At 63.0% G+C, this 55,434-nt stretch carries 58 protein-coding genes (2 of these 58 only partly in view); 36 read left to right on the forward strand and 22 right to left on the reverse strand.

The genetic code is table 11. From position 1 onward, the window contains the following. The 3 genes in view from EJ076_RS06065 to EJ076_RS06075 are tightly spaced (at most 52 nt apart) and all read left to right on the forward strand, a layout consistent with a single transcriptional unit that may run on beyond the window. Nucleotides 1-123, forward strand: partial view of a fatty acid desaturase family protein gene (locus EJ076_RS06065; RefSeq protein WP_126067261.1) — the final stretch only. The gene continues 969 nt to the left of window position 1, outside the view; the window shows 123 of its 1,092 coding nt (coding positions 970-1,092); its start codon lies beyond the left edge, outside the window; the stop codon is at nt 121-123. 52 nt (nt 124-175) lie between these two features. Beyond that, a complete protein-coding gene (locus tag EJ076_RS06070) occupies nt 176-490 on the forward strand; it encodes a MocE family 2Fe-2S type ferredoxin (protein ID WP_126067262.1) in 315 nt (104 codons plus the stop codon). Then, the gene (locus EJ076_RS06075) at nt 487-1,725 is read left to right on the forward strand and encodes an FAD-dependent oxidoreductase (RefSeq protein ID WP_164548552.1); all 1,239 of its coding nucleotides are present in this window, start codon (nt 487-489) and stop codon (nt 1,723-1,725) included. The genes EJ076_RS06070 and EJ076_RS06075 overlap by 4 nt, the downstream gene beginning before the upstream one ends. Before the next feature lie 32 nt (nt 1,726-1,757). Here the strand turns inward: EJ076_RS06075 and EJ076_RS06080 are convergent, their stop codons facing one another. The 6 genes from EJ076_RS06080 to hslV form a co-directional block, all read right to left on the reverse strand. Further along, the gene (locus EJ076_RS06080; protein ID WP_109667715.1) at nt 1,758-2,717 is read right to left on the reverse strand and encodes a DUF1402 family protein; all 960 of its coding nucleotides are present in this window, start codon (nt 2,715-2,717) and stop codon (nt 1,758-1,760) included. Nucleotides 2,718-2,950: 233 nt separating this feature from the next. After that, the gene (hslU, locus tag EJ076_RS06085; RefSeq protein ID WP_126067264.1) at nt 2,951-4,264 is read right to left on the reverse strand and encodes an ATP-dependent protease ATPase subunit HslU; all 1,314 of its coding nucleotides are present in this window, start codon (nt 4,262-4,264) and stop codon (nt 2,951-2,953) included. A 4-nt stretch (nt 4,265-4,268) separates the two neighbouring features. After that, entirely contained in the window at nt 4,269-4,868 is a 600-nt protein-coding gene (locus tag EJ076_RS06090; protein WP_126067265.1) for a DUF2585 domain-containing protein, read from the reverse strand. Nucleotides 4,869-4,917: 49 nt separating this feature from the next. After that, nucleotides 4,918-6,078, reverse strand: a complete 1,161-nt coding sequence (locus EJ076_RS06095) for a hypothetical protein (RefSeq protein ID WP_109667002.1) — start codon at nt 6,076-6,078, stop codon at nt 4,918-4,920. Beyond that, nucleotides 6,075-6,590 carry a GNAT family N-acetyltransferase gene (locus EJ076_RS06100; RefSeq protein WP_126067266.1) on the reverse strand — a complete coding sequence of 172 codons (516 nt, stop codon included), beginning with the start codon at nt 6,588-6,590 and terminating at the stop codon, nt 6,075-6,077. Before EJ076_RS06100 ends, EJ076_RS06095 begins: the two co-directional genes overlap by 4 nt. Next, the gene (gene hslV / locus EJ076_RS06105) at nt 6,580-7,131 is read right to left on the reverse strand and encodes an ATP-dependent protease subunit HslV (RefSeq protein ID WP_126067267.1); all 552 of its coding nucleotides are present in this window, start codon (nt 7,129-7,131) and stop codon (nt 6,580-6,582) included. The genes EJ076_RS06100 and hslV overlap by 11 nt, the downstream gene beginning before the upstream one ends. A gap of 242 nt (nt 7,132-7,373) precedes the next feature. On the opposite strand from hslV, the gene hisB reads away from it, so the two are divergent. The 9 genes from hisB to coaA all read left to right on the forward strand — a co-directional run bounded on the left by hisB (nt 7,374) and on the right by coaA (nt 13,176). After that, nucleotides 7,374-7,973 (forward strand): imidazoleglycerol-phosphate dehydratase HisB, encoded by a 600-nt coding sequence (hisB, locus tag EJ076_RS06110; RefSeq protein ID WP_126067268.1) that lies wholly within the window; start codon nt 7,374-7,376, stop codon nt 7,971-7,973. Nucleotides 7,974-7,976: 3 nt separating this feature from the next. After that, entirely contained in the window at nt 7,977-8,453 is a 477-nt protein-coding gene (locus EJ076_RS06115) for a DUF2628 domain-containing protein (RefSeq protein WP_126067269.1), read from the forward strand. Nucleotide 8,454: 1 nt separating this feature from the next. Continuing rightward, nucleotides 8,455-9,105 carry an imidazole glycerol phosphate synthase subunit HisH gene (gene hisH, locus EJ076_RS06120; protein ID WP_126067270.1) on the forward strand — a complete coding sequence of 217 codons (651 nt, stop codon included), beginning with the start codon at nt 8,455-8,457 and terminating at the stop codon, nt 9,103-9,105. An 87-nt stretch (nt 9,106-9,192) separates the two neighbouring features. Next, the gene (locus EJ076_RS06125; RefSeq protein WP_126067271.1) at nt 9,193-9,483 is read left to right on the forward strand and encodes a DUF1330 domain-containing protein; all 291 of its coding nucleotides are present in this window, start codon (nt 9,193-9,195) and stop codon (nt 9,481-9,483) included. A 4-nt stretch (nt 9,484-9,487) separates the two neighbouring features. Further along, complete coding sequence (gene hisA, locus EJ076_RS06130; RefSeq protein WP_126067272.1) at nt 9,488-10,237, forward strand: 1-(5-phosphoribosyl)-5-[(5-phosphoribosylamino)methylideneamino]imidazole-4-carboxamide isomerase; 750 nt, start codon at nt 9,488-9,490, stop codon at nt 10,235-10,237. Further along, on the forward strand, nt 10,234-11,070 hold the full coding sequence (locus tag EJ076_RS06135) for an arginase family protein (RefSeq protein WP_126067273.1): 837 nt from the start codon (nt 10,234-10,236) through the stop codon (nt 11,068-11,070). Before hisA ends, EJ076_RS06135 begins: the two co-directional genes overlap by 4 nt. Further along, nucleotides 11,067-11,861 (forward strand): imidazole glycerol phosphate synthase subunit HisF, encoded by a 795-nt coding sequence (gene hisF, locus EJ076_RS06140; protein WP_164548823.1) that lies wholly within the window; start codon nt 11,067-11,069, stop codon nt 11,859-11,861. The genes EJ076_RS06135 and hisF overlap by 4 nt, the downstream gene beginning before the upstream one ends. A gap of 8 nt (nt 11,862-11,869) precedes the next feature. Next, complete coding sequence (locus EJ076_RS06145) at nt 11,870-12,193, forward strand: phosphoribosyl-ATP diphosphatase (RefSeq protein WP_126067275.1); 324 nt, start codon at nt 11,870-11,872, stop codon at nt 12,191-12,193. Nucleotides 12,194-12,216: 23 nt separating this feature from the next. Continuing rightward, nucleotides 12,217-13,176, forward strand: a complete 960-nt coding sequence (gene coaA, locus EJ076_RS06150; RefSeq protein WP_126067276.1) for a type I pantothenate kinase — start codon at nt 12,217-12,219, stop codon at nt 13,174-13,176. On the opposite strand, the gene EJ076_RS06155 is transcribed toward coaA, so the two are convergent. The 4 genes from EJ076_RS06155 to EJ076_RS06170 form a co-directional block, all read right to left on the reverse strand. Further along, nucleotides 13,163-13,792 carry an alpha-ketoglutarate-dependent dioxygenase AlkB gene (locus EJ076_RS06155; RefSeq protein WP_126067277.1) on the reverse strand — a complete coding sequence of 210 codons (630 nt, stop codon included), beginning with the start codon at nt 13,790-13,792 and terminating at the stop codon, nt 13,163-13,165. The two genes, coaA and EJ076_RS06155, sit on opposite strands and share 14 nt — an antisense overlap. A gap of 104 nt (nt 13,793-13,896) precedes the next feature. After that, on the reverse strand, nt 13,897-14,370 hold the full coding sequence (gene lysM / locus EJ076_RS06160; RefSeq protein WP_109666976.1) for a peptidoglycan-binding protein LysM: 474 nt from the start codon (nt 14,368-14,370) through the stop codon (nt 13,897-13,899). A gap of 89 nt (nt 14,371-14,459) precedes the next feature. Continuing rightward, nucleotides 14,460-14,897: an alternative ribosome rescue aminoacyl-tRNA hydrolase ArfB gene (arfB, locus tag EJ076_RS06165; RefSeq protein WP_109666974.1), complete on the reverse strand. Its 438-nt coding sequence runs from the start codon at nt 14,895-14,897 to the stop codon at nt 14,460-14,462. Between the two features lie 86 nt (nt 14,898-14,983). Next, entirely contained in the window at nt 14,984-16,594 is a 1,611-nt protein-coding gene (locus EJ076_RS06170; protein ID WP_126067278.1) for a phosphoenolpyruvate carboxykinase, read from the reverse strand. Between the two features lie 343 nt (nt 16,595-16,937). On the opposite strand from EJ076_RS06170, the gene EJ076_RS06175 reads away from it, so the two are divergent. The 13 genes from EJ076_RS06175 (at nt 16,938) to EJ076_RS06240 (ending at nt 35,117) form a co-directional block, all read left to right on the forward strand. After that, a complete protein-coding gene (locus EJ076_RS06175) occupies nt 16,938-17,639 on the forward strand; it encodes a response regulator transcription factor (RefSeq protein ID WP_013528337.1) in 702 nt (233 codons plus the stop codon). A 20-nt stretch (nt 17,640-17,659) separates the two neighbouring features. After that, nucleotides 17,660-19,444, forward strand: coding sequence for a sensor histidine kinase (locus EJ076_RS06180; RefSeq protein WP_109666969.1), 1,785 nt, complete (start codon nt 17,660-17,662; stop codon nt 19,442-19,444). A 201-nt stretch (nt 19,445-19,645) separates the two neighbouring features. Continuing rightward, the gene (locus EJ076_RS06185; RefSeq protein WP_126067279.1) at nt 19,646-20,107 is read left to right on the forward strand and encodes an HPr kinase/phosphorylase; all 462 of its coding nucleotides are present in this window, start codon (nt 19,646-19,648) and stop codon (nt 20,105-20,107) included. Nucleotides 20,108-20,271: 164 nt separating this feature from the next. Further along, nucleotides 20,272-20,673, forward strand: coding sequence for a PTS sugar transporter subunit IIA (locus EJ076_RS06195; RefSeq protein ID WP_056589309.1), 402 nt, complete (start codon nt 20,272-20,274; stop codon nt 20,671-20,673). Continuing rightward, nucleotides 20,670-20,981 (forward strand): HPr family phosphocarrier protein, encoded by a 312-nt coding sequence (locus EJ076_RS06200; RefSeq protein WP_126067281.1) that lies wholly within the window; start codon nt 20,670-20,672, stop codon nt 20,979-20,981. The genes EJ076_RS06195 and EJ076_RS06200 overlap by 4 nt, the downstream gene beginning before the upstream one ends. A gap of 180 nt (nt 20,982-21,161) precedes the next feature. Continuing rightward, nucleotides 21,162-22,562, forward strand: a complete 1,401-nt coding sequence (ahcY, locus tag EJ076_RS06205; protein WP_126067282.1) for an adenosylhomocysteinase — start codon at nt 21,162-21,164, stop codon at nt 22,560-22,562. A 198-nt stretch (nt 22,563-22,760) separates the two neighbouring features. Next, a complete protein-coding gene (locus EJ076_RS06210; RefSeq protein WP_126067283.1) occupies nt 22,761-25,316 on the forward strand; it encodes a PAS domain-containing sensor histidine kinase in 2,556 nt (851 codons plus the stop codon). Between the two features lie 8 nt (nt 25,317-25,324). Continuing rightward, a complete protein-coding gene (gene tsaE / locus EJ076_RS06215) occupies nt 25,325-26,836 on the forward strand; it encodes a tRNA (adenosine(37)-N6)-threonylcarbamoyltransferase complex ATPase subunit type 1 TsaE (protein WP_126067284.1) in 1,512 nt (503 codons plus the stop codon). After that, nucleotides 26,833-27,561, forward strand: a complete 729-nt coding sequence (locus EJ076_RS06220) for a nucleotidyltransferase family protein (protein ID WP_126067285.1) — start codon at nt 26,833-26,835, stop codon at nt 27,559-27,561. The genes tsaE and EJ076_RS06220 overlap by 4 nt, the downstream gene beginning before the upstream one ends. Further along, nucleotides 27,558-30,692 carry a double-strand break repair protein AddB gene (gene addB / locus EJ076_RS06225; protein WP_126067286.1) on the forward strand — a complete coding sequence of 1,045 codons (3,135 nt, stop codon included), beginning with the start codon at nt 27,558-27,560 and terminating at the stop codon, nt 30,690-30,692. Before EJ076_RS06220 ends, addB begins: the two co-directional genes overlap by 4 nt. Beyond that, a complete protein-coding gene (gene addA, locus EJ076_RS06230; RefSeq protein ID WP_126067287.1) occupies nt 30,689-34,207 on the forward strand; it encodes a double-strand break repair helicase AddA in 3,519 nt (1,172 codons plus the stop codon). Before addB ends, addA begins: the two co-directional genes overlap by 4 nt. Nucleotides 34,208-34,284: 77 nt before the next feature. Further along, nucleotides 34,285-34,608, forward strand: a complete 324-nt coding sequence (gene trxA / locus EJ076_RS06235) for a thioredoxin (RefSeq protein WP_126067288.1) — start codon at nt 34,285-34,287, stop codon at nt 34,606-34,608. Between the two features lie 227 nt (nt 34,609-34,835). Then, nucleotides 34,836-35,117 carry a cupin domain-containing protein gene (locus EJ076_RS06240; RefSeq protein ID WP_013528325.1) on the forward strand — a complete coding sequence of 94 codons (282 nt, stop codon included), beginning with the start codon at nt 34,836-34,838 and terminating at the stop codon, nt 35,115-35,117. A 23-nt stretch (nt 35,118-35,140) separates the two neighbouring features. Here the strand turns inward: EJ076_RS06240 and EJ076_RS06245 are convergent, their stop codons facing one another. From EJ076_RS06245 to EJ076_RS06270, 6 genes are all read right to left on the reverse strand, one after another. Beyond that, complete coding sequence (locus EJ076_RS06245) at nt 35,141-35,560, reverse strand: VOC family protein (RefSeq protein ID WP_126067289.1); 420 nt, start codon at nt 35,558-35,560, stop codon at nt 35,141-35,143. Between the two features lie 35 nt (nt 35,561-35,595). Beyond that, on the reverse strand, nt 35,596-36,921 hold the full coding sequence (locus tag EJ076_RS06250) for a folylpolyglutamate synthase/dihydrofolate synthase family protein (RefSeq protein WP_126067290.1): 1,326 nt from the start codon (nt 36,919-36,921) through the stop codon (nt 35,596-35,598). Between the two features lie 62 nt (nt 36,922-36,983). Continuing rightward, nucleotides 36,984-37,910 carry an acetyl-CoA carboxylase, carboxyltransferase subunit beta gene (gene accD, locus EJ076_RS06255; protein ID WP_126067291.1) on the reverse strand — a complete coding sequence of 309 codons (927 nt, stop codon included), beginning with the start codon at nt 37,908-37,910 and terminating at the stop codon, nt 36,984-36,986. A 48-nt stretch (nt 37,911-37,958) separates the two neighbouring features. Beyond that, entirely contained in the window at nt 37,959-38,798 is an 840-nt protein-coding gene (gene trpA, locus EJ076_RS06260; RefSeq protein ID WP_109666943.1) for a tryptophan synthase subunit alpha, read from the reverse strand. Between the two features lie 2 nt (nt 38,799-38,800). Beyond that, nucleotides 38,801-40,021, reverse strand: coding sequence for a tryptophan synthase subunit beta (gene trpB, locus EJ076_RS06265; RefSeq protein ID WP_109666941.1), 1,221 nt, complete (start codon nt 40,019-40,021; stop codon nt 38,801-38,803). Between the two features lie 32 nt (nt 40,022-40,053). Next, on the reverse strand, nt 40,054-40,713 hold the full coding sequence (locus EJ076_RS06270) for a phosphoribosylanthranilate isomerase (RefSeq protein ID WP_126067292.1): 660 nt from the start codon (nt 40,711-40,713) through the stop codon (nt 40,054-40,056). A gap of 113 nt (nt 40,714-40,826) precedes the next feature. Between EJ076_RS06270 and EJ076_RS06275 the strand changes: the two genes are divergently transcribed. Continuing rightward, nucleotides 40,827-41,045 (forward strand): hypothetical protein, encoded by a 219-nt coding sequence (locus tag EJ076_RS06275; protein WP_126067293.1) that lies wholly within the window; start codon nt 40,827-40,829, stop codon nt 41,043-41,045. 5 nt (nt 41,046-41,050) lie between these two features. Here the strand turns inward: EJ076_RS06275 and EJ076_RS06280 are convergent, their stop codons facing one another. The 4 genes from EJ076_RS06280 to EJ076_RS06295 all read right to left on the reverse strand — a co-directional run bounded on the left by EJ076_RS06280 (nt 41,051) and on the right by EJ076_RS06295 (nt 44,422). Beyond that, a complete protein-coding gene (locus EJ076_RS06280; RefSeq protein WP_109666937.1) occupies nt 41,051-41,809 on the reverse strand; it encodes a M48 family metallopeptidase in 759 nt (252 codons plus the stop codon). 100 nt (nt 41,810-41,909) lie between these two features. Further along, nucleotides 41,910-42,392 carry a DUF2852 domain-containing protein gene (locus EJ076_RS06285; RefSeq protein WP_063169787.1) on the reverse strand — a complete coding sequence of 161 codons (483 nt, stop codon included), beginning with the start codon at nt 42,390-42,392 and terminating at the stop codon, nt 41,910-41,912. A gap of 117 nt (nt 42,393-42,509) precedes the next feature. Beyond that, entirely contained in the window at nt 42,510-43,652 is a 1,143-nt protein-coding gene (locus EJ076_RS06290) for a benzoate/H(+) symporter BenE family transporter (protein WP_126067294.1), read from the reverse strand. Then, nucleotides 43,652-44,422 (reverse strand): alpha/beta hydrolase, encoded by a 771-nt coding sequence (locus EJ076_RS06295; protein ID WP_126067295.1) that lies wholly within the window; start codon nt 44,420-44,422, stop codon nt 43,652-43,654. Before EJ076_RS06295 ends, EJ076_RS06290 begins: the two co-directional genes overlap by 1 nt. 205 nt (nt 44,423-44,627) lie before the next feature. Between EJ076_RS06295 and infC the strand changes: the two genes are divergently transcribed. The 8 genes from infC to EJ076_RS06335 all read left to right on the forward strand — a co-directional run bounded on the left by infC (nt 44,628) and on the right by EJ076_RS06335 (nt 51,544). After that, the gene (gene infC / locus EJ076_RS06300) at nt 44,628-45,164 is read left to right on the forward strand and encodes a translation initiation factor IF-3 (protein WP_013528312.1); all 537 of its coding nucleotides are present in this window, start codon (nt 44,628-44,630) and stop codon (nt 45,162-45,164) included. A 166-nt stretch (nt 45,165-45,330) separates the two neighbouring features. Next, nucleotides 45,331-45,957 carry an isoprenylcysteine carboxylmethyltransferase family protein gene (locus EJ076_RS06305; protein ID WP_126067296.1) on the forward strand — a complete coding sequence of 209 codons (627 nt, stop codon included), beginning with the start codon at nt 45,331-45,333 and terminating at the stop codon, nt 45,955-45,957. Nucleotides 45,958-46,138: 181 nt separating this feature from the next. Continuing rightward, a complete protein-coding gene (rpmI, locus tag EJ076_RS06310; RefSeq protein ID WP_006201248.1) occupies nt 46,139-46,342 on the forward strand; it encodes a 50S ribosomal protein L35 in 204 nt (67 codons plus the stop codon). Nucleotides 46,343-46,379: 37 nt separating this feature from the next. After that, nucleotides 46,380-46,781, forward strand: coding sequence for a 50S ribosomal protein L20 (gene rplT / locus EJ076_RS06315; RefSeq protein WP_023672281.1), 402 nt, complete (start codon nt 46,380-46,382; stop codon nt 46,779-46,781). A gap of 195 nt (nt 46,782-46,976) precedes the next feature. Continuing rightward, on the forward strand, nt 46,977-48,044 hold the full coding sequence (pheS, locus tag EJ076_RS06320) for a phenylalanine--tRNA ligase subunit alpha (protein WP_126070971.1): 1,068 nt from the start codon (nt 46,977-46,979) through the stop codon (nt 48,042-48,044). Further along, nucleotides 48,041-48,463, forward strand: coding sequence for a GFA family protein (locus EJ076_RS06325; protein ID WP_109666927.1), 423 nt, complete (start codon nt 48,041-48,043; stop codon nt 48,461-48,463). Before pheS ends, EJ076_RS06325 begins: the two co-directional genes overlap by 4 nt. After that, nucleotides 48,460-50,868, forward strand: coding sequence for a phenylalanine--tRNA ligase subunit beta (pheT, locus tag EJ076_RS06330; RefSeq protein WP_126067297.1), 2,409 nt, complete (start codon nt 48,460-48,462; stop codon nt 50,866-50,868). Before EJ076_RS06325 ends, pheT begins: the two co-directional genes overlap by 4 nt. Nucleotides 50,869-50,941: 73 nt before the next feature. Beyond that, nucleotides 50,942-51,544, forward strand: coding sequence for a nucleotidyltransferase family protein (locus EJ076_RS06335; protein ID WP_126067298.1), 603 nt, complete (start codon nt 50,942-50,944; stop codon nt 51,542-51,544). 195 nt (nt 51,545-51,739) lie between these two features. On the opposite strand, the gene EJ076_RS06340 is transcribed toward EJ076_RS06335, so the two are convergent. Together EJ076_RS06340 and EJ076_RS06345 are read right to left on the reverse strand one after the other, a co-directional pair. Then, nucleotides 51,740-52,750: a hypothetical protein gene (locus tag EJ076_RS06340; RefSeq protein WP_126067299.1), complete on the reverse strand. Its 1,011-nt coding sequence runs from the start codon at nt 52,748-52,750 to the stop codon at nt 51,740-51,742. A gap of 189 nt (nt 52,751-52,939) precedes the next feature. Beyond that, entirely contained in the window at nt 52,940-53,935 is a 996-nt protein-coding gene (locus EJ076_RS06345) for an aldo/keto reductase (RefSeq protein WP_126067300.1), read from the reverse strand. A gap of 97 nt (nt 53,936-54,032) precedes the next feature. On the opposite strand from EJ076_RS06345, the gene EJ076_RS06350 reads away from it, so the two are divergent. Beyond that, the gene (locus tag EJ076_RS06350; RefSeq protein WP_126067301.1) at nt 54,033-54,923 is read left to right on the forward strand and encodes a LysR family transcriptional regulator; all 891 of its coding nucleotides are present in this window, start codon (nt 54,033-54,035) and stop codon (nt 54,921-54,923) included. A gap of 57 nt (nt 54,924-54,980) precedes the next feature. Next, nucleotides 54,981-55,434, forward strand: partial view of a cytochrome b gene (locus EJ076_RS06355; RefSeq protein ID WP_126067302.1) — the 5' portion only. The gene runs 119 nt beyond the window's last position; 454 of the gene's 573 nt are visible here — the first part of the coding sequence; it begins with the start codon at nt 54,981-54,983; its stop codon lies off the right edge, out of view.

Below are 55,434 nucleotides of genomic sequence, written 5' to 3' on the forward strand. Positions count from 1 at the left end.
ATCCCGGCCTTCCTGCGCCAGTTGCGCAACGAGGACTATTTCCTCAAGCGCGAGCTGCCGCCGACCGCCAGGCCTTATCGAGAGGAATTCCACGACAACGCCGTCGCCGCTGCGGCGGAATGATTGCTAGGTCGTCCGGATTTCCAGGGGAGGCCCGATTTTGAAGGAGAAATCAATGAGCGACTGGGTTGAGGCCTGTGCCACTGGCGACATCGACGAGGAGGACGTGATGCGCTTCGACCATGGCGGCCGCACCTTCGCCATCTATCGCAGCCCCGACGATGAGTTCTTCGTCACTGACGGCCTGTGCACGCACGAAAAGGTGCACCTGGCCGACGGGCTGGTGATGGATGACATCATCGAATGCCCCAAGCACAATGGCCGCTTCAACTACAAGACGGGTGACGCCCGCGGCGCGCCGGTCTGCGTCAACCTGAAGACCTATCCGGTCAAGGTCGACGCCGGCAAAGTCCTGATCCAGATCGGATGATTGATATGGCGCGGGGAATGGTCATCATCGGCGCCGGCGAATGCGGTGGGCGCGCAGCGCTGGGGCTGCGCGAGCTGGGCTATGATGGGCCGGTGACGCTGGTCGGCGACGAGCCGCATCTGCCCTACGAGCGCCCGCCGCTGTCCAAGGACGCGATGGTCAGCGAAGCGCCTGAAATCAAGGCGATCACCAGCGACGCAATTCTGGCTGAGAAGTCGATCCGGCATATCCATTCCGTTCAGGCCGTCGCGATCGACCGTGCGGCGCATGCGGTGCGCCTGTCGGACGGTTCGGCCCTGCCCTACGAAAAGCTCCTGCTGGCAACCGGTTCGACGCCGCGCAAGCTGCCGATGCCGGGGCTGGGTCCGCGCTGCGTCTATCTCAGAACCTTCACTGACGCGCTCGCCATTCGCGCGCATCTCAGCGCCGGCAAGCGTATCGCCGTCATCGGCGGCGGCTTCATCGGTCTCGAACTCGCCGCCGCGGCCCGCAAGCTCGGCGCCGCGGTCACCGTCATCGAGGCGCAGCCCCGCATCCTGATGCGCGGCGTGCCAGCCGAGATCGCCCAGATCATCCATGATGCGCACGTCGCCGAGGGCGTCGACATCCTGTGCGGCGACGGCATCGCGTCCATCGCCGACGATGGCAACGAGGTGCGGATCACACTTGTCGGCGGACAGGAGATATCAGCTGATCTGGCCGTCATCGGCATCGGCGCCGTGCCGGTGACCGGGCTTGCGGCCGAAGCCGGCCTGGCGATCGACAATGGCGTCGCTGTCGATGCCGAGCTGCGCAGCAGCGATCCCGACATCCTTGCCGCCGGCGATTGCTGTTCGTTTCCGCTCGCCGTCTATGGCGGCCGCCGCGTGCGGCTGGAAGCCTGGCGCAACGCCCAGGAACAGGGCGCGCTGGCAGCCAGGAATATGCTGGGCGCCGGCGAGGCGCATGCGGCGGTGCCGTGGTTCTGGTCGGATCAATACGGCCTGAGCCTGCAGATCGCCGGGCTGTCCGACGAAGGTCGCAGCACCGTGCGCCGCGATCTCGGCGATGGTGCCTTCATCTTGTTCCATCTGGCCGAAGACGGCAGGCTGGTGGCGGCCAGCGGCATCGGCCCCGGCAATGCGGTCGCCCGCGACATCAGGCTGGCCGAAATGCTGATCGGCAAGCGGGCCAAGCCGGCGCCGGAAGCGCTCGGTTCGCAGGCGGTCAAGCTGAGGTCGTTACTGGCGGCCTGAGCGGCGACAGCTAGGAATACAGGGCGAAGACCCTAGAACAGCGCCTTCAGCTCCGGCAGCTTGTCGTTGACCAGCCAGCCGTAGTAATTCTCCTCGGGCAGCTTTACCGGCTCGCCTGCGGCCCGGCGCCTGTCGTTCTCCGCCTTCAGGGCATAGGCGCGCTGCTCCGGATTGCCGACATTGTAGAGCGTGGCGGTCAGCCCCGGATTGCCCGAAATGTCGAAACCGGCAATGCTCTTGTAGGCGTCGATCGATTTCCTGATCGTCGCGGCGACGTAAGGCAGCGTCAGATCGGGATCCATGATGGTCTTGTAGACCGAGTTGGGATCGCCGACGTCGAGCTTCGGCAGGCCCGAAACCTTGTGCACCAGATCGCTCATCTGCAAGGCGGTCAAAGGATTGAGCTGGCCGAGGCCGAAGGTCTGCCCGGCATAATAGGGCTGGAAGAAGGTGGCGCCGAAACGATCGTCGGGAAAGCTGGTCCCGCCAACTGACTTGCCGCGAAACGAATGGTTCCACACCTGCTCACGGCATTCCCACAGATCGTAGCTGTCGGACATCCCGGCGCATTTCTTGAATTCGGGCCGCTGCACGAAATCGGTGATGTCCTCGCCGTCATAAGCGAAGGAGAGCTTGCTGGAGAGGTAGGAGATCGCCTTGACATAGTAGGTCTGCAGCCGGTCGTAGGCGTCGACATTGTAGGTATGCTCGCCGACGATGGCGCCGACAATATGCATCGAATCGATGCCGTAGGCGGAAGCGGCCTTCCTGATCTTGCCGCGCAATTCGGCGTCGTTCTGCAGCAGGGCGTAGACCTTGCGGTATTTCGCCTGGAAGGTGGTGTTGGTGGCCTGCGTGCGCCGGCTGGAGGCGCCGGGAATGTCAGGCTGCTCGGTGTTGCGGTTTCCCGGCGGCACCAATGTCGCCGCCTCGGTCGCGAACAGCGTCGCCGCCAGCGTCAAGCCGAGAATGATCAGGATCAGTTTTTTCATGCGCCGCCGCCCAAGCAATTCCAGGAAAAGTGTGAAACGGTTTCCGTCCGGAATTGCGTCAACCAAGAGATCGAGAATTGCCGCGCAAACTAGGTAAAGCTCTTGGTCGAGTCGAGAGCACCCCTTCACCCGGCACTACGAAAGGTGGCCAGATGGTACCATCTGGCCACACATGATTTTGCTTGCCGGAAAATGTTGCCTCGACCGGCGCCGGAACGTTCCGGCGCCGTCGTTTAAAGGATGAATCGCGACAAATCTGTGTTTCGCGACAGATCACCGACATGCTTTTCCACATAGGCGGCGTCGATGGTGACGCTGGTGCCGTTGCGGTCGGGCGCGTCGTAGGAGATTTCGTCCAGCACTCGCTCCATCACCGTCTGCAGCCGCCGGGCGCCGATGTTCTCGACGCTTGCGTTGAGGTCGACAGCGATGCCGGCCAGCGAATCGATGGCGTCGTCGGTGAAGGTCAGGTCGACGCCCTCGGTCTTCATCAGAGCGATATACTGCTTGATCAGGCTGGCCTCGGTCTCGGTCAGGATGCGGACGAAATCGTCCTTCTCCAGCGCCCGCAGCTCGACCCGGATCGGCAAGCGGCCCTGCAATTCCGGCAACAGGTCTGACGGCTTGGAAACGTGGAACGCACCCGAGGCGATGAACAGTATGTGGTCGGTCTTCAACGGCCCGTATTTGGTCGCCACCGTGGTGCCTTCGATCAGCGGCAGCAGGTCGCGCTGCACGCCTTCGCGGGAAACGCCGGCGCCCATGCCGCCTTCACGCGACGCGATCTTGTCGATCTCGTCGAGGAAGACGATGCCGTCATTTTCCGTCGCATCGAGGGCCCGGCGCACCACTTCGTCCTGGTCGAGCAGCTTGTCGGATTCGTCGTTGACCAGTAGCGCGTAGGACTCCTTCACCGTCGTCTTGCGCGTCTTGGTCTTCTTGCCGCCCATCGCCTTCGACAGCATGTCGTTGATGTTGAGTACGCCGATATTGGCGCCCGGCATGCCGGGTATCTCGAAGCCGGGCATGCCGCCATTGCCGGTGTCGGCGACCTCGACCTCGATCTCCTTGTCGTCGAGCTCGCCGTCGCGCAGCTTCTTGCGGAAGCTATCGCGGGTGGCCGGGCTCGCCGTCTTGCCGACCAGCGCTTCCAGCACGCGTTCCTCGGCGTTGACGTGGGCGCGTGCCTTGACGTCCTCGCGCATCTTCTCGCGCACCAGGCCGATGGCGATCTCGACCAGGTCGCGGATGATCTGCTCGACGTCACGGCCGACATAGCCGACTTCGGTGAACTTGGTCGCCTCGACCTTGACGAAAGGCGCACCGGCCAGACGCGCCAGGCGGCGCGAGATCTCGGTCTTGCCGACGCCCGTCGGCCCGATCATCAGGATGTTCTTCGGCATCACCTCTTCGCGCATCTGGCCTTCCAGCTGCTGGCGGCGCCAGCGGTTGCGCAAGGCGATCGCCACGGCGCGCTTGGCGTCCTTCTGGCCGATGATGAAGCGGTCGAGTTCCGAAACGATTTCGCGGGGAGAGAAGGTGCTCATATCACTAAATTCCACTTTGCCACTGCTTGATGGCCTCGAACGGATGCAGCAGCATGATCACGTTGAGTGTCAGATTGTCCCGGATGAGATAGCCGGTACCGAGTTCGAAGATGATAGCGAGGCTGACGATCACCCATATAGGTAGCCTTCGCGCCATCACAAATCCCAGCACCATGGCCAGTGTGTCGGACACCGAATTGATGATGCTGTCGCCGTAATAATCGAGCGAGATGGTGCCGGCGCGATAGCGGTCGATGATGAACGGGCTGTTCTCGAGCAGCTCCCAGCCGCCCTCGATGAGGACGGCGAAGGCCAGCCTCAAGCCGATCGGCGAGCGTGGGAACATGAATCGCGCCAGGGCATAGAACAGGAAGCCGTGGATGATGTGCGAGAACGTGTACCAGTCCGAAATGTGCTGGGAATTCTCCGAACTCTGCACGACGCCATGCCAGAGCTTGACGTAGCCGCAGGTGCAGATCGGTGTCCGGCCCATCAAATAGAGCGTGACGGCCTGGGCAATGATCAGCCCAAGCACGATCAGCAGCCCCATCCGCCAGCTGCTTTCGTAGGCCGAGAGGTCTTTGTCCTCGCCGGATGCGTTCATACCCTATTGCCTCTCTTCCGCGTCGCCGTCTCGACCATCACAAAGCCCGTCACGCCTTCAGCGGCGGTAGCCGGCGGATCACGGTCGCCGGCAAAGTGGGTTTGACGACAATCCGCCGGATACGCTGCCAGCCAGCCCCGAACAGAATAATCAGCGCGCCAACAACGACCAGGATCAAGGCAAAAGGCGGGATACCCGTCGAATCGGAGGCGGAATTCACCAGATAATAGATGCCCAGCGAGCCGAAGTAAGCCAATGTAGGAACCAGAAGCGAACGGCGGTCTATGGCAAGCGCGACATAGAGGAAGCCAAGGATCAGAATCGTCAGCATGATGGTTGCATTGGCATCCGGCGCGATATGTCCGAATACGACGTTCTGGCCGGTTGCCATGATAAAGAGTGGATGCACCAGCATGGGCGCCGAGACGACATGCAGCCAGAAAGCGCAATCGGACCAGATCTTGCGTCGATCCCTATCGTAAATGTCAAAAGCTACACCCGTTGCGAACACGATCAGGCCGCAGATCAGCGGCATGTAGAGTGCGGCGCGGAGCAATTCGGGCACATCCTCAAGGCGCGGCGGCGCAATCGCGCCCGTTGTCACACTGTCATACAGGATTATCGCCGTTTGCAGGAAGGCAAGCAGTGTGAAGGCAATGGCGATAGCCCCGGCAATGATCGGGACGCGAAAGCGCCAGAAATAGATCGCCGCCGCAATTATTCCTCCGCCCAGGAACAGATATCCGGCCCGGGATGCCGTCTGGCGCAACGCCAATAGCTGCCAGATAGTCTCCGGCTTGCGAATGCCGAAGCTGGCCTCCACTTGCAGCGCCAGAGCGACCAGAATGGCGGCCATGAAAATCAGGGCAAGCACGGACGACGATAATTTCATCCGGTGCTGACGTGTGACAATTTCGGCGAGCCCCCAGGTGAAAACCGCGAGGATGCCGGCGATCCAGAATGTCTGGCCTGGAAGCAAGGTGGTGAGGACAAAGAAGAAGCCGGCGCTGAGCAGAACGGTTCCCACAGTGACGAACAGATCGTTGCCGCCGCCGACCAGCCGCAGGTTTTCCTCGTCACCCTCGTCATCGGCGCGCCTGGCCTCGGGGGCGAGAGCGACCGCGCGTTCCATGACCTCCAGCTGATCCCGCGTGGTTTGCGAGATCAGACCTGCTGCAACTGCCTTATCGAGTGTTTCAGCGCTGATCAACTGGGCTCCTGCGGTGCTTCGCACGCCATCATCAGGGCTGGCCCGTATTCCGTTGTTCTGGTGTCAAAGGCAACAAAGCCGGCCTTTTCATAGGCGCGGATGGCCCTGATATTGGCGGGGTTGGGGTCGATGATGACGCGAGGCACGCCTTCCTCGAACAGCTGTTCGACGAACTGCCGCACGATCGCCGAGCCGTGGCCGAGCCCGATCAGCTCCGGCCGGCCGATCGACAGGTCGATGCCGAGCGTGCCGAACGGCTGGTCGGCATAGGGATGGTCGTCTTCCAGATGCGGATCGTAGCTTTGCAGATAGGCGATCGGCTTGCCGTCGAGCTCGACGATCAGCGGCTCGACGGAAATGCTATCGATGTGGTCGCGAATCCCGGCGATTTCCGTCTCGGGATCGTCCCACCACTCGGCAACATGCGGCTCGGCCAGCCAGCCGGCGATCATCGGCAGGTCTTTTTCCGTCACCGGCCGAAAATCATAGGTCACCACCTCTTCAGGCGGCATCGAGCGTTTCGATAACGAAATTGTTGTTGGTGTAGACGCAGATGTCGGACGCGATCTGCATCGCCTTGCGGGCGATCTCCTCGGCATCCTTGTCAGTGTCCATCAGCGCGCGCGCTGCCGCCAGCGCGTAATTGCCGCCCGAACCGATGGCCATGACGCCAAATTCGGGTTCGAGCACGTCGCCGGTGCCGGTCAGCGCCAGCGAGACCGACTTGTCGGCAACCAGCATCATCGCTTCCAGCCGGCGCAGATAGCGGTCGGTGCGCCAGTCCTTGGCGAGCTCGACACAGGCGCGCGTCAGCTGGTCGGGATATTGTTCGAGCTTGGCTTCGAGCCGCTCCAGAAGCGTGAAGGCGTCGGCGGTGGCGCCGGCGAAACCGGCAATCACATTGCCACCCTTGCCGATGCGGCGCACCTTTTTGGCGTTGCCCTTCATGATGGTCTGGCCAAGGCTGACCTGGCCGTCGCCGGCGATCACCACCTTGTTGCCCTTGCGCACCGTCACGATGGTCGTGGCGTGCATGGTCAGTTGATTGGACATTTCCTGGCTCCGAGCAGCGCTATCCCGAAAGGCGATTGGCGCGGTACGAGTAACTTTGATCGGCCATATGTATGCATGGGACCGATGATTGCAAATCGCCTCTCTGGCAAGGCCGATACCGCTGTCAGAGGCAACTGGCAATCGCCGGACCATGCTGCTAGAAGGCTTTCGTTTTCAAGCCTGCGAGCGCTTGAAGCCTCTGAGCCGGTCACGATGTGAACCTCTGGGACAAGGATAGAGTGATGCCGCCCCGTTCCGCCGAAGCAAGCCGCAAGACCAAGGAAACCGACATCTTCGTGTCGGTCCATGTCGACGGCTCCGGCAAGTCGGATATCGCCACCGGCGTCGGCTTCTTCGACCATATGCTGGACCAGCTGTCGCGCCACTCCCTGATCGACATGACGGTCAAGGCGAAGGGCGACCTGCATATCGACGACCACCACACCGTCGAGGACACCGGCATCGCGCTCGGCCAGGCATTGACCAAGGCGCTCGGCGAGCGGCGCGGCATCATGCGCTATGCCTCGATCGACCTTGCCATGGACGAGACGCTGACGCGTGCGGCGATCGACGTATCCGGCCGTCCGTTCCTGGTCTGGAATGTTTCCTTCTCGTCGCCGAAAATCGGCACGTTCGACACCGAACTGGTGCGCGAGTTCTTCCAGGCGCTGGCGCAGAATGCCGGCATCACGCTGCATGTCACCAACCACTATGGCGCCAACAACCACCACATCGCCGAGACCTGCTTCAAGGCGGTGGCGCGTGCGCTGCGCGCGGCTCTCGAACGCGATCCGCGCCAGCCGGACGCGGTTCCTTCCACCAAGGGATCGTTGAAGGGGTAGGCCATGGCCAGCTATGTCGTGATGGAACCGCCCGGCCGCAGCGAGAAGGTCGATGCGACGGCCTTTGTCCGCGATGGCTTCGCCTGGCTCGGTTTTCTGGTGCCGCCACTCTGGTTCGCCTGGCATCGGCTGTGGATCGAAGCAGCACTTGCCTTCGTCATCATGGGCCTGCTTTCTATGCTGGGCCAAAAGCTCGGCCTTGGACTAGCCGGCTCGCTGCTGTCGCTGCTGGTTTCGCTCTACGTCGGCCTGGAAGGCCAGGGGCTGCGCATCGCAGCACTTCGCCGGCGCGGCTGGCACGAATGGGGCGTGGTACAGGCCGGCAGGCTTGACGATGCCGATATTCGCTATGCGCTGGAGTCGGAAACGCTTGCCGATGAGGTCGCGCCGATGCCGCGCATGGTTCCCGATGCTGCCCTTGCGCGCCCTGCGCAGCCGGGCATGGCGCTGGGGCTGACCCACATCCCGGGAAGAAGCTGACATGCGGGTTGCGATCATCGACTACGGCTCGGGCAATCTGCGCTCGGCCACCAAGGCTTTCGAGCGTGCCGCGCGTGAAGCCGGCATATCGGCTGAGATCGACCTGACATCGGATGCCGAACGGGTCCGCACGGCTGACCGTATCGTTCTGCCCGGCGTCGGCGCCTATGCCGACTGCGCGGCCGGCTTGCATGCCGTCGATGGCATGTGGGAAGCGGTCGAAGAGGTGGCCATCTCCAAGGGCCGGCCCTTCCTCGGCATCTGCGTCGGCATGCAGCTGATGTCTGAGCGCGGCCTGGAAAAGACAATTACCAACGGCTTCGGCTGGATATCAGGCGACGTCAAGGAGATCACGCCGGCCGATCCGGCGCTAAAAATCCCGCAGATCGGCTGGAACACGATCGAACTCAAGCGCCAGCATCCGCTGTTTGCCGGCATTCCAACCGGGCCGGGCGGGCTGCACGCCTATTTCGTCCACTCCTACCATCTCGATGCGCGCAAGGCGGACGAAGTCCTGGCGGTCGCCGACTATGGCGGTCCGGTGACGGCGACCGTCGCCCGCGACAATCTCGTCGGCACGCAGTTTCATCCGGAAAAGAGCCAGGCGCTCGGCCTTGCCCTGATCACCAATTTCCTGCGCTGGAGGCCGTAGAGCATGATCCCGAAAAGTGGCCCCCGGTTTTCTCGGACAAACGGTTCCCGTTTGTCCCGAGATCATGCTCAAGCAAAGGGATAAACCATGAGCAAGAAGGGCTACTGGATGGCGATGGTCGATGTGACCGATCCCGAGGTTTACAAGCAGTACATCGAGGCGAATGCCGTCGCCTTTGCCAAATACGGTGCGAAATTCCCCGTGCGCGCCGGGCGCTATGAGAATCCCGAAGGACCAACCGGGAATCGTCATGTCCTGGTGGAGTTCGAATCCTACGACAAGGCGGTCGAATGCTATCATTCGCCGGAATATCAGCATGCCTCGAAATTCCGGCTTGCCGCCTCATCAGGCCATTTCGTCATCGTTGAAGGCGCCTGAACGGATGATCCTTTTCCCCGCCATCGACCTCAAGGACGGCCAATGCGTGCGCCTCAAGCACGGCGACATGGCCACCGCCACCATCTACAATGACGACCCGGCAGCCCAGGCCAAAGCCTTCGAGCAACAGGGCTTCGAATGGCTGCATGTCGTCGACCTCAACGGCGCCTTCCAGGGCCAGAGCGTCAACAGTGCAGCGGTCGGCGCCATCCTCAAGGCGACGAAGAACCCGGTGCAGCTCGGCGGCGGCATCCGCACGCTGGCGCAGATCGAGGACTGGCTCGATCGCGGGCTGGCCCGCGTCATCCTCGGCACGGTGGCGGTGCGCGATCCCGATCTGGTCAAGCAGGCCTGCAAGGCCTTCCCGGGCAAGGTGGCCGTCGGCATCGACGCCAAGGGCGGCAAGGTGGCCGTGGAGGGTTGGGCCGAGGCGTCGAGCCTCGGCGTCATCGAACTGGCGAAGAAATTCGAGGGCGCCGGCGTCACCGCCATCATCTACACCGACATCGACCGCGACGGCGTGCTAACCGGCATCAACTGGGACGCCACCATCGACCTTGCCGATGCCGTCTCGATCCCGGTCATCGCGTCCGGCGGCCTCGCCTCGATCGCCGACATCGTGCGTATGACCATGCCCGACGCGCAAAAGCTCGAAGGCGCGATTTCCGGCCGCGCGCTCTATGACGGCCGCATCGATCCGGCGGAGGCTCTGGCGATCCTGCAAGGCAGGCCAGCGGCGGAGACGCGACCGTGAAAATCTCCATCATCCTGGCCTCCTATGACAGCGGCCACTATCATGGCGGCATGGGCCAGGGTCCGGATGCGCTGATATCAGGCGGTCTCGTCGACGCCCTGACCATGGCCGGCCATGACGTTACGGTGGAAGACATCGGCAGGGTCGGAGACATCCAGGAGCGCGAGATCGCCACCGGCTTTGCCGTCTGCAACGCGGTTGCAGCCGAGGTTCGCCTTGCTCGTGACGCCGGCCGGTTTCCCATCGTCCTTGCCGGAAATTGCCTGACCAGTGCCGGTGCTGTCGCCGGCGAAGCCGCCGATGCGATCATCTGGGCCGACCAACATGGCGACCTCAACACGCCCGAGACATCCGTCTATGGCTTTCTCGATGGCATGGCGCTGGCGACTGTGCTCGGCCTGTGCTGGCGGCCGATGGCGGCGGCAATTCCCGGCTTCAAGCCGATCGATCCGTCGCGCTGTGTGCTCGTCAACGCGCGTGATCTCGATCCGGCGGAAAAACGGCTTCTCGAGACATTGCCGATCGTCCGGACGGAATGTCCCGGGGTAGCCCAGGCGACCGAAAGACTGAAGGTCGCCGGCGCCAAACGCGTGCACATGCATCTTGATCTCGACGTGCACGATCCCCGGGAATTGCAGGCCAACCGCTACGTCACATCAGGCGGGCCGAGCCCGCAACAGTTGCGCGACGCGGCTTGCGCTATCGCGCTTGCGGTGCCGGTCGTCGGCATCACCGTCTCCGCCTACGACCCGGCTTTCGACGGGCAGTCCGATGTTCCGCCGCTGGTCGGCCAGTTGCTGAACGATCTTATCGCCACGATAGAGGGCCGCTGATGCTCAAAGCCCGTGTCATCCCCTGCCTCGACGTCAAGAACGGCCGTGTCGTCAAGGGCGTCAATTTCGTCGATCTCATCGACGCCGGCGATCCGGTCGAGGCGGCCAAGGCCTATGACGCGGCCGGCGCCGATGAGCTCTGCTTCCTCGACATCACCGCTTCGTCCGACAATCGCGAGACTATCTTCGACGTCATCGCCCGCACCGCCGAACAATGCTTCATGCCGCTGACCGTCGGCGGCGGCGTGCGCCAGGTCGCCGACATCAGGAAGCTGCTGCTGGCCGGCGCCGACAAGGTGTCGATCAACACGGCGGCGGTGAAGAACCCGGATTTCGTCGCCGAGGCCGCCGACAAGTTCGGCAACCAGTGCATCGTCGTCGCCATCGACGCCAAGAAAGTGTCTGGGGCCAGCGAGGCGGATCGCTGGGAAATCTTCACCCATGGCGGGCGCGAGAAGACCGGCATCGATGCGGTCGAGTTTGCGCGCCAAATGGTCGATCGCGGCGCCGGCGAGATCCTGCTGACGTCGATGGACCGTGACGGCACCAAGGCCGGCTACGACATCGCGCTGACCCGCGCGATTGCCGATGCGGTGCGCGCGCCGGTGATCGCTTCCGGCGGTGTAGGCACGCTCGATCACATGGTCGAAGGCATTCGCGATGGTCACGCCGGCGCGGTGCTGGCGGCCTCCATCTTCCATTTCGGCACCTACACGATAGCGCAGGCCAAGGCGCATATGGCCGCCGCGGGGCTGCCGATGCGGCTGGACTCCACGAATAATCGGCTCTAAACGGCGCCATGACCGAGTTTTCGCTGTCAGATCTGGAAAAAATCGTCGGGGAACGCGCGCATTCCGGCGACCCGGATTCGTGGACGGCAAAACTGTTCGCGCGCGGCATCGACAAGGCGGCGCAGAAGCTTGGCGAAGAGGCGGTCGAGACCGTGATTGCCGCCGTCAAGGGGGACAAACCGGCCCTCGTTTCGGAAAGTGCCGATCTTATATATCATTGGCTTGTCGTTCTCGGCCTCTCCGGGGTTCCGCTGAGCGACGTGCTTAGGGAACTCGAAGGCCGCACCGGGCGTTCGGGCATCGCCGAGAAGGCGTCACGGCCCAAGGGCTGACCGCGAGGAGGGCAGGTATCTCGATGGATCAGCTCGCGCCAACCGAGAAATATTCCCCCTTTCGTTTCTTCTCCGCCGATCAATGGTCGCAATTCCGTGCCGACACGCCGCTGACGCTGAGCGCGGATGAATTCCGCCGTCTGCGCTCGCTCAACGACCCTGTCGACCTCGAAGAGGTCACGCGCATCTATCTGTCGCTGTCGCGGCTTTTGTCCGCGCATGTCGAAGCGAGCCAGCTGCTGTTTCGGCAACGCCAGGCGTTCTTCAACGCGGTGGACATCGTCAAGACGCCTTTCATCATCGGCATTGCTGGTTCCGTCGCGGTCGGCAAATCGACCACGGCGCGCGTGTTGAAGGAGCTGTTGGCGCGCTGGCCGTCGAGCCCCAAGGTCGATCTCATCACCACCGACGGTTTCCTGCTGCCCAACGAGGTCCTGCGCCGCGAGAACCTGATGGAGCGCAAGGGTTTCCCAGACAGCTACGATGTCGGCGCGCTGCTGCGTTTCCTCTCGGGCATCAAGTCGGCGCTGCCCAATGTCCGCGCGCCGGTCTATTCGCATCTGACCTATGACGTCATTCCCGGCGAGTTCGTCACCATCGACCGGCCCGACATCCTGATCTTCGAAGGCATCAATGTCCTGCAACCCGGCAAGCTGCCGCAGGACGGCAAGATCGTGCCCTTCCTGTCGGACTTCTTCGACTTCGCCATCTATATCGATGCCGACGAGAAGCTGATCCACGAGTGGTATATTTCCCGCTTCATGCGGCTGCGCGAGACCGCCTTCCGCAATCCGGACTCCTTCTTTCACCGCTATTCGCAGCTCTCGGAGGATTCAGCCCGCGCCATCGCCGAAGGCCTGTGGACCAACATCAACCTGAAGAATCTGCGCGAGAACATCCTGCCGACGCGAGCCCGCGCTGACTTGATCCTGCGCAAGGGTGCCGATCACCTGATCGAGGAAGTTGCGCTCAGGAAGCTGTGACGGCCGGCTTCGTCACCCGTCGCAGCGTCAGATTGATCCGCCCGCCATTTTTCAACAGCGCCGAGGTCGAGGGGTAGATTCGATCGACGCCGTGAAAGCTCAGGCGGCCTTCGCCGCCGAGCACCACGATGTCGCCGCTTTGCAGCCTGAACGATTTCGTGGCGCCGTCACGCGTCGTCTGACCGACCCGGAACAGGCAATCGTCGCCCAGCGAGACGGAAACCACCGGCGCCGAAAAGTCGGCCTCGTCACGGTCCTGATGCAGGCCCATTTTTGCGTCCGGCGTATAGAAATTGATCAGGCACGCTTCTGGCGGATTGGGGTAGCCCGAGACCTGCCGCCACAGCTCGAGCAGCGCCTCCGGGATTGGCGGCCATCGCGCTCCGGTCATCGGGTGCGTCGGCTGGTAGCGGTAGCCCTGTTCCTTGTCGGTGACCCAGCCGAGCGGGCCGCAATTGGTCATGCGCACGCTCATCTCCTTGCCCGTGCGCGGCATGGCCGGCACGAACAGCGGCGCCTGCTGCACGATCCCTCTGACCTCTTCGACCAGCGCTTCCTGCACGCTGCGTGACAGGTAGGCCGGCATGTGGCGGACGCCTTTGGGCAGGACGAGCACGGGTTAGGTCACCTCCTGGATGGTTCGGAACCGTAAAATGTCACGATCAAAAGAAAACGGCGACCCGAAAGCCGCCGCTCATGCCTAATTGGCAATCGCCTTGATCAGGCGATATCTGGAATGCGCAGCACCTGGCCTGGATAGATCTTGTCGGGATGGGTCAGCATCGGCTTGTTGGCCTCGAAGATGATCGTGTTCTTCGCACCCTTGCCCTTGCCGTAGCTCTTCTCGGCGATCTTCCAGAGGTTGTCGCCCTTCTGGACGGTGTAGAAGGTTGGCTCCTTGGCCGGGGCAGCGGCCGTGCCGGCCTCTGGTGCGACCTGCAACTCGTCCGCCTGCACCTTGGAGACGCCGAGCGTGTTGCCGACGGCGATGACCGCTTTTTCGAAGATCGACTGATCCTTGACCACACCCTTCAGCACCGCTGTGTCGCCTTTGACGACGACCTCGACACCATCGGTGCCGAGCTTGTGCGAATCAAGTTCCTTCTTGAGCGTGTCGGCAGTGGGTGCGGCTTCTTCGTCGCTACCGATGCCCAGTTTCTTGCCGACGCTCTTGACGAAATCGAACATGCCCATCTTTGGTCTCCCTTGCTGTGGCAATGGTGGAACCTTGCATCTGCGGTTCAAAATGGGAAGCCGTTTTGTGCACGCGATTGGTGTGGTGCTTAATCGTTCTCCACCCGGCCGCGCAGTTTCTTGATCGTGCCGCGTCCGGCCTTGCTCTTCAGCCGTCGCTCCACGGCGCCTTTCGACGGCCGCGTCTTCTTGCGCGGCGGCGGCGGCGGTTCGGCGGCCTTGGCGACCAGTGCCGTAAGCCGTGCCCGAGCGTCCGCCCGGTTCTGTTCCTGGGTGCGGAAGCGGCCCGCTTCGATGACGATGACACCGTCCTTGGTGGCACGCTGGCCGGCAAGCTTGATCGTCCGCTCGCGCACGCGCTCCGACAGGCCCGTTGCGTTGGCCGCGTCGAAGCGCAGCTGCACCGCCGTCGCCACCTTGTTGACATTCTGGCCGCCGGGACCCGACGAGCGGATGAAGTCCTCGTGCAGGTCGCCCGGGTAGATCACCGCATCGCCTGATATGATGATGTTGTCGTCGCTCGCCATGCCGCAGTCATGGCGCGGCGGATCAAAAAAGAAAAGGCCCGATCGAAACCGGGCCTTTCAACGATAGGCCGAGCCCGATCGAGTGACTACTCCGCGGCTTCCTGCATGCGCGGCGCCGCACCCAGCACCACGGCGTCGACATGGCTTTCGAATTTTTCGAAGTTGACGGCGAACATGCCGACCAGTCTTGCCGCCTGCCGGTCATAACCGGCCTTGTCGGCCCAGGTCGATCGCGGGTCGAGGATGGCGCTGTCGACGCCCGGGACAGCCACCGGCACCTCGAAACCGAAATGGGCATCAGTGCGGAACTCGGCCGTCTTCAGCGAGCCGTCGAGTGCGGCGGCAAGCAACGCTCGCGTCGCCTTGATCGGCATGCGCTTGCCGGTGCCGTAGGCGCCGCCGGTCCAGCCGGTATTGACCAGCCAGCAATCGGCATCGTGGCGAGCAATCAGTTCGCGCAGCAGATTGCCGTATTCGGAGGGATGGCGCGGCATGAACGGCGCGCCGAAACAGGTCGAAAACGTCGCTTCGGGCTCGGTTACGCCCTTTTCGGTTCCGGCCACCTTGGCGGTGTAGCCGGAGAGGAAATGATACATCGCCTGCGCCGGGGTCAGCCGCGCAATCGGCGGCATCACGCCGAACGCATCGGCGGTCAGCATGATGATGTTCTTCGGATGACTGGCGCGCCCGGTCTTGCTGGCGTTGGGGATGAAGTCCAGCGGGTAGGCGCAGCGCGTGTTTTCGGTCAGCCGCCCATCGTTGAAATCCGGCACGCCATCAGCGTCGAGCACGACATTTTCCAGAACGGTGCCGAAGCGTTGCGTGGTGGCAAAGATTTCCGGCTCGGCTTCCGCCGACAGCTTGATCGTCTTGGCGTAGCAGCCGCCTTCGAAATTGAAGATGCCGTGCGGCCCCCAGCCATGCTCGTCATCGCCGATCAGCGTGCGCGAGGGATCGGCAGAGAGCGTCGTCTTGCCGGTGCCCGACAGGCCGAAGAAGATGGCGGCGTCGCCGGCCGCACCCTCATTAGCCGAGCAATGCATCGGCATCACGCCTTTCACCGGCAACAGATAGTTGAGCATGGTGAACACCGACTTCTTCATCTCGCCGGCATAGGAGGTGCCGCCGATCAGCACGATCTTGCGCGAAAGATCCACGGCGATCACCGTTTCGGTGCGGCTGCCGTGGCGCGCGGGATCGGCGCGGAAGGACGGCAGGTCGATGATTGTCATGTCAGGCACGAAATGCTCGAGTTCGGCAGCATCCGGTCGGATGAGCAGATTGCGGATGAACAGCGAGTGCCAGGCAAATTCGGTGATCACCCTGGTCGGCAGCTTCAGCTCCGCATCGGCGCCGCCGACCAGATCCTGGACATAAAGATCCATGTCGGCGGCATGCGCCTGGAAATCGGCAAGCAGCGTGTCGAACTGGGCCGGCGAGATCGCCTTGTTGTTGTCCCACCAGATATGCGGTTCTGTGGCGCCATCGCGGACGACGAACTTGTCCTTGGGCGAGCGGCCGGTGTGCTGGCCGGTCTCGGCGACCAGCGCGCCATGTGCGGTCAATCGGGCTTCGCCGCGCCGGATCGATTCCTCATAAAGAGCAGCCGCACCGAAATTATAACGCACCACGCCAGTGGTTTTCAGGCCGATATGATCGATCGCGCAGGCAGAATTGCGTTTGCCGACTTCCGACATGGGTGTCCCTTCTTGGATTTGCCGCATCTTTGCCGGTACGTTTCCGGCATGCCCGCACCGCAGGCTGAGATGGTCAGAACCAGAAAAGCCAAATGATATCAAATCATTAATCGATTTAAATATTTTGAAAGTTGTTTAAATCGTTTATATGTGCAAAAAGTTTCGCGGTTGCCCAAAGGATTGGCGATGTTCGTTCGTCCAATCCATATCGAGGTAGGATTGTGGCCGCCGGCATGCCGCGCGTGACAGCGGACAAGGCCTATGCCACATTTTGTACCTAATTTGTCCTGCAAAAGCCCCTTCTCTACGAAAGAAGGGACAGCTCATGAGGGAGCCGCTTGAAATGGCAACAATCGCGCTTGTCGATGACGACCGCAACATTCTGACATCGGTGTCGATCGCCCTCGAATCCGAGGGGTATCGCGTCGAGACCTACACGGATGGTGCGTCAGCGCTGGAAGGACTGGCGGCCCGCCCGCCGAATCTTGCCATCCTCGACATCAAGATGCCGCGCATGGACGGCATGGAACTGCTGCGCCGGATGCGCCAGAAGTCCGACCTTCCGGTGATCTTCCTGACTTCCAAGGATGACGAGATCGACGAATTGTTCGGCCTCAAGATGGGCGCCGACGACTTCATCCGCAAACCGTTCTCGCAGCGTCTGCTGGTCGAGCGGGTGCGCGCCGTGCTGCGCCGGGCCAGTGCCCGCGAGGCTGCCGCCAAGACACCCAGCCAGCAGGCTCGCTCGCTCGAGCGCGGCCAGCTCGTCATGGACCAGGAACGCCACACCTGCACCTGGAAGGGCGAGCCGGTGACGCTGACCGTCACCGAATTCCTGATCCTGCATTCGCTGGCGCAGCGTCCCGGTGTCGTAAAAAGCCGTGATGCGCTGATGGATTCGGCTTATGATGAACAGGTCTATGTCGACGACCGCACCATCGACAGTCACATCAAGCGGCTGCGCAAGAAGTTCAAGGCTGTCGACGACGACTTCGAGATGATCGAAACCCTTTACGGAGTCGGATACCGGTTCCGCGAAGCGTAAGTAGCAGGGACTGCTATTCGATGGCAGTGGAAGCACAGCGAACAAGACCGGCGGGCGCCTCGAGGCGGCCGTCGCGTATCATGCCGTCCTTCGTGTCGAAGATCACGGTGCCGATGCGCCGCTTCCTCGGCCATCATATCTTTTCCAGCCTGACGCGGCGTATCCTCTTCCTCAACCTTGCCGGCCTTGCCGTCCTGGTGACCGGCATCCTCTATCTCAACACCTTCCGCGACGGGCTGATCGACGCCCGCGTCGAAAGCCTGATGACCCAGGGCGAGATCATCGCCGGTGCCATCGCCGCCTCGGCGACGGTCGAGACGGATTCGATCAGCATCGACCCGGAAAAGCTGCTCGAGCTGCAGGCCGGCGAAAGCCTGGGACCGGGCTCCGACCAACTCGACAATCTCGACTTCCCGATCAACCCGGAGCGCGTCGCGCCGGTGCTGAGAAGGCTGATCTCGCCGACCCGCACGCGTGCTCGCATCTATGACCGCGACGCCAACCTGCTGCTCGATTCACGCCATCTCTATTCGCGCGGCCAGATCCTGCGCTACGACCTGCCGCCGGTCGACGAGGAAGAGCCCGATCTGGTCGAGCGCATCCAGAAATTCGTCTTCGACTTTTTCCGCAACACCGAGTTGCCGGTCTATCACGAGCAGCCGGGCGGCAATGGCGCCGCTTTCCCGGAAGTGGTCAAGGCGCTCACCGGCAGCCCGTCGACCATCGTGCGCATCTCGGAACAGGGCGAGCAGATCGTTTCCGTGGCGGTGCCGATCCAGCGCTTCCGCGCCGTTCTCGGCGTGCTGATGCTGTCGACCGAAGGCGGCGACATCGACAAGATCGTCGCCGCCGAACGCAAGGCCATCCTGCGCGTCTTCGGCATCGCGGCGCTGGTCACCGCCATCCTGTCGATGCTGCTCGCCTCCACCATCGCCAATCCGCTGCGCCGGCTGTCGGCGGCGGCGGTGCGGGTGCGGCGCGGCGTCAAGAGCCGTGAGGAAATCCCCGACTTTTCCGACCGTCAGGACGAGATCGGCAATCTGTCGATCGCCATACGCGACATGACCAACGCGCTCTACGCCCGCATCGAGGCGATCGAAAGCTTTGCGGCCGACGTGTCGCATGAATTGAAGAACCCGCTGACATCGCTGCGCAGCGCGGTGGAGACCTTGCCGCTGGCCAAGAACGACGATTCGCGCGGCCGGCTGATGGACATCATCCAGCACGATGTCAGGCGGCTGGATCGGCTCATCACCGATATTTCCGACGCCTCACGCCTGGACGCCGAACTGGCGCGCGAGGATGCCGGGACGGTCGATTTGAAGAAATTCATCACCGATCTGGTCGCCGTTTCGCGTGAGGCAACGCGCAACAAGAAGGCGGTCGAAATCGAGTTCAAGGTCGCCAAACTGCCGCAGGGCGTCAAAGGCTATGTCGTCGTCGGGCATGATCTGCGCATCGGCCAGGTCATCACCAACCTGATCGAGAACGCCCGTTCCTTCGTTCCCGAGGACCATGGCCACATCACCCTGTCGCTGGCGCGCGCCGGCAAGTTCAACATCGTCACCATCGACGACAATGGTCCCGGCATCCGCGCCGACAACATCGACCGCATCTTCGAACGCTTCTACACCGACCGTCCGGCCGGCGAGGCGTTCGGCCAGAATTCAGGCCTTGGCCTGTCGATATCCAGGCAGATCGTCGAGGCCCATGGCGGCACGTTGACCGCCGAGAACATCCCCGGCACCAAACCCGGCGAGATCAAGGGCGCACGGTTTGTCGTGACATTGCCGGCCGAAGCATGATTCCGAGAAGTGGGAACCGGTTCTCGGACAAGATCATGCTCCGTCCAACAGGCATGATTCCGAGAAGTGGGAACCGGTTCTCGGACAAGATCATGCTCCATCCAACAGGCATGATTCCGAGAAGTGGGAACCGGTTCTCGGACGAACGGTTCCGTTCGTCCAGAGATCATGCTTCATCCAAAAACATGATCGGGCAAGATCGTGCATGATCCAGTTGCGCAGCCTGAAAACATTCACGGAACCGCGATCCTGATCGGCGAGCGCGGCGTCCTTATCACCGGGCCGTCCGGCGCCGGCAAGACGACGCTGGCGCTGACACTCCTGGATCATTGCCGCGCGCGCGGGCTGTTCTCGCGGCTGATCGGCGACGACAGGCTGCTTGCCACGGCCCGAGCCGGGCGACTGGTCTGTCGCGTGCCGGCGACCATCGCCGGTCTCGCCGAAGTGCCTGGGTTCATGCCGCGCCCGCTGCCGTTCGAGCCGGGCGGAGTGATCGACCTGCATGTGAGGCTGGTGCCAAAGGCAGAGATGGCCCGTTTCCAGGAGGAAATCAGCGAGCCGGTCGCAGGCTGCCCAGTGCCGCGTATCGACCTTGCCGAGCGTAACGCCGCCACGGCCTTGCCCGCCGTGATGGCGCGGCTGTCGATCGCGCCTTTTCTATGATCCGCCCCGGCTTTTTTGCTGCAATGCGTCAAAATGGCATGGGCCTGCGCAATTTTGGGCTTGTCAACGGGCCGCGCGTCGACAAGATAGCGCTCCCGCCGCCTGGAATGGCTGGCGAGCATAAAATGCGCCTGTGAAGCGGCGATGACGGGAGCCACCAAAGAATGATCGGACTCGTGCTTGTAACGCACGGTCAACTGGCCGCCGAGTTTCGACATGCCGTGGAACATGTCGTCGGGCCACAAGACAATTTCGAAACCGTGGCGATCGGCGCCGACGACGATATGGAGCAGCGTCGCCGCGACATCGTCGACGCGGTTGCCCGTGTCGACACCGGGACGGGCGTCATCGTGCTGACCGACATGTTCGGCGGCACGCCGTCCAATCTTGCCATTTCGGTGATGGAATCCGGCCGCACCGAAGTGATCGCCGGCATGAACCTGCCGATGCTGATCAAGCTCTCCTCGATCCGTAAGGGCGACAATATGGCCGCTGCGCTCGACGAGGCCCAGGCCGCGGGGCGCAAATACATCAACGTCGCCAGCCAGCTCCTGAGCAGCAAATGAACGCGCTGTCCCCGGAAAAAGGCCAGATCGCCAAGGATCCGATCACTAGGGACTTTCCCATCATCAACCAGCGCGGCCTGCACGCGCGCGCCTCGGCGAAGTTCGTCCAGCTGGCCAGCGGCTTCGACGCCTCGGTGCATGTCGAAAAGGACGGCGTCAAGGTCGGCGGCACCTCGATCATGGGCCTGATGATGCTGGCGGCAAGCCCCGGCTACTCGATCCGCGTCACCGCCAGCGGGCCGGAGGCCCGGCAGGTCATCGACGCGCTGGAACAGTTGGTGGCATCCCGCTTCGGCGAGGAAAGCTGATCCGCTACACCGCCAATGCATGCCCGAGAGACATGCAGGGATAAAGATTTCTTTATATCCCATTGTCGTCTTCGCCTTGATCTGCTAGTCAGGCCGCCTATTCGCGCCCTTCGACGCGCCGACCGGCGCGGGCGCATCCGCAACCAATTCGCAGCACAACATTCGCATCGGAGCACTGCCATGACGGGTAGCAAGGACTATGTGGTCGCCGACATCTCGCTTGCCGGCTGGGGCCGCAAGGAACTCGATATCGCCGAAACCGAAATGCCGGGCCTGATAGCCTGCCGTGAGGAATTCGGTGCCAAGAAGCCGCTCAAGGGCGCGCGCATCACCGGCTCGCTGCACATGACGATCCAGACGGCGGTGCTGATCGAGACACTGAAGGCGCTCGGCGCCGATATCCGCTGGGCCTCCTGCAACATCTTCTCGACCCAGGATCACGCGGCCGCGGCCATCGCCGAAGCCGGCATCCCGGTGTTTGCCGTGAAGGGCGAGTCGCTCGAGGAGTATTGGGACTACACCGACAAGATCTTCCAATGGGCCGACGGCGGCCTCTCCAACATGATCCTCGATGATGGTGGCGACGCCACCATGTACATTCTGATCGGCGCCCGCGCCGAGGCTGGCGAGGACGTGCTGTCCAACCCGCAGAGCGAGGAAGAGGAATATTTCTACGCCCAGGTCAAGAAGCGCCTGAAGGCTTCGCCCGGCTTCTTCACCAAGCAGAAGGCGGCGATCCGCGGCGTCACCGAAGAGACGACCACCGGCGTCAACCGGCTCTACCAGCTGCAGAAGAAGGGCCTGTTGCCCTTCCCCGCCATCAACGTCAACGACTCGGTCACCAAGTCGAAGTTCGACAACAAATATGGCTGCAAGGAATCGCTGGTCGACGGCATCCGCCGTGGCACCGACACGATGATGGCCGGCAAGGTCGCGGTCGTCTGCGGCTATGGCGACGTCGGCAAGGGCTCATCGGCCTCGCTCAAGGGCGCCGGCGCCCGCGTCAAGGTCACCGAGGTCGATCCGATCTGCGCCCTGCAGGCGGCCATGGACGGTTTTGAGGTCGTCACGCTGGAAGATGCGGCACCCACTGCCGACATCGTCATCACCACCACCGGCAACAAGGATGTCGTCACCCTCGACCATATGCGTTCGATGAAGGACATGGTGATCGTCGGCAACATCGGCCACTTCGACAACGAGATCCAGGTGGCGTCGCTGCGCAACCTGAAATGGACCAACGTCAAGCCGCAGGTCGACATGATCACCTTCCCGAACGGCAAGCGGATGATCCTTTTGTCGGAAGGCCGGCTGCTCAATCTCGGCAACGCCACCGGCCACCCGAGCTTCGTCATGTCGGCATCCTTCACCAACCAGGTGCTGGCCCAGATCGAGCTGTACACCAAGCCCGGCCAGTACGAGAATCAGGTCTATGTGCTGCCCAAGCATCTCGACGAAAAGGTCGCGCGCCTGCATCTCGACAAGCTCGGCGCCCGCCTGACCGAATTGTCGGGTGAGCAGGCCGCTTATATCGGCGTCACGCCGCAGGGCCCGTTCAAGCCGGAACACTACCGCTATTAACCAAAGCTAAAATTACTACCAGATATTGAGGCCGGGCGATTGACTTTTCGCCCGGCTTTATTTTTGCGCGCAATCGCCTTCACGGCGATTCGGCGAGGGGTTATTGTCAGGTGATTCGCGACGCTTCCATCCCGAGAGGGCTCAAGAGAGGTGCGCATCAGGGCGGTCTTGCATTCAGGCGGCGGAGAGGACCAAGACATGCCGGGGCAACACCCGCACAGAGCGGGACGGGCCGTTTCCGGCGGCCATGACGATTCGGGGATCACCAGCTCCGCTTTGCAAAGCGGAAGCCTGTTGTGGCGCGCCCGCGCGTCAATCTTCCTTGCCACCTCCGCGCTGGCCGGTCCCTTGGCTGGTGCTGCCGCGCATGCCGAAACCGCTGCTGCCGCGGTCGCCGGATTTTCGGTGAGCACCGTCGAGGTCATGCAGCTTGCCGTGTTTGTCGGCGTCACGGGTGCCGCACTTCTGTCGGCCATCGTTCTCATCCGCGAAAGAGCCCGCACCTCGACCGAGAATATCGAACTCAGGAGCCGCCTCGCCGACATCAACGCGGCGCTCCGCCGCTCGGAGGCGCTGCTCAATCTGCGCGACCAGCGCGTGGTCGTCTGGGCCGCGGAAAACAAGAAGCCCGAACTCATCGGCACATTGCCTGTCGAAAGCGGCGCTCCGGAGGACCGGGCCGCTTTCCTCGCTTTCGGCCGCTGGCTGATGCCGCGTTCGGCGGCAGCACTTGAACATGCCGTTGCGGGATTGCGCGAGAAGGCGAAACCCTTCGACCTCGTCATCGAATCGCAGGCCGGCGCGCCGCTCGAAGTGCATGGCCGCAAGAGCGCGGCGCATGTGCTCGTGCGTTTCGTCTCGCTCTCGGAGACGCAGCGCAGCCAGGCAAGGCTGAAGATCGAGAACCAGCGGCTGGCCGCCGACCACGACACGATGATCGGCTTGCTCGACGCGCTGAATATGCCGGCATGGCTTCGCAGTGAGGATGGGCGGCTGAAGTGGGTCAACCGGGCCTATGCCGATGGGGTCGAAGCTGAAAATGCCGAAGCCGCGGTTCGGGAGGCGAAAGAATTCCTCGGCGGCCAGGCACGCGATGCGATCGCCGCCCAGCACAAGACGCATCCGGTTTTCGAGCAGTCGCTTTCCACCGTGATCGGAGGTGACCGCCGTGTGTTTGCAGTCACCGATTTCGCCGGCAGCGATGGCTCGGCCGGCCTTGCCTGCGACACCAGCGCCATCGAGGCGGTTCGCGGCGAATACGAACGGACCGTCAGGAGCCACGCCGACACGCTCGACCAGCTCAACACGGCGGTCGCCATTTTCGACACCGACGAGAAGCTGCGGTTCTTCAACCAGGCCTTCCAGAAACTATGGGGTCTCGACGCAGGCTTCCTGCACAGCGCTCCCGACAATGCCTTGCTGCTCGACCGGCTGCGCAGCGATGGCAAGATCGCCGAGCAACCTGAATGGCGCCGCTGGAAGGAAGGCCTGCTCGGCGCCTATCGCGCAGTCGAGTCGCAGGAACATTGGTGGCATTTGCCGGACGGCAAGACCATCCGCGTCGTCGCCAACCCGCAGCCCAAGGGCGGCGTGACCTGGGTGTTCGAGAACCTGACCGAGAAGATGGACCTCGAGAGCCGCTACCAGACAGCGGTGCGGGTCCAGGGCGAGACGCTCGACAATCTTGCCGAAGGCGTGGCGGTGTTCGGCCCCGACGGCAGGCTCCGGCTATCGAATCCCGCCTTCGCCACGCTCTGGGGGTTGAGCGGCGAGGCGGCCAAGCCCAACGTCCATGTGTCCACGATCCGCGACCTTTGCGACCGGCAGGCGGTGGATAGTCCCTGGCCAGGCTTCGTTGCCGCCATCACCGGCTTCGACGACGAGCGCCGCGACCGCCACGGCCAGACCGAGCTCAACAACGGAAATGTGCTGAGCTACGCCATCATCCCGCTACCCAATGGGCAAGTGATGATGACCTTTGTCGACGTCACCGACAGCGTCAATGTCGAACGAGCGCTGAAGGACAAGAACGAGGCGCTGCAAAAATCCGATCAGCTCAAGAACGAATTCGTCCAGCACGTCTCCTACGAATTGCGCTCGCCGCTGACCAACATCATCGGCTTCACCGAATTGCTGTCGCAGCCCACGACCGGTCCGCTGACGCAGAAGCAGCGTGAATATGTCGAGCATGTCAGCTCGTCCTCTTCGGTCCTGCTCACCATCGTCAACGACATCCTCGACCTGGCGACGGTGGACGCCGGTATCATGCAGCTCGACATTTCCGAGGTGCACGTCGATCGCACCATCGCGGCCGCGGCCGAACTGGTGGCCGACCGGCTGGAAGAGCATTCGATCAGGCTCGAGGTCGACGCCGCTGCCGCACCGAAGACGTTTCACGGCGATGAGATCCGCGTCCGCCAGATCCTCTACAACCTGCTCAGCAACGCCGCTAACTATGCGCCGGAAGCCAGCACCATCCGGCTCACTTGCCGCCATCTGGCGGACGGGGTTGAATTCTCGGTTCATGACGACGGTCCGGGCATGCCGCCGGACCTGCTCGATTCGGTGTTCCGCCGTTTCGAGCCGCGCGCCAATGGTGGCCGCCGGCGCGGCGCCGGTCTTGGTCTGTCGATCGTCAAGAGCTTTGTCGAGCTGCATGGCGGCAGCGTTCGCATCGAAACCGGCAAGGACAAGGGCACGACCGTCATCTGCACCTTTCCCGACATGCCGGGCATCCGCGCCGCGGCCGAGTAGCGCGCTCGATGACGGGATTGCTGCTGGAGCGTTTACTCGCCGACGAGACACAGACAGCACGGCTGGGCGAAGATCTGGCGCTGTCGCTGCGCCCGGGTGATGTGCTTGCCCTCAAGGGCGATCTCGGCGCCGGCAAGTCGACGCTGGCACGGGCCTTGATCAGGGCCTTGGCCGACGATGCCGGCCTCGATGTGCCGAGCCCGACCTTCACACTGGTGCAGAGCTACGACACCGGCGTCCCGGTCCATCATTTCGATCTCTACCGCCTGTCCTCGGCGGCCGAGCTCGATGAGCTTGGGTTCGACGAAGCCCTGACGCAAGGCGCTGCTTTGGTCGAATGGCCGGAACGGGCGGAGGCCTATCTGCCGAAAACCACGGTCCTGATCGAACTCGTCGAGCATGGCGACGGCCGGTTGGCGAGATTGTCGGGGCAGGGCGCTGCCTTCGATTGTGCGGCGCGGTCGCTGGCCATGCGCGACTTTCTCGGGAGCACAGGCTGGGGGGAAGCGCAGCGCCGCCACTTCATCGGCGATGCTTCGGCCCGCTCCTATGAGATCGTTTCGCTGCCGGACCAGAAGCCTCAAGTGTTGATGAACTCGCCACGGCTGGTGCTCGGCCCGCCGGTTCGCGACGGCAAGCCCTATGCCGAGATCGCGCACACCGCCCAGTCGGTCTCCGCCTTCGTCGCCATCGACCGCGCCTTGAAAGCCGGCGGGGTCAGCGTTCCGGAAATCCATGCCGAGGACCAGGAGCAGGGGTTCCTGCTGCTCGAACATCTTGGTTCGGAAGGGTTTCTCGGCAGCGATGGCCAGCCGCTGGCCGAGCGCTACGCGGCGGCGGCCGAGCTGCTGGCCATGATGCATGGCAGGACCTGGCCGCGGCGCCTGGAAACAGGGTTGGGCGGCTTCCACGACGTCCCGCCTTTCGACCGCGACGCCATGATGATCGAAGCCGACCTGCTGGTCGACTGGTACGTGCCGGCGATATCGGGCAGCCCGGCAAGCGACAGCTTGCGCGCCGGCTACCACAAGGAATGGAACGCGCTTCTCGACCGGCTGCAAGGCCGCGAAGTCACACTCATGCTGCGTGATTTCCATTCGCCCAACATCATCTGGCGCGGCGATCGCTCCGGCCACGATCGGCTGGGCATCGTCGATTTCCAGGATGCGCTGATCGGCCCGTCCGCCTATGACGTCGCCTCGCTCGCCATGGACGCTCGCGTGACGATGTCGCCCGAGATCGAGAGGGAGACACTCGATGCCTATGTCGCCGCGCGCCACGCAGCCGGCGCTTTCGACGAAGCAAGCTTCCTGGAATCCTACGCCATCATGGCGGCGCAGCGAAACTCCAAGATACTCGGCATCTTCGTCCGCCTCGAAAAGCGCGACGGCAAGCCCTATTATCTGAAGCACCTGCCGCGCATTCGCGATTATCTGCGCCGGGCCTTGTCTCATCCGGCGCTAGCAAGCCTGCGGGATTTCTACAATGCCAACGGTTTGCTGGAGGAGCGAACGCTGTGACAGCAAGACCGGACAATGCCATCGTACTTGCCGCCGGGCTTGGCAAACGCATGCGGCCGATCACCGACACCATTCCCAAGCCGCTGGTCAGGATCGCCGGCAAGACGTTGCTCGACTGGAGCCTGGACAGCCTGGCCGCCGCCGGTGTCACCAAGGCAGTCGTCAACGTCCATTACTTTCCCGAACAGATCGTCGCCCATGTCGTCGCGCGCCGCGCGCCACGGATCGTCATCTCCGATGAGAGCGAACAACTGCTCGATTCCGCGGGCGGCATCGTCAAGGCGTTGCCGGAATTGGGCGAGCAGCCCTTCTACATCCTCAACGCCGACACGTTCTGGATCGACGATGGTCCCCTCAATCTCCAGCGTCTCGCCCTTGCATGGGACGCGGCGAAAATGGATATTCTGCTGATGCTGGCGGATCTCCATCAGGCGACCGGACACTGCGGCAGCACCGATTTCCTGGTGGAGCCGGATGGCGGCTTGCGGCGCTCAAAGGGGGATCCGGCGGGCCTGATTTACGCCGGCGCGGCGATTATCCATCCGCGCCTGTTCAAGGACGCGCCGGCCGGGCCGCACTCGCTCAACGCCTATTTCGATTCGACCATTGCCGCAGGGCGTCTGTTCGGCATGCCGATGCATGGCCATTGGATCACCGTCGGTACGCCCGACGCCGTTGCGCTCGCGGAAGCGGCGGTCGCCGGCGCACTGACCGAGTCGCAATGAGCGGCTCAAGCCGCGTTTTCTCAATTCCCCCCGGAGCGCCGTTTCTGCCGACGCTTGCCGAGGCGCTGCTTGCCGGCCGCCTTGTTCCGGGGTTTCGCTTTGATGGCGATCCGCTCGCTTTGGCCGATGTCACCATCTATGTGCCGACGCGCCGTGCCGCGCGTGCCTTGCGGGGTGTCTTCGTCGACAGCCTGGCTGCGCGCGGCGGCGGCGGTTCGGCGATCCTGCCGGTCATCCGCCCACTCGGCGAGTTCGATGAGGATGAGGCGGCATTCGAGACCGAGGCTTCGGCAGCCATCCATCTCGCGCCGCCGATCGCGGCAACCGAGCGCCTGTTGCTGCTGACGCCGCTGGTGCGCGCCTGGAAACGCCGGCTGCCGGCACATGTCGCCGCCCTTTTTGCCGAGGAGATCGTCATCCCGGCCTCCACCGCCGACGCGATCTGGCTGGCGCGCGATCTCGCCCGGCTGATGGACGAGATCGAGACGGAAGGCACCGACTGGGCCAAGCTCACCGGTCTGGTGACCGGCAACCTTGCCGGATGGTGGCAGGTGACGCTCGAATTTCTTGGCATCGTCACCGACGCCTGGCCGAAATTCCTTGAAGAGAGCGACCGCTCCAATCCGGCTGCGCATCGCAGTGCGCTGATCCGCGCCGAGGCCGCACGGCTGCAGCGCAATCCGCCGGCCGGCCCGGTCATCGCCGCGGGCTCGACCGGCTCGATCCCTGCCACGGCAGAACTGCTTGCCGCGATCGCGCGCTTGCCCGGCGGTGCCATCGTGCTGCCCGGTCTCGACCGGACGCTGGACGAAGCGTCCTTCCAGGCAATCGCGTCGCCAGGTGCGCGTCCGGCCGTGCTTGGCCACCCGCAATATGGCCTCGCCAGGCTGATCGCCAAGATCGGCGTGCTGCGCGGCGATGTCGAGGAGATCGGCGCGGGCGAACCGCAACTTGCGCTTCGCGCCGCCCTTGTCGGCGAAGCATTGCGGCCGGCCGAGACCACCGAACTCTGGGCTGAGACGCGTGCCGGGTTCCCGGCATCCGATATTGCCGGCGCCTTCGCCGAAGTGACCTTGCTCGAAGCTGCCAGCGAACGCGATGAAGCCGTTGCCATCGCCGTCGCGCTCAAGCGTGCGGTCGAACAACCCGGCCAAAGGGCGGCTCTCGTCACCGGCGACCGCGCGCTGGCGCGTCGCGTCTCGATCGAGCTCCAGCGCTTCGGCGTCGTCGCCGACGATTCCGGTGGCACGCCGCTCGCCAACACCCCGGCGGCCAGCCTGCTCAGGCTGGCACTCGAGGCGTTGTTCCGGCCAGGCGATCCGGTTGGCCTATTGTCGCTGCTCAAGCATCCGCTGCTTGGCCTCGGCCTCGAACGGGCTGATGTGCGCCACGCGGCGGAACTGGTCGAACTGGTGGCGCTGCGCGGTGGCACTGGCCGCCCCGACATCGTTTCGCTGCCGGAACTGTTCGAGGCCCGCCTCACCGGCCTCGGCAGCGGCAGCCGGCCGCCCTTCTGGTTTTCCCGACTGACCGTGCGCGCCATCGAAAGCGCTCGGAATTTGCTTAGACGCCTCACACAAGCGCTGGCGCCGCTCGCGGCTTTCCGTGGCCAGGCGGACGCCGACCTTGCCGCGCTGGTCAGGGCCAGCGTCAGCACACTCGAAAATCTCGGCCGTACCGCCGATGGCGGCCTTGGCGAACTCTATGCCGGTGACGCCGGTGAAAAGCTTGCCGAACTGCTGCGCGGGCTGGTCGCGGCTTCGGCGCCCTTGTCGTTCGCGGGCAATGAGTGGCCCGACGTGATGGCAGCGCTGATCGCGGCCGAAACGGTCAAGCCGGCGCAAGGCACCGACAGGAACATCGCCATCTGGGGCGCGCTGGAAGCCCGGTTGCAGACCGTCGATACGCTGGTCATCGGTGGCCTCAACGAGGGCGTATGGCCGCGCAAGCCGGAGAGCGACCGCTTCATGTCGCGGCTGATGAAGACCGGCATCGACCTCGAACCGCCCGAACGGCGCATCGGCCTTGCCGCGCATGATTTCCAGATGGCCATGGGCGCCAGGAAGGTGGTGCTGGCCCGCTCGGCACGCGCCGGCGACGCCCCCGCCGTGCCGTCGCGCTGGCTGCAGCGCCTGCTCACCTTCATCGGCAACGACCAGGCGGCGGAGCTGCGCCGGCGTGGTGACGAATTGCTCGCCTGGGCGCGCGCGCTCGATACCGGCCCAAGGCAGGATTTCGCGCCGCGACCGCATCCGAAACCGCCACTGTCCGTGCGCCCGGGCCATTTCTCGGTCACTGAGATCGAGACCCTGCGCCGGGATCCCTACGCCGTCTATGCAAGACGGATCCTCGGCCTGATGCCGCTCGATCCGGTCATTCGCGACCCCGGTGCGGCCGAGCGCGGCACGCTGTTTCACGCCATCCTGCACCTGTTCTCGGCGCGCGTCGCCGATCCGCGCGCGCTCGATGCACTCGCCGGCCTCATCGCCGCCGGCCGCGCCTGTTTTGCCGAAGCCGCACTTCCGGCTGATGTCGAGGCGGTGTGGTGGCCGCGCTTCGAGAAACTCGCCGCCAACATCATCGAGTGGGAGCGCACGCGCGCCGACGCGGTGATCCGGCGGCACGCCGAGGAGCGCGCCGGAAAGACCGTCGTCGGTCAGTCAGGCGTGACGCTGTCCGGCTACGCCGACCGCGTCGATCTTCTGGCCGGCGGCATGGCCGACATATTGGACTACAAGACCGGCTCCTCGCCGTCCAAGGCGCAGGCGCACACGCTGCTGGCGCCGCAGCTGGCGCTGGAGGGCGCGCTGCTCAGGCGTGGCGCCTTCAAGGATTTGGGCGCGCGCGAGCCTTCGCAACTGGCCTTTATCAGGCTGAAGCCGAATGGCGAGGTGTTCGAGGAATCCATCCTTGAACACAACCGCCAGCCCCGAACCGCGACCGATCTTGCCGAAGAAGCCTGGGCGCGGCTGGAAAAGCTCCTGATCCACTATGCCGACCCGGCGACCGGATACCTCTCGCGCGCGTTGCCGTTTCGCGAAGGCGAGACCGATGGCGACTACGACCATCTTGCCCGCGTGCTCGAATGGTCGGCAGGCGGCGATGCCGGTGACGAGGGAGGGGAGGCATGAAGAAGGCCTATCCCATCCCCAGCGATACCGCGACCAGCCAAGCCCGCGCCGCCGATCCTGGCAATTCCGCCTGGGTGTCGGCGAATGCCGGCTCCGGCAAGACCCATGTGCTGGCCCAGCGCGTCATCCGGCTGCTGCTGCGCGGCACCGATCCGTCGAAGATCCTGTGCCTGACCTATACGCGCGCCGCTGCCGCCAACATGTCGAACCGGGTGTTCTCGACACTGTCGGAATGGACCACGCTCGGTGACGCGGATCTGGCGGCGAAGGTCGAGGCGCTGGAAGGCCGCCGGCCCGATCTCGAGACCATGCGCCGGGCGCGGCGGCTGTTCGCCGAGGCACTGGAAACACCTGGTGGGCTGAAGATCCAGACCATCCATGCCTTCTGCGAATCGGTGCTGCACCAGTTCCCGCTGGAAGCCAACATCCCGGCCCATTTCGAGATGCTCGACGGCCAGATGGAGGCGTCGCTGTTTGCCGCCGCGCGCCGCGACATGATCTCCGGCACAGCCGCCGGCGACGCGGATCTGACCGAGGCCTTTGCCACCATTCTCGACCGTGGCGGCGAAGCCGGGCTCGACGCCTTGCTGGGCGAGATCGTGCGCAAGCGCGACGGCCTGCGCAATTTCATCGACGCCGTCGGACGCGACGGCACGCGCTTCCAGGCCCTGTTTGATGAGTTCGATTTCCGCCCCGGCCAGACCGCCGAGGGCATCGCGGCGTCGGTGTGGCCGTTGCCGGGTTTCCTGCCGGACTATTTTGCCGGCTTCGCTCAGGCCGCAGAAGCCACTGATGCCAGATCGGTGCTGAACAACATCCTGCCCTATGCGCGCCAGGCTTTCGCCGAGGGCGATCCCATTCGCCGCCTGCAACTGCTGGCGAGAGCCTTCCTCAAGACCGATGGCGATGCTTATGATCCGGCAAAGGCCTTCAAGAAGGCTCTGGTCGACAGGCTGCCGGATCTGGCGGAGCGGTATCTCTCGGCGACCAAAGCCATCATCGAAACAGTCGACCGGCTGGCCCTGTTCAGGATGCTGGAAGGCACGCGCGCCGCACTGACCGTCGCCGACTGGCTGATCGCCCGTTATGAGGTGTTGAAGCGCAGCCGTGGCTTTCTCGACTTCAACGACCTGATCACCCGCACGGTCAACCTGCTGGCGCGGCCTGACGCCGGCCCCTGGGTGCAATACAAGCTCGACCAGGGCATCGATCATATCCTGCTCGACGAGGCGCAGGACACCAGCCCGGATCAATGGGAAGTGGTGAAGCGCCTGGCGGAAGAATTCTTTGCCGGCTTCGGCGCCCGCGACAGGGTCCATCGCACGGTCTTCGCCGTTGGTGACGAGAAGCAGTCGATCTATTCGTTCCAGGGTGCCGCCCCGGACTCCTTCGCCGACAGCCGGCTGTTGTTTGCGGGACGAGTGCGTGACGCCGAGGCGTCCTTTGCCGACCTCAAGCTGACCTGGTCGTTCCGCTCGACCGACGACGTTCTGACCGCGGTCGACCGCGTCTTTGCCGACGCAAGCGTGCGGCGCGGCATCAGCCATGATCCCGATCCGCTGCGCCACCAGGCGATCCGCACCGATGCGCCAGGCTATGTCGAGGTGTGGCCGTCGGTCGGCGCCGATGTCGTCGATGAGCCCGACGACTGGACGCAAGCCATCGACCATGCGCATGCGCCGGCGGTGCGCGTTGCCGAGAATGTCGCCGCCACCATTGCCGGCTGGATCGGCGCCGGCGAGATCATCGAAGGCCGGGGCAAGCGGCTGCGGCCGGGCGACGTGCTGGTGCTGGTGCGCAAGCGCGATCGCTTTGTCCATGCGCTGACCCGGGCGTTGAAGCGCCGCGACATTCCGGTCGCCGGCGCCGACCGGCTGAGCCTGCCAGGCCATATCGCGGTCAAGGACCTGATCGCGCTCGGTCATCTCCTCATCCAGCCGCAGGACGATCTGTCGCTCGCCGCCGTGCTGCGCAGCCCGATCTTCGATCTGCCTGAAGAGATGCTTTTCGAGCTCGCGGCGGAGAGGCCGCAGGGCCTGTCGTTGGTCGCATCGCTGCGCGCTCATGCCGACGAAAGCGAGCGCCTGGCGGCGGTCGTCGCCCGGCTCGACACCTGGACAAACGAAGCTGCCTTCAAGCCGGTGTTCGAGTTCTATGCCGCCCTGCTGGCGCGCGATGGCGTGCGCCGCAAGATGATCGCGCGGCTTGGGCCCGAAGCCGGCGATATCCTCGACGAGTTCCTCAGTTTCTGCCTCGCCGAGGAGCGAACCGGCCTGCCGGGGCTGGAAGCCTTCCTGTCGACACTGGAAAACGCCGGTCCCGAGATCAAGCGCGAGATGGACCAGACCCGCGACGAGGTCCGGGTCATGACTGTGCACGCCGCCAAGGGCCTGGAAGCGCCGGTCGTGTTCCTGGTCGATGGCGGTTCCGCCCCATTCAGCGACCAGCATCTGCCGCGCTTGATGCCCTTCGATGGCTCCGGCGCAAACTGGGACGGCAAGGGTTATCTCTGGCGCTCGGCCAGCGATGTCGCCAATGGCTTTTCGAAAGCGGCGGCAGCGCGGGCACGGGAACTCGCCGATGACGAATACCGACGGCTGCTTTATGTCGGCATGACCCGTGCCGAGGACCGGCTGATCGTCTGCGGCTATCACGGCAAGCGGGCGCCGAACGCAGGGACCTGGCACTCGATCGTCAGCCGCGCGCTGCTTGGCGCTCCCGAGAGCGAACAACGTCCGCATCCCGCCGGCGGTGAACCGGTGCATCGTTTCCATGTCACCAAGCTGCCGCCCGTCGCACTGGCTTCCAGCGAGCAGGCGCGGCCGACCGACGAGTTCGCACCTTTGCCGGCGACCCTGTTCCGGCCCTTGCCGCCCTTCGAGGATTTGCCGCGTCCGCTGTCGCCATCCGGCGCCTCGGCGCTGATAGACGAAGGCAAGGAAGCCGTGGTCGACAAGGCGTCGCCGGTGCTCGACGCCGATGCCGAGCCGGGTTTTGCGGTGCTGCGGGGGCTTGCCCTGCACAAATTGCTGCAGATGTTGCCCGGCATCGCGGACCCCGAACGCCAGGGCGCGGCGGAACGCTATCTCTTGCGAACGGGCGCGGGCTGGCCTCCGTCAGAGCGTGAGAAGGCCCTGGCGTCGGTCACATCAATCCTTGCCGACGTCAGCTTCGGTCAGCTGTTTGCGCCATCGTCGCGTGCCGAGGTCGCGATCATGGGCAGCCTGGAGGTCAAGGGCAAGAAGCGCTCGATTTCCGGCAAGATCGACCGGCTGGCGGTGACATCGGACATGGTATCGATCGTCGACTACAAGACCAACCGGCCGGCGCCCGGTTCTCTGGCCGAGGTGCCGCCGGCCTACCTGCTCCAGCTCGCCCTCTATCGCGCCCTGCTGCAACCGCTCTATCCCGGCCGCGCGGTCAAGGCGGCCCTGCTGTTCACCGAGGCGCCGCGGCTGATCGAGCTGCCGGCCAGTGCCATGGATGATGCTCTTGCTCGACTCACGGGAGCGTGACACAACACCTGCTTGAAGAAGGGCGCGATCACCACCACATTTGGTGGGACAAAAACTTTCGAAAGGATTTTTCCCATATGGCAACCGTCAAGGTCGACAAGAGCAACTTCCAGACCGACGTGCTTGACGCCAACGTACCGGTCGTCGTCGATTTCTGGGCGGAATGGTGCGGCCCCTGCAAGCAGATCGCGCCGTCGCTCGAAGACATCGCCACCGAACTTGGCGCCAAGGTCAAGATCGCCAAGCTCAACATCGACGAGAATCCGGAGCTTGCCGCCCAGTTCGGCGTGCGCTCGATCCCGACGCTGATGATCTTCAAGGGCGGCGAAATGGCCGACATGAAGGTCGGTGCCGCGCCGAAGACCGCGCTGTCGCACTGGATCAATGGCAACCTCGCCTGATCCATCTGAAAATCATGACCATCAAGCCCGGCCTCGCGCCGGGCTTTTTGTTGGCGTCATCTGCAGCGCCGCGCGTCCTTGGACGCGCAAAGGACGCTGTAGCAGTTTGATTTGCGCATGATCCTTTCAGAAAATCGATTTCGATTTTCTGGGTCATGCGCTGCCACGCTCTGGCCCTCGCGCCCGGCCACTCCATGTCATCTGCTTGAGGCAGACAGGAGAACCCCATGACCGGATCCGCCAAGGCCACCGTCTTCATCGACAATGAGCGTGTCATCGTCACCGAATACCGCTTCGCGCCGGGTGAAAACACCGGCTGGCACCGCCACGGCCACGACTATGTCGTCGTGCCGCTGATGGACGGCAAGGTGAAGCTGTTGACCAAGGACGGCGAATCCTTCGCCGAGATGAAGAAGGGCGCGCCCTATTTCCGCAAGGAGGGTGTCGAACACGACGTCATCAACGCTAATGAAGGCGAATATGCCTTTATCGAGATCGAACTGAAGTAAGCCGTCAGGGCCGGCAGGCGCGATTACCAGTCGGCGATGCGATCGCCTCCCGCGAATTGCGCGCTTTTTTCGGTATATTCGAACAGTTCGATCTTCACGTCGTTGGGGTCACGAATCCAGGCCTGGAAGGTGTCGTCGCAGGCGTGTTTCTTGGTTGTGACGTCAACGCCTTTCGAGCGGATATGGGCGATCGCCGCATCGATGTTTTCTACTTCGAGGCAGAGATGGTTGATCTGGTTCAGGTCGCTGTAGCGAGCTCCGTCCTTCTGGAACACCTCGACATGGCTGCGCCCGCCGCAATTGAGGTAGAATCCGAAAATCTTGCCGTCGCGCAGGAAATTGAACTGCGTATCCAGGCCGAGGACGTCGCGATAGAAGCTTCGCGTCACTTCCAGGTCGTGCGCGAAGATGCAGACGTGAGCGAGCTGCTTGACCTTGATCATGACTGCTTCCTCGCGTTGGCAGCCGAAGTCCGACCTCAAGTCGGCGGCGTGCCGTTCTCGGCCAGCACTGCGCCGGCTAGGTACAATGAACCACCGATCAGGATGCGTGGCGCTGGGCCGTCCCAGGTGTCGCGCAGCAGCATCAGCGCATTGGCAACGGAACTCACCGGCTCGGCCGTCAGCCCAGCCTCCGTCGCCCGGACCGCCAGTTCGTCGTTCGGCACGCCGGCCTCGCTCAGGCTCACCGGCACCGTGTAGACATGCCGGGCGAGACCCTTGAAGGCGCGGAAATAGCCGCTCTGGTCCTTGGTGTTGATCATGCCGGAGATGAGGAAGAGCGGACGCGGGTTCCTTTCTTCCTGCTCGGCCAGCGCTTCGGCAATCACCACGCCGGCGCCCGGATTGTGGCCGCCGTCGAGCCAGATGTCGGCGCCCTTCGGCGCCAGTTCGGCCAGCCGGCCCTGCGCCAGTTTCTGCATGCGGCCGGGCCAGGCGACATTGATCATCGCTTTTTCGGCGGCGCGATGGCTGATCTCGAAACCGGCCGCCTTGACCGCGGCGATCGCCGCCGCCGCATTGGCGAACTGGTGGCGTCCGGGTAGCCGGGGCGGCGGCAGGTCCATCAAGCCGTCTTCGTCCTGATAGACCATGCGGCCATTTTCCTCGAAGGCGAGGAAATCCTGGCCGTAGACGAAAGTGGGGCACTCAAGCCGCTCGGCGGTTTCGATCAGCACCTGCAGCGCCGTCTCGCTTTCCTGGGCACCGATGACCACCGGGCAGCCGCGCTTGATGATGCCGGCCTTCTCGGCGGCGATCAGTTCGACGCGGTCGCCAAGATAGGCCTCGTGATCGAGCGACACCGGCATGATCACCGACACGGCCGGCTCCTTGACCACATTGGTCGCGTCGAAGCGGCCGCCGAGCCCGACTTCGATGATCGCTGCGTCGGCCTGATGTTCGGAAAACAAGAGGAAGGTGACGGCGGTGAGGATCTCGAAGACGGTGATCGTCTCGCCTTCATTGGCCCTGGCGACGCGCGCGATCGCGTCGGCGAAAACCCTGTCCTCGACCAGCTTGCCGCCGCCATCGGCGGCCAGCCGGTAGCGCTCGTGCCAGTTGACCAGATGCGGCGAGGTATGGACATGGACGCGGTAGTCCGCGGCCTCGAGTAGGGCGCGCGAAAAGGCAGCGCACGAACCCTTGCCGTTGGTGCCGGCGATGTGGATGACCGGCGGCAACCGGTCCTGCGGATTATCAAGCCGCTCTAGGAGCCGCGAAATGCGGTCGAGCGAAAGGTCGAAGCCCTTCGGGTGAAGCGCCATCAGGGCTTCGATTTCGCGGTCGGCGGCAAGTGTTGTCATGTGAGAATCCTAAGCGCGCGACGGATCGCGCGCAATCGCGGTTCGCGGCTAAGAATGTCGCGTCAGGCCTGCGGACGCGTCTCAGCCGGAATCGTTGCCGGCGGCAGGATTTCCGGCTCCAGCGGCTTTTGCTCCTCCGGCATCTTGAGCAGCATCTTGAGCAGCCGCGAAATGGTTTCGCGCAGTTCCAGCCGCGACACCACCATGTCGACCATGCCGTGCTCCATCAGATATTCGGAGCGCTGGAAGCCGTCGGGCAGTTTCTCGCGGATGGTCTGTTCGATGACGCGTGGTCCGGCAAAACCGATCAGCGCGCCAGGCTCGGCGATGTGCACGTCGCCCAGCATGGCGTAGGAGGCGGTGACGCCGCCGGTTGTCGGATTAGTCAAAACGACGATGTAGGGAAGGCCGGCTTCCTTCAGTCGGTCGACGCCGACCGTGGTCCTCGGCAATTGCATGAGGGACAAAATACCTTCCTGCATGCGGGCGCCGCCGGAAGCGGCAAACAAGATCAGCGGCCGCTTGCGCTGCAGGGCCGCTTCGAAGCCGTGCACGATGGCGTCGCCGGCGGCCATGCCGAGCGAGCCGCCCATGAACGCAAAATCCTGCACCGTGACCACAACCGGCAGGCCTTCGACGGTCCCCAGCGCATTGATGATGGCGTCTTCCAGGCCGGTCTTGGCCTTGGCGTCCTTCAACCGGTCGACATAGCGCTTCTCGTCGCGGAATTTCAGCGGATCCTGCATGACCTTGGGGTTGTCCAGGGTCTCATATTTGCCGTCGTCGAAGAAGAATCTCAGCCGCTCCTTGGCCGAGATCTTCATGTGATGGCCGGAGGACGGAATGACGAACTGGTTGGATTCCAGATCCTTGTGGAACACCATCTCGCCGGTCTCCGGATCCTTGATCCAGAGGTTCTCGGGCATGTCGGTGCGCCGGCCGAGCATCGAATTGATCTTCGGGCGAACGTAATTGGTGATCCAGTTCATCGCTTCGGCTCCTGTCCTGACGAAGAGTTGGCTAAAGACGTAGGGAAACTATTCGGCAGCAGCAAGGCGAGCCGAGCGCACACCTTGCGCAAGGCCGCTGACCAGCGTGGCGACGGCTTCGGCCGGGTCGGCGGTCTTTTCGCCCTTCGGCCCCAGCACATTGGCCACCGCATTGACGATGGCGGTGCCGACGACGACGCCGTCGGCATTGGCGCCGATGACCCGTGCCTGCTCGGCGGTCTTGACGCCGAAGCCAACGCAGACCGGCAGGTCGGTATGGCCCTTGATGCGCTTGACCGCCGCCGCCACCTTGTCGGTGTCGGCAAGTGCTGAGCCGGTGATGCCGGTCATCGACACGTAGTAGACGAAGCCCGATGTGTTCTGCAGCACCTTGGGCAGGCGCTTGTCGTCGGTGGTCGGCGTCGCCAGCCGGATGAAATTGATGCCGGCTTTCAGCGCCGGAATGCACAGTTCCTCGTCCATCTCCGGCGGCAGGTCGACAACGATCAGCCCGTCGATGCCGCTGGCAATCGCGTCCTTGAGGAAGCGGTCGACACCATAGATGTAGATCGGATTGTAGTAGCCCATCAGCACGATCGGTGTCTCATTGTCGCCGGTCCGGAATTCGGACGCCATCTTCAGCGTCTTGACCAGCGTTTGTCCACCTTTCAGCGCCCGCAAGCCCGCCGCCTGGATCGCCGGGCCGTCGGCCATCGGATCGGAGAACGGCATGCCGAGCTCGATGATGTCGGAGCCTGCGCCGGGCAGTGCCTTCATGATCGACAGCGAGGTGTCGTAGTCCGGGTCGCCGCCCATGAAATAGGTGACAAGCGCCGGGCGGCCTTCGGTCTTCAGCTTCGCCATGCGGCGATCGATGCGGGTCACCATGATCAGATCTCCATGCCCAGCATCGAGGCCACCGTGTGCACGTCCTTGTCGCCACGGCCGGACAGGTTGACGATGACGATCTGGTCCTTGTCCATGGCTGGCACGATCTTCACCGCATGCGCGATGGCATGGGCCGATTCCAGCGCCGGGATGATGCCTTCGACGCGCGTCGTCAGCTTGAAAGCCTCCAGCGCCTCGTCATCGAGGATCGGCACATATTCGACGCGGCCTGAATCGCGCAGCCAGGAATGTTCCGGCCCGACCCCGGGATAGTCGAGGCCGGCTGAGATCGAATGCCCGTCCATGATCTGGCCGTCGGCATTCTGCAGGAGATAAGTGCGGTTGCCGTGCAGCACGCCGGGTCTTCCGGCGTTCATCGAGGCGCAATGCTCGATGCCGTCGAGGCCGCGGCCACCGGCTTCGATGCCGATGATGCGAACCTCCTTGTCGTCGAGGAAGGGATGGAACAGGCCGATGGCGTTCGAACCGCCGCCGACAGCGGCAATGATCGTGTCCGGCAGCCGGCCTTCCTGCTCGAGGATCTGCGCCCGCGCCTCGATGCCGATCACCGACTGGAAGTCCCGCACCAGCTCTGGATAGGGATGCGGGCCAGCGGCGGTGCCGATCAAATAATAAGTGTCCTCGACATTGGTCACCCAGTCGCGCAACGCCTCGTTCATGGCGTCCTTCAGCGTGCCGTGACCGGCGGTCACCGGCCGCACTTCGGCGCCGAGCAGCTTCATGCGGAAGACGTTGGGGCTTTGCCGGGCAACGTCGGTGGCGCCCATATAGACGACGCAGGGAAAGCCGAAGCGGGCCGCGACCGTGGCCGAGGCCACGCCGTGCTGGCCGGCACCGGTTTCGGCGATGATGCGCTTCTTGCCCATGCGCTTGGCCAGCAGGATCTGGCCGAGGCAGTTGTTGATCTTGTGCGAACCGGTGTGGTTCAGATCCTCGCGCTTGAAATAGACTTTTGCACCACCGAGATGTTTGGTCAGCCCCTCGGCGAAGTAAAGCTTCGACGGCCGTCCGGCATAATGGGTCGACAGGTCAGTCAGTTCTGCCCTGAAGTCCGCATCGTTCTTGACCTCATTCCAGTGCCGCTCCAAGTCGAGGATCAGCGGCATCAGCGTTTCGGCAACGAAACGACCACCAAAAATGCCGAACATGCCCTGTTCGTCGGGTCCGGTGCGGAAGGAATTGGGTGTCGCCGGCTTGTTCATCGCCGATCTCCTGGCTTGTCGTTAAGGCATGATCAGGCGGCGCGGTTGTCCCGCGCTGCCCTGACGGCCCGGAAAAACTGTTCGATCAGCGCCGGACCCTTGACGCCCGGCGCGCTTTCCACGCCTGAGGAAATGTCGATTCCAGGCGGGTTGGCAAGCCGAAGGGCATCGCCGATATTGGCGGCGTTGAGCCCACCGGAAAGCATGTAATCGACGCCGCCGTCAAGGCCGGCGAGAATGCGCCAGTCGAAGGCAACACCATTGCCGCCCGGCAGTTCGGAGCCTTTCGGCGGCTTGGCGTCGAACAGGAACCGGTCTGCTGTGCCGATGAATGGCTTTATCCGCTCGAGATCGGCAGCCTCGCTGAGCGGCAGCGCCTTCATCACCGGCAAGCCGTAGCGGGCCTTGACCTCGGCCACCCGCTCCGACGTTTCAGAGCCGTGCAGCTGCAGCATGTCGGGCTGCATCTTGGCAACGATCTCATCCAGGAAGGCGTTGCTGGCATCGACGGTTACGGCAACCGCCAAAGCCTTGCCGCGCGCCGCCTCGCGCAGACGGCCAGCCTCGGCAGGTTCGACATAGCGTGGGCTTTTCGCGAAGAAAATAAACCCGACATGGCTGGCGCCGCCGGCCAGCGCCGCGGCCATTGCCCCGTCAGTCTTCAAGCCACAAATCTTGATGTCGAGTGCCATGGCGCGGGAATTGGCATGAAAAGCGAAAAGAGTCGAGAAAAAGCATGCCGTTTGCCGGCACGGCCAAAGGCGCTACCTATGGATGGGACAGGATGCAAGGCGGGAGCACGATCATGGCCGACAGAACCGTTGCCGAACTCAGGCAGAAGATCACGCAGGCGCGCGAGGTCATTGCGCACCTGATGGACAAGGCCGCCTTCAACGGCGCCGAGGCACATCGGGCGCTCGACTATTTCGGCAGCGATGCCTTCGACGGCAATTTTTTGCCCTGGCCGCATCATGGTGATGAGGGGTTGCGACCGGACGAACTCAACGCGGCGAATGATGATTGAGGGAACTACTCGAACGCGATCGCCTGCAGCGCGCCGCCATTGCGCTTCAGCCATGCCTTGCAGCGCTCGGTGTCCGGGCAGAGCTGCTCGCACAGTTTCCAGAATTTCGGGCCGTGGTTCATCTCCTTCAGATGCGCCACTTCATGCGCGACGAGGTAATTGATGACCGGCGACGGCGCCATCATGATGCGCCAGGAAAACGACAGATTGCCGTCGGAGGTGCAGGATCCCCAGCGGCTTGACGTGTCCTTGAAGCGGATCGCCTTGGCGCGCTTGCCCAGCGCCTCGGTGTGCTTGACCACCAGCTTCTCGATCTCGCGCTTGGCCTCGCGCTTGAGGAAATCGGCGATGCGGCGCGGCAGATGGATGCGGTCGCCATGCACGATCAGCAGCGGACCGCGCTCGTCGCGCGACACGGTCACCGTGCCGCGTTTCGAAGGCTCATGGACGATGCGGTGCGCCACGCCGCGCACCGGAATCTTGATACCCGGCCGCACCTGCGGCCGCGCCGGTACCTTGGCCAGCCGCTGCTCCAGCCAGTCCTGATGGCGGTCGAGGAACTTTTCCACCTCGCCCCGGCGCAGGCCGGGCGGCACAGTGATGCGCAGGCCCCGGCCACCTGAATCGATGCGCAGGGTCAGCCGCCTTGCACGGTCGTTCTCGACGATCTTGAGCGGCAGCGAGCGGCCGGCAACGACGTGCTCGCGCTCCTCGACAGGCGCGGGCTTGGGCTTTGTCAGGTTGCGGAAGAAGCCGAATGACATGGCGCAACGATACGTGATTCGAGGAAAACGAATAGAACAAAAAAGAAACGGCGCCGCTCGCGCGACGCCGTTCTTTCACGATGTGGCCTGTCGCTTGGCCTCAGTCGTCAAGCAGGTTCGAGCCCTTGCCACGCTTGGTGGTCGTCGTTCCGGTGCTCGGATCGGTCTTCGTCGGCGCCGTCGACTTGTTGCGGTTGGCCATAAAGCGGTCGAACTCGTCCTGGTCCTTGGCGCGGCGCAATTCGCGGGCATACTCGTCGAACTGGGTCAGCATCTCGTCGAGCTTGCGGCGCTCTTCGTTCAGGCGCTCAAGTTCCTTTTCGCGCCAGTCGTCGAAAGCGACGTTGCCGGTGCGGGCGGAGCCATTGCCCCAGCGTGCGGCCTTGTCGGAACCGCGGCGGCAGCCGGCGAAGATGCCGTCGGTCGCGCGGTTGACGTCACGCTTGAAGCCGTCGAGGCGGTCGCCCCAGATGATGTAGGCAAGCATGGCGAAGCCGAGTGGCCAGAACACCATGAAACCCACAACCATCAACGCGATGGTCGCCGGCGTCCAGGCCGGACGGATCAATGCAGATGTGTTCATTTTCTCCCATTCCTTCGGTTGGAGACAGCCAAACCCGGCTGCGTGGAATCGAAATGGGAAGGAGAAAACGGCGATTCAAGACAATGTCCGCCAAAACCGGACAAGCGGCTGAAATGATTATCGCTTTTTGAGCCTATCGAGGAAAAGCACGACCAGCCCGGCAATCAGGCCCCAGAATGCGGCACCAACGCCGAACAGCGTCAGCCCGGACGCGGTGACGACGAAGGTGACGGTGGCGGCCATGCGATCGCCCTCGTCCTTCAGCGCGATCGACAGCGCGTTGGCAAGCGACGCCATCAGCGCCAGACCCGCCACCAGCACGATCAGGCTCTGCGGCAGCACGGCGAAGATCGCCACCAGCGAAGCGCCGAAAATCGCGAAGACGAGATAGGCAAGCGCATAGAACGGTCCGGTCTTCCAGCGCTCGGCAGGGTCGGGGTGGACGTCCGGCCCGGTGCAGATCGCCGCCGAGATCGCCGCCAGATTGGTGGTCGAGCCGCCGAATGGCGCCGACAGCAGCGAAAACAGGCCGGTGACGCCGATTAGCGGGCCTGGCTCCGGATGGTAGCCGGCGGCGCGCAGCACGGCCAGGCCGGACAGGTTCTGCGAGGCCATGGTGACGAGATAGAGCGGTAGTGCCAGGCCGATCATCGCCTTGGCGGTGAAATCAGGCGCAATCAGCGTCAGCGTTGACAGTTCCGGTGTCGGCAGGCCGCCGACACGGCCGGTGAGGAACGCGGCGAGGCCACCGCCGATCAGCACCGCTAGCACCGACAGGGCCGGATTGAACAGCCGGATGACGAAGAAGGCCGCAATCAGCGGCAGGATCAGCCACGGGTCGACAGGAATGGTCTTCACCGCATTGAGCGCGAAGGTGACGACGATGCCGGCCAGCATGCCGGAGGCGACCGAGGGCGGTATCCCCGAGATCAACTGCGTCAGGGGCCGGAACAGGCCGGTGGCGATCAGAAGGATGCCGGTGACGATGAAGGCGGCGACGGCCTCGCCCATCGAAAAGCCGCTCGAGGCCGCGATCAGCGCCAGGCCCGGCGTCGACCATGCGGTGATGACGGGCATTTTCGTGCGCCAGGACAGCCACAGGCTCTCGATCGCCATGGCCAGGCAGATGGTCGTAACCCAGCTTGCCGTCTCGATCTGCGTCGCGCCGACTGCCTTGGCGGCGGCGATGACGATGGCCAGCGTGCCGCCAAAGCCGACGATGGCGGCGACGAACGCGTGTATCGGAATGGAAAGGCGCATCAGTTTCCCCTCTGCGCCATCGCGTCGACGGCCCGCACCAGCATGTCGAGATCCTGCGGCCGCGACAGGCGGTGGTCGCCGTCAGGGATCAGCGACAAGGTCACGTCGTCGGCCGGCAGCAGGCTGACCAGCTTCAGCGCGTGGCTTGCCGGTACGTCCGCATCGGCCAGTCCCTGCAGGATGTGCACCGGGCAATGCGTGTCGATCGGGCCTGTCATCACCAGGTTGTTGCGTCCGTCCTCGATCAGCGCGCGCGTGTAGATGTAAGGCTCGGCGGAATAATCCGACGGCTCTTCGAAGAAGCCTTTCTCCGTGAGGTCGCGCTTCTGCGCCTGCGTCAGCACCGGTTCGACCAGTTCGGCGGTAAAATCCGGCGCCGGCGCCAGCAACACCAGGCCAGCGACCTTGCTATCGCCTGCCTTGCGCAATTCCTGCACCATACGCAGCGCGATCCAGGCGCCCATCGAGGAGCCGACCAGGATTTGCTTGCCTTTGGTGAAATGCCGGAACACGGCAAGGCTCTGCGCAAGCCATGTCGAAATCGTGCCGTCAGCAAAGGCGCCGCCGGATTCACCATGGCCGGAATAATCATGGCGCAGGAAGGCGCGGCCTTCTCTTGCCGCCCAGTCCGACAGCACCTGCGCCTTCGTGCCCAGCATGTCCGACTTGTAGCCGCCGAGCCAGACGATGCCGGGCGCGGAGCCAGCATTGTGGCGCACCGCGATGCGTGGTCCGTCGACATCCAGAAAGATTGGGGGCGTGGCGTTCATGGCTTTTTCCTCAAGCCGGTCTTGTGACACAGCCTGTGGCGTGGCGAAAAGTGCTCGCGGTGTTCTTTGTTTGGTGCAGGGCAGCGATCAGGGTGATTTTCTGTCAATGCTGTGCTATTGACTCCGCCCGCGCGCTCACCACATTGGCGCGTCCACGCATCAACACTGACAAACCCTGAACGAAACGGCCAAGGAGACCACGACCATTCGCAGACCTTTCAAAGCAGCGGCGCCGACCAAGGATGGCCCGCGCTCCAACCGTGACATCCGGGTTCCCCGGGTCCAGCTTATCGACGCCGAAGGCCAGAACCGCGGCGATGTTTCCATCAACGACGCATTGCTGCTCGCCGAAGAGGCTGGGCTCGATCTCGTCGAGATATCGCCCAATGCGGTGCCCCCCGTCGTCAAGATTCTCGATCTCGGCAAGCTGAAATACGCCAACCAGAAGAAGGCGGCCGAGGCGCGCAAGAACCAGAAGGTCATCGAGATCAAGGAGATCAAGATGCGCCCGAACATCGACAGCCATGACTACGAGACCAAGATGAAGGCGGTTCGCCGCTTCTTCGAGGAAGGCGACAAGGTCAAGCTGACGTTGCGGTTCCGTGGCCGCGAGATGGCGCATATGGAACTCGGCATGCAGCTTCTGAACAAGGTCCGCGAGGAAGTGGCGACGATCGCCAAGGTCGAGGCGGAACCGAAGCTCGAAGGCCGCCAGATGATGATGGTGTTATCGCCGCGCTAAGGTGCTGAATATCAACACACCTTGGATCACGAAGACGTCAGGCCTGGTTATCGCGCTTAAATCCGCCTGAATCACATCCCAAGGCGTCCCGGCGATCGGCGGGACGCCTGTTTTCTTGGCCGAGGCTGCGATCGCCGGCCAAACTCCTCGACGATCGGATTCCACCTTGGACAAAGAACTCAAATACGGGCTGGGTAACTACCAGCATACGCGCAGGATGGTGCTTACCGGGCTCGTGGCCGTCCTGTTCGCAGCGCTGCTATTTGGCCAATCGACGTTTCCGCCCGACACACCAGTGCATGAGTCGATCGAAATGTTTGGCGTGCTGCTGATTTTTCTCGGCATCGTCGGGCGCCTTTGGGCGACGCTCTACATAGGTGGGCGCAAATCTTCCGAGGTGGTGACCGGCGGGCCTTACTCGATCACCCGCAACCCACTCTATGTGTTCTCGACCGTAGCCGCAGCCGGCGTCGGCGCGCAGATCGGCTCGTTCACCGGCATCATTCTCTTCGGGCTTTTGTGCGCGGGCGCTTTCCACATCGTCATCCTGCGCGAGGAGAAATTCCTCAAGGAAGCACTCGGCGCGCCGTATGCGGCCTATCTGGCGCGGGTGCCGCGCTTCTTCCCGAAATTGTCGCTCTACCAGGAGGGCGATACGGGCAGCTTCAAGCCGCGCCTGCTGTTGACCACGCTGCTCGACGGCCTGGTGTTCCTCGTCGCGCTGCCGGCCTTCGAACTGATCGACGGCGCCCAGCAGTCGGGCATCCTGCCGGTCTGGTTCACGCTTCCCTGACCGGGACAGAGCCTCGCACGAGCTGAGGTGTTGCGCAGCCGCCGTCTTTGACGTATAGGACCGCCGTTCAAGAAAACCGCCCGGCAGGGCATGCCGTGGCGGTTTCATTTGCTTTTCGGGCTTTGGTCGGCCCGAAGCGAACAAGAAGCGCGATAGTGCGCCAACGATACGGAGTAGCAAAATGCCCAAGATGAAGACCAAGTCGGCCGCCAAAAAGCGGTTCAAGATCACAGGTACGGGTAAAGTCCTGTCGGCTGCGGCCGGCAAGCGTCACGGCATGATCAAGCGTTCCAACAAGTTCATTCGAAATGCCCGCGGCACGATGGTTCTGGCTGAACCGGATGGCAAGAAGGTCATCAAGAATTTTCTGCCGAACGGCCTCTAAGGCATTCGGTTCGGACACGTTTTAAGGAGATCATGACATGGCACGCGTAAAGAGAGGCGTCACCTCGCACGCCAAGCACAAGAAGGTCCTGAAAGCCGCCAAAGGCTTCTACGGCCGCCGCAAGAACACCATCCGCATCGCCAAGCAGGCGGTGGAAAAGTCGATGCAGTACGCGTATCGCGACCGCAAGAACCGCAAGCGCTCGTTCCGCGCTTTGTGGATCCAGCGCATCAACGCCGCGACGCACGAGCATGGCCTGACCTATGGCCGCTTCATCGACGGCCTCAACAAGTCGGGCATCGAGATCGATCGCAAGATCCTGTCGGACATGGCCATCCACGAGCCGCAGGCTTTCGCAGCCCTGGTCGCCAAGGCCAAGGTGGCGCTCGAATATCTGAAGAACACCACGCCGAACGCTTTTGAAAGCGCTGTCGCCTAAGACCAGCGCTTCCCAAGCATTCGCAATTCTGATTTGGGGAACCCGCGCTGGCACGGCTGGCGCGGGTTTTTCTTATGACCCGCTACTGCAAATTCAGAGTCCATCATGACGAATGACGAGCGCACAATCACTATAAAGCTGCCTGAAGGCCCGAAAATCCTGTCGCTCGAAGGCTTCCGATCGGCAAACAACGCTATCGTTACAGCGGGAACGGCCGCCTTTGAGGCAGCCGGTAGCGAAGTCGAGCTTGAGCAAGCTAGGGTGGCATACCTCGGAAAATCCAGCCCGCTAAGGTTTTACCTCGGAGCCTTGGGAGGGGTAGATCCGTCTATCCGACCGGATTTTGCCAAAGTGCCCCAAGAGGCTAGAACCTCTCTCGAGAGCGTTCATCAAGAGATTAAGCGCGCGCTAAGCGACTCTGAATTGCAGACTCGCCTCGCCGCCGAAAAGGTCGATGTGACGCTGCCGCTGCGCCAGTCGCCGGCCGAGCGCGGCCGCATCCATCCGATCAGCCAGGTCATCGATGAGATCGCGGCGATCTTCGGCGATCTCGGCTTCTCCATCGCCGAAGGGCCGGATATCGAGACCGACTACTACAATTTCACCGCGCTGAATTTCCCCGAAGGCCATCCGGCGCGCGAAATGCACGACACCTTCTTCTTCCAGCCGGACGAGAAGGGCGAGCGCAAGCTTTTGCGCACGCACACCTCGCCGGTGCAGATCCGCACCATGGAGACGAAGAAGCCGCCGATCCGCATCGTCATTCCGGGCAAGACCTACCGGCAGGATTCGGACGCCACCCACTCGCCGATGTTCCATCAGGTCGAGGGGCTGGTGATCGACAAGACGGCCAACGTCGCCAACATGAAGTGGGTGCTGGAGGAGTTCTGCAAGGCCTTCTTCGAGGTGCCGCAGGTGAAGATGCGCTTCCGGCCGTCCTTCTTCCCGTTCACCGAACCGAGCCTCGAGGTCGACATCCAGTGCGACCGCTCGCGGCCCGGCGAAGTGCGCTTCGGCGAAGGCTCGGACTGGATGGAGATCCTCGGCTGCGGCATGGTGCACCCCAATGTGCTGCGCCATGGCGGGCTCGATCCGGACGAATATCAGGGCTTTGCCTGGGGCATGGGCATCGATCGCATCGCCATGCTGAAATATGGCATGCCGGACCTGCGCGCCTTCTTCGACGCCGACGTGCGCTGGCTGTCGCATTACGGTTTCAGGCCGCTCGACATGCCGACGCTGTTCGGGGGCCTAAGCGCATGATAGCGCCGCACACCGGCGGCTGCCGCTGCGGCGCCGTGCGGTTCGAGGCCTTGGCCGAACCGCACCATGTCAGCTATTGCCATTGCGGCGATTGCCGGCGGGCCAGCGGCGCGCCGGTCTCGGCCTTTGTCGGCTTCCTGGTCGATCAGGTCGCGTTCACCGGCAAGGCGCTGAAGATGTACGAGAACGGCCCGGTGACGCGCTCGTTTTGCGGTATCTGCGGCTCACCCATCGCCTATGTCGACGAGCGGCTGGAGGACGACATCTACTTCATGCTCGGCGCCATGGACAGGCCGGCCGATTTTGAGCCGACGCTGCATGCCTATGTCAGCGAGCAGCTCCCCTTCCTGCATATGTCCGACGACCTGCCGAGACATCTGAAAACAAGCGTCAAAAGACCAGACGGAACAGTCCCATGAAATTCACCCTCTCCTGGCTCAAGGACCACCTCGAGACCGACGCCTCGCTCAACGAGATCGTCGAGCGGCTGACCTCGATCGGCCTCGAAGTCGAGCATGTCGACGACAAGTCGAGCCTGAAACCCTTCGTCATCGCCAGGGTGCTGACCGCGGTTCAGCACCCCGATGCCGACCGCCTGCGCGTGCTCACCGTCGATACAGGCGACGGCAAGGCGCCCGTGCAGGTGGTGTGCGGTGCACCCAACGCCCGCGCCGGCCTGATCGGCGCCTTTGCCGCGCCCGGCACTTATGTGCCCGGCATCGACGTGACGCTGACGGTCGGCAAGATCAGGGGCGTCGAAAGCCACGGCATGATGTGTTCCGAGCGCGAGCTGGAGCTGTCCGACGAACACAACGGTATCATCGACCTGCCTGAGGATGCGCCTGTTGGCACCAGCTTCGCTGCTTACGCCCACCTCGACGATCCGGTCATCGAGATCAACCTGACGCCGAACCGGCCGGATGCCACCAGCGTCTACGGCATCGCCAGGGATCTGGCGGCGAGCGGGCTTGGCCGCCTCGTCGGCGGTGCCATCATGCCGCATGCCGGCAGCGGCATGTGCCCGGTCAAGGTGACGATCGTGGCGCCGGAACTCTGCCCCGGCTTCGCGCTGCGGCTGGTCAAGGGCGTCAAGAACGGCCCGTCGCCGAAATGGCTGCAGCAGCGGCTGATCGCCATTGGTCTCAGGCCAATCAGCGCGCTGGTCGACATCACCAATTACGTCACCTTCGACCGCGGCCGTCCGCTGCATGTGTTCGACGCCAGCAAGGTTGCCGGCAATCTGACCGTGCGCCGCGCGCGCGATGGCGAAAAGGTACAGGCGCTCGATGGCCGCGAATACACGCTGACGCCGGAGATGTGCGTCATCGCTGACGACAATGGCGTCGAGTCGATCGCCGGCATCATGGGCGGCGAGCATTCGGGCTGCGACGAGAACACGACCGATGTGCTGATCGAATCCGCCCTTTGGGACCCGATCACCACCGCCCGCACCGGCCGCACGCTCGGCATCATCACCGACGCACGCTACCGCTTCGAGCGCGGCGTGGACCCTGAATTCATGGTGCCCGGCGTCGAGCTGGCGACCAAGCTGGTGCTCGATTTCTGCGGCGGCACGCCGACCGAGATCGAAGTGGCCGGCTATGCCGAACACAAGCCGAAGATGGTTGCCTTCCCTATTTCGGAAGTGAAGCGGCTGACCGGCATCGAGGTTCCCAAGGCGGAAAGCTTCGACATCCTGACGCGCCTTGGCTTCAAGCCTGAGGGGTCGGGCGATGTCGTCAACGTCGCCGTGCCGTCCTGGCGCCCCGATGTCGACGGCAAGGCCGACCTGGTCGAGGAGGTGATGCGCATCCACGGCGTCGACAACATCGCACCGCAGCCGCTCGGCGCGCATGACGCGGTCAACGCAAAGATACTCACCACGCTGCAGGTCCGTACCCGCACCGCCAAGCGCGCGCTTGCCGTGCGCGGCATGATGGAGGCCGTCACCTGGTCGTTCATTCCGGCCAAGCACGCTGAACTGTTCGGCGGTGGCCAGACGGCGCTGAAGCTCGCCAATCCGATCGCCGCCGACATGTCCGACATGCGGCCGTCGCTGCTGCCGGGGCTGATCGCCGCTGCCCAGCGCAATGCCGACAAGGGTATTGGCGACGTGGCGCTGTTCGAAGTGTCGGGCACATACGAAGGCGATGGCGCCGACCAGCAGCGGCGCGTGGCCGCCGGTGTGCGCCGCGGCACCGCCAAGCTCGACGGCTCCGGCCGCAACTGGGCCGGCAATTCAGGCCCGGTCGGCGTGTTCGACGCCAAGGCCGACGCCATTGCCGCGCTGGAAGCCTGCGGCGCGCCGGTCGAGCGGCTGCAGATCGAGGCCGGCGGTCCGGCCTGGTATCATCCCGGCCGTTCCGGCACGATCAAGCTCGGCCCGAAAACCGTGCTCGGCACCTTCGGCGAATTCCATCCGAAGACGCTTGAGGGTCTCGATGTTTCCGGGCCGCTGTGCGGCTTCGAAGTCTTCGTCGATGCCGTGCCGGAGCCGAAGGCCAAGCCGACGAAGACCAAGCCCAGGCTCGATCTCTCCGCTTTCCAGGCGGTCAAGCGCGATTTCGCCTTCGTCGTCGACAAGTCGGTCGAGGCCGGCACGCTGGTCCGCGCGGCCCTTGCCGCCGACAAGAAGCTGATCACCGCTGTCTCGGTCTTCGACATCTTCGAAGGCGCTTCGCTGGGCGAGGGCAAAAAATCGATCGCCATCGAAGTGTCGATCCAGCCGGTTGAAAAGACGCTGACCGACGAGGATTTCGAGGTGCTGGCCAAGCGCATCGTCGAGAATGTCGGCAAGCTGACCGGTGGTGTGCTGAGGACGTAGAGCGGCCAACGCCGCTCTACGCATTTGCCTTTTGAGGATTGCCGGGAAGTAGCGAATCGTCCTCCAAAGGGCGATGGACCATCTGCGCTATTCCGGTCTCCCGTTCGAAGCCCAGCGCGAAGCGTTTCTCGCCATCGTGTCGGCGGATCCGCTGGTCGGCGACGCGTTGGCGCGAGCTCGCGCGCTGGCCCTGCCGGACTGGCTGGTGGTTTCCGGCGTGCTCTACAACAGCGTCTGGAATCACCTGACCGGGAAGCCTTCGGGTTACGGCATCAAGGACGTTGATCTCTTCTATTTCGACGACGGTGATCTGTCCTACGAGGCCGAGGACGCGGTGATCCGCCGGGCGGCGAAGCATTTCGAGGGGCTGCAGCTGCCGGTCGAGGTGCGCAACCAGGCGCGGGTGCATCTGTGGTATCCGCGGAAATTCGGCCAGCCGTGCCCGCGCTATTCGAGCGCCAGCGAATCCATCAGCTATTTTGCTTCGAAGACGCATGCGGTCGGGGTGCGCTACGACGCTGGCGGGCAGTTGAAGCTGGTGGCACCGTTCGGGCTCGATGATATCTTTTCATTTCGCATTACGCCGAACCAGGTGATGGATAATCAACGGACTCATGAAACGAAAGGGGAGCGGGCGCGGGAGAACTGGCCGGAGATATCAGTCCTACTGTGGTAGGCCTAAAGGAGGATTGTGGGGCATACTCCAACACTTGCAGTTTCCGGCATCGCTCGGCAATTGAAAAAGATCGCCGAAGCGCCCTTTTGATTACCTGGCAGTGGTCAGTTTCAGCGCATGCCCGCGATCTTCTCCCCCGATAGGATGTTAACGATGGGAGCGACATGGCCTAACTTGGCACAATCGCTACCGAAGTTAGATTCTGTCCCAGATATACGATGACAAGAGACCGGTCCCGATGGAGAAAATTGTGGCAATTATTATGCCATATAGAATCAAATTCTTCCTTTTTTCCTTAGCAACGTTTTTTGCTTTTGAGAATTCGTTGATCGACACGTAACGACCTTTAAGGAAAAATCTAAACGCGCTTATCAGAATAAAAAACAATATTACTCCGATAAAAGTTGCTGCCAAGGGGACGGCCTTTTTAATAGTCATGCCGGTATCTAGCTGATAATTGATTAGTCCATCCAGCTTATTCGAAATCGCGACGATATCGTAGTTTTTATTGCTCTCAAAAACCTTCCTTAAGGTGTCACTTTGTGACGTTTCGCCGTTCAATAGGAAGTTTACGGCGAAAAATGCTGGGAATGCTAGGAATAAATAAACCTCCCTAGTTGCAGCCATTAACCTGTGCCAAAGTTTAGGTCTTTGAAATTTCGAGTCTAGGTAATTCGATATGTGCGAAATTACGTCATCGGCCCAAGTAAAGCTATTACTTTTTATATCAATACTTATTCGTCCGCTAACGGTATTTGGGATCACACCAAATATCTCGTCCCCATCCTCTCGGGCCAAGCTATTTACCACAAATCTTATATCCTGCTTCAGAGGCGGCCCTTCTAATGAAAATTGAATCATGTAGGACAAGTTCAAATAGACGCCAGTTGAATATGCGTTCATCTTGTCATTTGTGCCGAGAAAATATTCTATCGAATCATATTTTCGCCTCGACCCGTCAGAAAAAATCGCGGTGATCTCGGAACTAAGCAGGGTTCCGGAATTCTGCTCCTTAATTCTAAAATCTATTATAGAATATACATCATTAATACTGTCTTTGTCTATGTTATAGTAGTGATCAAAAGATCTACCGACAGTCCTTTTACTTTTAAGAAGATCGTTTAGGAAATTACCGAACTCTTCTTTCGGAATCGAGATAACAACGGCGTCATTCTGAGATGCGATGCTCGGCAGATTTTTTGACATAAGCCCCCTCTTTCCCCTAAGTGCAATAGCATAGACCGGTAGGGGAAATGAAGGGGATAATTATGCTTGGTAGTTTGAATTTTCTAAATCTTAACGAGGCTAGAACCTCGGATTTTTTTTGAATTCCAGCTGCCAACCACGAGATAACCGTACTTGATGAGCTTTTTCTCTTCGTCGGTAGAATAGTTTCTACCCGTTCACCAGCGCCAGCAACTCCTCCGTATAGCGCTTGCCCATAACCTTGTCCGGCGACAGCGCATCGCCAATCGCCGCCACTTCTGCCGCGCTCAGCTCGATCCCAGCCGCCGCCGTGTTCTGCTCCAGATGGCGGATCTTGCGTGCGCCGGGGATCGGCACGATGAAATCGCCCTGGTGCAGCACCCAGGCCAGCGCCAACTGCGCCGAGGTCACGCCCTTTTCAGCCGCCATCTTCTCCAGCGTGGCGATGACAGTGGCATTGGCCGCCATGGCATCGGCCTGGAAGCGCGGCAGGCTGCGGCGCCAGTCATCGTCGCTCAAGGCCTCAGGCTTGGCGATCGTGCCGGTCAGCAGTCCACGGCCGAGCGGGCTGTAGGGAACAAAGCCGATGCCGAGCTCGCGGCAGACAGCGAACACCTCGTTTTCCGGGTCGCGGCTCCACAGCGAATATTCGCTCTGCACGGCCGATATCGGATGCACGGCATGGGCTCGGCGGATGGTCGCGGCACTCGCCTCCGACAGGCCAAGCGCGCGCACCTTGCCCTCGCGAACCAACTCGGCCATGGCGCCGACCGTATCCTCGATCGGCACGTTGGGGTCGACGCGGTGCTGGTAGTAGAGGTCGATGACGTCGGTGCCCAGCCGCTTCAGCGAGGCCTCGGCCACCGCCTTGACGTGCTCGGGGCGGCTGTCGACACCAGCCATGCGGTCGAGGCCTGTACCTTCTTCCAGAATCCTGAAGCCGAATTTTGTCGCGATTGTCACCTTATCACGCACCGATTTCAGCGCCTTGCCGAGCAGGATCTCGTTCTCGTAAGGGCCGTAGACTTCCGCCGTGTCAAAGAAGTTGACGCCGATATCGACGGCGCGGTGCAGCGTGGCGATCGCATCGGCTTCCGCTTGGCCGCCATAGGCGAAGCTCATGCCCATGCAGCCGAGGCCGACCGGGTAGACGTTCAATTCAGTTCCTAGCTTGCGGGTTTGCATCACGCATCTCCTTGTTTGTGGTGCTAAGGAGATAGCGTCTTGCGCTGTGTTCGATAATCGGCTCTCATTTGTACAGGCTGTTCTAAAAGATAGATCAATGAATCGCGCGCATCTTTCCCAACTGGCCGTGCTGGCAACTGTTGCCCAATGCGGCAGCTTTCGCGGCGCCGCCAGGGAATTGGCCATCGCGCCGTCGGCGGTCAGCCATGCGGTGTCCAGCTTGGAAGCCCGGCTTGGTGTTCGCCTCCTGTCGCGCAGCACGCGTAGTGTCGCGCCCACCGAAGAAGGTGCGCAATTGCTGGAGCGGCTGCGGCCGGCGCTGTCGGAGATCGATCTGGCGCTGGAGACGGCGGTCGAGGCGCGCGACCGGCCGGCTGGGAATCTACGGCTGAGCGTGCCACGCACGGCAGCGCATCTGGTGCTGACGCCACGGCTGGGCGCCTTTGCGGCGGCCTATCCCGACATCGTGCTGGAGATCATCATCGAGGACCGCTTCACCGACGTGGTCGAAGGTGGCTTCGATGCTGGTGTCCGGCTTGGCGAGAGCCTTCAGCGCGACATGATCGCGGTGCGGATCGGGCCGGACATTCGTGGCGCGGTGGTCGGCGCGCCGGTCTATTTCGAGGCCAACCCGAAGCCGCGCCACCCGCGCGATCTGGCCGGCCACCGCTGCATCCGCTTTCGCTTCTCCAGTGGCATCCTCTACCGCTGGGAATTCGCGAAGGGCGGCGAGGAAATCGAAATCTCCGCGCAAGGGCCCCTGATCCTCGACGAGGACCATCTGATCGCGCAAGCAGCGGCCGACGGCGCCGGGCTCGCCTTCGTCTTCGAGGACTATGTCCGCGCACCGCTGGCCGACGGCAGGCTGATCCGCGTGCTGGAAGACTGGTGCCCGTCCTTCGACGGGTTCTTCGTCTACTACCCCAGCCGCCGCCAGATGCGGCCGGCGCTCAGGGCCTTCGTCGATTTCTTCAAGGTGAGCGGATAGAGCGGGCTCGCCCTCCCTCTTGTGGAAGAAAACCGGCATCCCGCTCGTTCACCAACGATGCAAACATCGATCACCAACAGCACGACCCGCTACGGCTGGGGCGCGATCCTTCTTCACTGGCTAATAGCGCTGATCTTCATCGGCCAGTTCGGGCTCGGTTTCGTCATGGTGCGGCTGACCAGCCAGCGCACCGCCTTCGAATTGATCCAGCTGCACAAATCCTTCGGTTTTCTGCTGCTCGGTCTGGTGGTGCTGCGCATCGCCTGGCGCCTTGGCAATGTATGGCCGCCACTGCCGCGCTCGGTCGCAGCCCTGGAGCGTCGGGCCGCACCACTGGCCCATTTTGCGCTCTACGCGTTCCAGCTTGCCTTGCCGCTGTCCGGCTGGGCGCTGGTGTCGGTGTCGATGCTGGAGATCCCCAGCCTGCCGTTCAATCTGTTCATCATGCCGAACCTGCCGCTGGCCGAATCGGATGGCGCCGAAAGCTTCTGGGCGGCGGCGCATTGGTATC

This window comes from Mesorhizobium sp. M7D.F.Ca.US.005.01.1.1 (assembly GCF_003952545.1).
Lineage (GTDB): Bacteria > Pseudomonadota > Alphaproteobacteria > Rhizobiales > Rhizobiaceae > Mesorhizobium > Mesorhizobium loti.

Excerpts from the sequence above, each read along its gene's own strand:
- EJ076_RS06245 (WP_126067289.1), bottom strand. The coding sequence starts at position 35,560 with ATGATCAAGGTCAAGCAGCTCGCTCACGTCTGCATCTTCGCGCACGAC.
- EJ076_RS06345 (WP_126067300.1), bottom strand. The coding sequence starts at position 53,935 with ATGCAAACCCGCAAGCTAGGAACTGAATTGAACGTCTACCCGGTCGGC.
- EJ076_RS06170 (WP_126067278.1), bottom strand. The coding sequence starts at position 16,594 with ATGTCGGAAGTCGGCAAACGCAATTCTGCCTGCGCGATCGATCATATC.
- EJ076_RS06350 (WP_126067301.1), top strand. The coding sequence starts at position 54,033 with ATGAATCGCGCGCATCTTTCCCAACTGGCCGTGCTGGCAACTGTTGCC.
- EJ076_RS06195 (WP_056589309.1), top strand. The coding sequence starts at position 20,272 with ATGATCGGACTCGTGCTTGTAACGCACGGTCAACTGGCCGCCGAGTTT.
- EJ076_RS06335 (WP_126067298.1), top strand. The coding sequence starts at position 50,942 with ATGGACCATCTGCGCTATTCCGGTCTCCCGTTCGAAGCCCAGCGCGAA.
- lysM (WP_109666976.1), bottom strand. The coding sequence starts at position 14,370 with ATGGGCATGTTCGATTTCGTCAAGAGCGTCGGCAAGAAACTGGGCATC.
- addB (WP_126067286.1), top strand. The coding sequence starts at position 27,558 with ATGAGCGGCTCAAGCCGCGTTTTCTCAATTCCCCCCGGAGCGCCGTTT.
- EJ076_RS06325 (WP_109666927.1), top strand. The coding sequence starts at position 48,041 with ATGATAGCGCCGCACACCGGCGGCTGCCGCTGCGGCGCCGTGCGGTTC.
- trpA (WP_109666943.1), bottom strand. The coding sequence starts at position 38,798 with ATGGTGACCCGCATCGATCGCCGCATGGCGAAGCTGAAGACCGAAGGC.
- hslU (WP_126067264.1), bottom strand. The coding sequence starts at position 4,264 with ATGAGCACCTTCTCTCCCCGCGAAATCGTTTCGGAACTCGACCGCTTC.
- hslV (WP_126067267.1), bottom strand. The coding sequence starts at position 7,131 with ATGTCCAATCAACTGACCATGCACGCCACGACCATCGTGACGGTGCGC.
- EJ076_RS06280 (WP_109666937.1), bottom strand. The coding sequence starts at position 41,809 with ATGTCATTCGGCTTCTTCCGCAACCTGACAAAGCCCAAGCCCGCGCCT.
- trxA (WP_126067288.1), top strand. The coding sequence starts at position 34,285 with ATGGCAACCGTCAAGGTCGACAAGAGCAACTTCCAGACCGACGTGCTT.
- EJ076_RS06180 (WP_109666969.1), top strand. The coding sequence starts at position 17,660 with ATGGCAGTGGAAGCACAGCGAACAAGACCGGCGGGCGCCTCGAGGCGG.
- EJ076_RS06090 (WP_126067265.1), bottom strand. The coding sequence starts at position 4,868 with ATGAACGCATCCGGCGAGGACAAAGACCTCTCGGCCTACGAAAGCAGC.
- hisA (WP_126067272.1), top strand. The coding sequence starts at position 9,488 with ATGATCCTTTTCCCCGCCATCGACCTCAAGGACGGCCAATGCGTGCGC.
- hisB (WP_126067268.1), top strand. The coding sequence starts at position 7,374 with ATGCCGCCCCGTTCCGCCGAAGCAAGCCGCAAGACCAAGGAAACCGAC.
- EJ076_RS06340 (WP_126067299.1), bottom strand. The coding sequence starts at position 52,750 with ATGTCAAAAAATCTGCCGAGCATCGCATCTCAGAATGACGCCGTTGTT.
- EJ076_RS06175 (WP_013528337.1), top strand. The coding sequence starts at position 16,938 with ATGGCAACAATCGCGCTTGTCGATGACGACCGCAACATTCTGACATCG.
- arfB (WP_109666974.1), bottom strand. The coding sequence starts at position 14,897 with ATGGCGAGCGACGACAACATCATCATATCAGGCGATGCGGTGATCTAC.
- rpmI (WP_006201248.1), top strand. The coding sequence starts at position 46,139 with ATGCCCAAGATGAAGACCAAGTCGGCCGCCAAAAAGCGGTTCAAGATC.
- ahcY (WP_126067282.1), top strand. The coding sequence starts at position 21,162 with ATGACGGGTAGCAAGGACTATGTGGTCGCCGACATCTCGCTTGCCGGC.
- addA (WP_126067287.1), top strand. The coding sequence starts at position 30,689 with ATGAAGAAGGCCTATCCCATCCCCAGCGATACCGCGACCAGCCAAGCC.
- EJ076_RS06070 (WP_126067262.1), top strand. The coding sequence starts at position 176 with ATGAGCGACTGGGTTGAGGCCTGTGCCACTGGCGACATCGACGAGGAG.
- EJ076_RS06210 (WP_126067283.1), top strand. The coding sequence starts at position 22,761 with ATGCCGGGGCAACACCCGCACAGAGCGGGACGGGCCGTTTCCGGCGGC.
- EJ076_RS06295 (WP_126067295.1), bottom strand. The coding sequence starts at position 44,422 with ATGAACGCCACGCCCCCAATCTTTCTGGATGTCGACGGACCACGCATC.
- rplT (WP_023672281.1), top strand. The coding sequence starts at position 46,380 with ATGGCACGCGTAAAGAGAGGCGTCACCTCGCACGCCAAGCACAAGAAG.
- pheT (WP_126067297.1), top strand. The coding sequence starts at position 48,460 with ATGAAATTCACCCTCTCCTGGCTCAAGGACCACCTCGAGACCGACGCC.
- EJ076_RS06290 (WP_126067294.1), bottom strand. The coding sequence starts at position 43,652 with ATGCGCCTTTCCATTCCGATACACGCGTTCGTCGCCGCCATCGTCGGC.
- EJ076_RS06240 (WP_013528325.1), top strand. The coding sequence starts at position 34,836 with ATGACCGGATCCGCCAAGGCCACCGTCTTCATCGACAATGAGCGTGTC.
- EJ076_RS06200 (WP_126067281.1), top strand. The coding sequence starts at position 20,670 with ATGAACGCGCTGTCCCCGGAAAAAGGCCAGATCGCCAAGGATCCGATC.
- EJ076_RS06125 (WP_126067271.1), top strand. The coding sequence starts at position 9,193 with ATGAGCAAGAAGGGCTACTGGATGGCGATGGTCGATGTGACCGATCCC.
- hisH (WP_126067270.1), top strand. The coding sequence starts at position 8,455 with ATGCGGGTTGCGATCATCGACTACGGCTCGGGCAATCTGCGCTCGGCC.
- EJ076_RS06100 (WP_126067266.1), bottom strand. The coding sequence starts at position 6,590 with ATGCCGCCTGAAGAGGTGGTGACCTATGATTTTCGGCCGGTGACGGAA.
- trpB (WP_109666941.1), bottom strand. The coding sequence starts at position 40,021 with ATGAACAAGCCGGCGACACCCAATTCCTTCCGCACCGGACCCGACGAA.
- EJ076_RS06080 (WP_109667715.1), bottom strand. The coding sequence starts at position 2,717 with ATGAAAAAACTGATCCTGATCATTCTCGGCTTGACGCTGGCGGCGACG.
- EJ076_RS06115 (WP_126067269.1), top strand. The coding sequence starts at position 7,977 with ATGGCCAGCTATGTCGTGATGGAACCGCCCGGCCGCAGCGAGAAGGTC.
- accD (WP_126067291.1), bottom strand. The coding sequence starts at position 37,910 with ATGAACTGGATCACCAATTACGTTCGCCCGAAGATCAATTCGATGCTC.
- EJ076_RS06250 (WP_126067290.1), bottom strand. The coding sequence starts at position 36,921 with ATGACAACACTTGCCGCCGACCGCGAAATCGAAGCCCTGATGGCGCTT.
- EJ076_RS06075 (WP_164548552.1), top strand. The coding sequence starts at position 487 with ATGATTGATATGGCGCGGGGAATGGTCATCATCGGCGCCGGCGAATGC.
- EJ076_RS06285 (WP_063169787.1), bottom strand. The coding sequence starts at position 42,392 with ATGAACACATCTGCATTGATCCGTCCGGCCTGGACGCCGGCGACCATC.
- coaA (WP_126067276.1), top strand. The coding sequence starts at position 12,217 with ATGGATCAGCTCGCGCCAACCGAGAAATATTCCCCCTTTCGTTTCTTC.
- EJ076_RS06270 (WP_126067292.1), bottom strand. The coding sequence starts at position 40,713 with ATGGCACTCGACATCAAGATTTGTGGCTTGAAGACTGACGGGGCAATG.
- tsaE (WP_126067284.1), top strand. The coding sequence starts at position 25,325 with ATGACGGGATTGCTGCTGGAGCGTTTACTCGCCGACGAGACACAGACA.
- EJ076_RS06275 (WP_126067293.1), top strand. The coding sequence starts at position 40,827 with ATGGCCGACAGAACCGTTGCCGAACTCAGGCAGAAGATCACGCAGGCG.
- EJ076_RS06145 (WP_126067275.1), top strand. The coding sequence starts at position 11,870 with ATGACCGAGTTTTCGCTGTCAGATCTGGAAAAAATCGTCGGGGAACGC.